The sequence below is a fragment of the Photorhabdus akhurstii genome (genome assembly GCF_018448925.1).
In the GTDB taxonomy this organism is placed as follows: domain Bacteria; phylum Pseudomonadota; class Gammaproteobacteria; order Enterobacterales; family Enterobacteriaceae; genus Photorhabdus; species Photorhabdus akhurstii.
The window spans coordinates 57,672-115,342 of sequence record NZ_RCWE01000003.1; the positions used below are offsets into that span (position 1 = coordinate 57,672).

General features: G+C 42.6%; 51 protein-coding genes, 1 other RNA gene and 2 pseudogenes (1 of these 54 only partly in view). 33 read left to right on the plus strand and 21 right to left on the minus strand.

All coding sequences use genetic code 11. The features are described from left to right. Both ftsZ and lpxC read left to right on the plus strand, forming a co-directional pair. Positions 1–394, plus strand: the final stretch of a protein-coding gene (gene ftsZ / locus EAE93_RS04920; protein WP_036810822.1) for a cell division protein FtsZ. 767 nt of this gene lie to the left of the window's left edge; only the last 394 of its 1,161 coding nucleotides appear in the window; its start codon lies off the left edge, out of view; it ends in the stop codon at positions 392–394. 98 nt (positions 395–492) lie between these two features. After that, a complete protein-coding gene (lpxC, locus tag EAE93_RS04925) occupies positions 493–1,410 on the plus strand; it encodes a UDP-3-O-acyl-N-acetylglucosamine deacetylase (protein WP_036777498.1) in 918 nt (305 codons plus the stop codon). Between the two features lie 95 nt (positions 1,411–1,505). Here the strand turns inward: lpxC and EAE93_RS04930 are convergent, their stop codons facing one another. Further along, complete coding sequence (locus EAE93_RS04930) at positions 1,506–2,024, minus strand: DUF721 domain-containing protein (RefSeq protein ID WP_040153569.1); 519 nt, start codon at positions 2,022–2,024, stop codon at positions 1,506–1,508. Positions 2,025–2,056: 32 nt separating this feature from the next. Here EAE93_RS04930 and secM point away from each other — a divergent pair, with 32 nt between their 5' ends. From secM to mutT, 3 genes are all read left to right on the plus strand, one after another. After that, positions 2,057–2,581, plus strand: a complete 525-nt coding sequence (gene secM / locus EAE93_RS04935; protein ID WP_214039209.1) for a secA translation cis-regulator SecM — start codon at positions 2,057–2,059, stop codon at positions 2,579–2,581. A gap of 85 nt (positions 2,582–2,666) precedes the next feature. Beyond that, the gene (secA, locus tag EAE93_RS04940) at positions 2,667–5,378 is read left to right on the plus strand and encodes a preprotein translocase subunit SecA (RefSeq protein ID WP_036810816.1); all 2,712 of its coding nucleotides are present in this window, start codon (positions 2,667–2,669) and stop codon (positions 5,376–5,378) included. A 123-nt stretch (positions 5,379–5,501) separates the two neighbouring features. Next, entirely contained in the window at positions 5,502–5,894 is a 393-nt protein-coding gene (mutT, locus tag EAE93_RS04945) for an 8-oxo-dGTP diphosphatase MutT (RefSeq protein WP_036777502.1), read from the plus strand. 37 nt (positions 5,895–5,931) lie between these two features. Here the strand turns inward: mutT and yacG are convergent, their stop codons facing one another. The 7 genes from yacG to nadC form a co-directional block, all read right to left on the minus strand. Then, positions 5,932–6,129, minus strand: coding sequence for a DNA gyrase inhibitor YacG (yacG, locus tag EAE93_RS04950; protein ID WP_036777504.1), 198 nt, complete (start codon positions 6,127–6,129; stop codon positions 5,932–5,934). Positions 6,130–6,159: 30 nt separating this feature from the next. Next, on the minus strand, positions 6,160–6,912 hold the full coding sequence (gene zapD / locus EAE93_RS04955; protein ID WP_036777506.1) for a cell division protein ZapD: 753 nt from the start codon (positions 6,910–6,912) through the stop codon (positions 6,160–6,162). Next, positions 6,905–7,528: a dephospho-CoA kinase gene (coaE, locus tag EAE93_RS04960; protein ID WP_214039210.1), complete on the minus strand. Its 624-nt coding sequence runs from the start codon at positions 7,526–7,528 to the stop codon at positions 6,905–6,907. Before coaE ends, zapD begins: the two co-directional genes overlap by 8 nt. Before the next feature lie 91 nt (positions 7,529–7,619). Beyond that, positions 7,620–8,819: a protein transport protein HofC gene (gene hofC, locus EAE93_RS04965; RefSeq protein ID WP_214039211.1), complete on the minus strand. Its 1,200-nt coding sequence runs from the start codon at positions 8,817–8,819 to the stop codon at positions 7,620–7,622. A 2-nt stretch (positions 8,820–8,821) separates the two neighbouring features. Continuing rightward, positions 8,822–10,264, minus strand: a complete 1,443-nt coding sequence (gene gspE / locus EAE93_RS04970) for a type II secretion system protein GspE (protein WP_214039212.1) — start codon at positions 10,262–10,264, stop codon at positions 8,822–8,824. 41 nt (positions 10,265–10,305) lie between these two features. Beyond that, the gene (gene ppdD, locus EAE93_RS04975) at positions 10,306–10,731 is read right to left on the minus strand and encodes a prepilin peptidase-dependent pilin (protein ID WP_036810809.1); all 426 of its coding nucleotides are present in this window, start codon (positions 10,729–10,731) and stop codon (positions 10,306–10,308) included. A gap of 201 nt (positions 10,732–10,932) precedes the next feature. Beyond that, a complete protein-coding gene (nadC, locus tag EAE93_RS04980; protein WP_214039213.1) occupies positions 10,933–11,823 on the minus strand; it encodes a carboxylating nicotinate-nucleotide diphosphorylase in 891 nt (296 codons plus the stop codon). Between the two features lie 400 nt (positions 11,824–12,223). Here nadC and ampE point away from each other — a divergent pair, with 400 nt between their 5' ends. Then, complete coding sequence (gene ampE, locus EAE93_RS04985; RefSeq protein WP_214039214.1) at positions 12,224–13,078, plus strand: beta-lactamase regulator AmpE; 855 nt, start codon at positions 12,224–12,226, stop codon at positions 13,076–13,078. A 427-nt stretch (positions 13,079–13,505) separates the two neighbouring features. Here ampE and EAE93_RS04990 read toward each other — a convergent pair. The 5 genes and pseudogenes from EAE93_RS04990 to EAE93_RS05010 all read right to left on the minus strand — a co-directional run bounded on the left by EAE93_RS04990 (position 13,506) and on the right by EAE93_RS05010 (position 16,478). Further along, positions 13,506–14,633, minus strand: a pseudogene (locus tag EAE93_RS04990) (fimbria/pilus outer membrane usher protein). Positions 14,634–14,715: 82 nt separating this feature from the next. Beyond that, positions 14,716–15,030, minus strand: coding sequence for a hypothetical protein (locus tag EAE93_RS04995; protein ID WP_250150883.1), 315 nt, complete (start codon positions 15,028–15,030; stop codon positions 14,716–14,718). A 25-nt stretch (positions 15,031–15,055) separates the two neighbouring features. Then, positions 15,056–15,772, minus strand: coding sequence for a fimbrial biogenesis chaperone (locus EAE93_RS05000; RefSeq protein ID WP_214039215.1), 717 nt, complete (start codon positions 15,770–15,772; stop codon positions 15,056–15,058). Next, a complete protein-coding gene (locus EAE93_RS05005; RefSeq protein WP_214039216.1) occupies positions 15,769–16,137 on the minus strand; it encodes a hypothetical protein in 369 nt (122 codons plus the stop codon). The genes EAE93_RS05000 and EAE93_RS05005 overlap by 4 nt, the downstream gene beginning before the upstream one ends. Then, entirely contained in the window at positions 16,101–16,478 is a 378-nt protein-coding gene (locus EAE93_RS05010) for a hypothetical protein (RefSeq protein WP_214039217.1), read from the minus strand. Before EAE93_RS05010 ends, EAE93_RS05005 begins: the two co-directional genes overlap by 37 nt. Before the next feature lie 983 nt (positions 16,479–17,461). Between EAE93_RS05010 and EAE93_RS05015 the strand changes: the two genes are divergently transcribed. The 10 genes from EAE93_RS05015 (at position 17,462) to EAE93_RS05060 (ending at position 31,335) form a co-directional block, all read left to right on the plus strand. Continuing rightward, complete coding sequence (locus tag EAE93_RS05015) at positions 17,462–18,040, plus strand: hypothetical protein (RefSeq protein ID WP_040153552.1); 579 nt, start codon at positions 17,462–17,464, stop codon at positions 18,038–18,040. A gap of 8 nt (positions 18,041–18,048) precedes the next feature. Beyond that, positions 18,049–18,270 (plus strand): helix-turn-helix domain-containing protein, encoded by a 222-nt coding sequence (locus tag EAE93_RS05020; protein ID WP_036777523.1) that lies wholly within the window; start codon positions 18,049–18,051, stop codon positions 18,268–18,270. Positions 18,271–18,614: 344 nt separating this feature from the next. Continuing rightward, positions 18,615–18,890, plus strand: coding sequence for a hypothetical protein (locus tag EAE93_RS05025; protein WP_036810789.1), 276 nt, complete (start codon positions 18,615–18,617; stop codon positions 18,888–18,890). A gap of 47 nt (positions 18,891–18,937) precedes the next feature. Further along, positions 18,938–19,306 carry a hypothetical protein gene (locus EAE93_RS05030; protein WP_082302518.1) on the plus strand — a complete coding sequence of 123 codons (369 nt, stop codon included), beginning with the start codon at positions 18,938–18,940 and terminating at the stop codon, positions 19,304–19,306. 596 nt (positions 19,307–19,902) lie between these two features. Next, positions 19,903–20,667, plus strand: a complete 765-nt coding sequence (gene pdhR / locus EAE93_RS05035; protein ID WP_036777528.1) for a pyruvate dehydrogenase complex transcriptional repressor PdhR — start codon at positions 19,903–19,905, stop codon at positions 20,665–20,667. 189 nt (positions 20,668–20,856) lie between these two features. Beyond that, the gene (aceE, locus tag EAE93_RS05040; protein WP_036810783.1) at positions 20,857–23,520 is read left to right on the plus strand and encodes a pyruvate dehydrogenase (acetyl-transferring), homodimeric type; all 2,664 of its coding nucleotides are present in this window, start codon (positions 20,857–20,859) and stop codon (positions 23,518–23,520) included. Between the two features lie 14 nt (positions 23,521–23,534). Next, on the plus strand, positions 23,535–25,118 hold the full coding sequence (gene aceF / locus EAE93_RS05045; RefSeq protein WP_040153549.1) for a dihydrolipoyllysine-residue acetyltransferase: 1,584 nt from the start codon (positions 23,535–23,537) through the stop codon (positions 25,116–25,118). A gap of 206 nt (positions 25,119–25,324) precedes the next feature. After that, entirely contained in the window at positions 25,325–26,752 is a 1,428-nt protein-coding gene (lpdA, locus tag EAE93_RS05050; RefSeq protein ID WP_088776099.1) for a dihydrolipoyl dehydrogenase, read from the plus strand. Positions 26,753–27,215: 463 nt separating this feature from the next. After that, positions 27,216–29,813, plus strand: a complete 2,598-nt coding sequence (gene acnB / locus EAE93_RS05055) for a bifunctional aconitate hydratase 2/2-methylisocitrate dehydratase (RefSeq protein WP_214039218.1) — start codon at positions 27,216–27,218, stop codon at positions 29,811–29,813. A gap of 128 nt (positions 29,814–29,941) precedes the next feature. Next, positions 29,942–31,335 (plus strand): IS1182 family transposase gene (locus EAE93_RS05060; RefSeq protein ID WP_110085929.1). Its coding sequence is split into 2 segments (ribosomal slippage): positions 29,942–30,509 and positions 30,509–31,335, totalling 1,395 coding nucleotides; the frame shifts between segments, so codons are not numbered across the junction. Positions 31,336–32,502: 1,167 nt separating this feature from the next. Here EAE93_RS05060 and EAE93_RS05065 read toward each other — a convergent pair. Further along, positions 32,503–33,532: pseudogene (locus EAE93_RS05065) on the minus strand (IS110 family RNA-guided transposase). A gap of 1,020 nt (positions 33,533–34,552) precedes the next feature. On the opposite strand from EAE93_RS05065, the gene EAE93_RS05070 reads away from it, so the two are divergent. Together EAE93_RS05070 and EAE93_RS05075 are read left to right on the plus strand one after the other, a co-directional pair. Continuing rightward, entirely contained in the window at positions 34,553–34,969 is a 417-nt protein-coding gene (locus tag EAE93_RS05070) for an Exc2 family lipoprotein (RefSeq protein ID WP_214039219.1), read from the plus strand. Next, positions 34,959–35,507, plus strand: a complete 549-nt coding sequence (locus EAE93_RS05075; RefSeq protein WP_214039220.1) for a hypothetical protein — start codon at positions 34,959–34,961, stop codon at positions 35,505–35,507. Before EAE93_RS05070 ends, EAE93_RS05075 begins: the two co-directional genes overlap by 11 nt. A 22-nt stretch (positions 35,508–35,529) precedes the next feature. On the opposite strand, the gene EAE93_RS05080 is transcribed toward EAE93_RS05075, so the two are convergent. Together EAE93_RS05080 and EAE93_RS05085 are read right to left on the minus strand one after the other, a co-directional pair. Continuing rightward, positions 35,530–37,002 (minus strand): colicin-like pore-forming protein, encoded by a 1,473-nt coding sequence (locus tag EAE93_RS05080; RefSeq protein ID WP_214039221.1) that lies wholly within the window; start codon positions 37,000–37,002, stop codon positions 35,530–35,532. Between the two features lie 608 nt (positions 37,003–37,610). Next, positions 37,611–38,186: a Dabb family protein gene (locus EAE93_RS05085; protein ID WP_214039222.1), complete on the minus strand. Its 576-nt coding sequence runs from the start codon at positions 38,184–38,186 to the stop codon at positions 37,611–37,613. 96 nt (positions 38,187–38,282) lie between these two features. On the opposite strand from EAE93_RS05085, the gene EAE93_RS05090 reads away from it, so the two are divergent. Together EAE93_RS05090 and mscS are read left to right on the plus strand one after the other, a co-directional pair. Beyond that, complete coding sequence (locus tag EAE93_RS05090; protein WP_036810772.1) at positions 38,283–38,651, plus strand: YacL family protein; 369 nt, start codon at positions 38,283–38,285, stop codon at positions 38,649–38,651. Positions 38,652–38,786: 135 nt separating this feature from the next. Continuing rightward, positions 38,787–39,659, plus strand: a complete 873-nt coding sequence (mscS, locus tag EAE93_RS05095; protein WP_036781315.1) for a small-conductance mechanosensitive channel MscS — start codon at positions 38,787–38,789, stop codon at positions 39,657–39,659. Positions 39,660–39,772: 113 nt separating this feature from the next. Here mscS and EAE93_RS05100 read toward each other — a convergent pair whose 3' ends face one another. Then, positions 39,773–40,153 (minus strand): hypothetical protein, encoded by a 381-nt coding sequence (locus EAE93_RS05100; RefSeq protein WP_214039223.1) that lies wholly within the window; start codon positions 40,151–40,153, stop codon positions 39,773–39,775. A 235-nt stretch (positions 40,154–40,388) separates the two neighbouring features. Between EAE93_RS05100 and argO the strand changes: the two genes are divergently transcribed. Continuing rightward, complete coding sequence (gene argO / locus EAE93_RS05105; RefSeq protein WP_036810765.1) at positions 40,389–41,012, plus strand: arginine exporter ArgO; 624 nt, start codon at positions 40,389–40,391, stop codon at positions 41,010–41,012. 113 nt (positions 41,013–41,125) lie between these two features. Further along, the gene (locus tag EAE93_RS05110; protein WP_036781307.1) at positions 41,126–41,848 is read left to right on the plus strand and encodes an oxidative stress defense protein; all 723 of its coding nucleotides are present in this window, start codon (positions 41,126–41,128) and stop codon (positions 41,846–41,848) included. On the opposite strand, the gene EAE93_RS05115 is transcribed toward EAE93_RS05110, so the two are convergent. Beyond that, entirely contained in the window at positions 41,845–42,747 is a 903-nt protein-coding gene (locus EAE93_RS05115; RefSeq protein ID WP_036781333.1) for a LysR family transcriptional regulator ArgP, read from the minus strand. The two genes, EAE93_RS05110 and EAE93_RS05115, sit on opposite strands and share 4 nt — an antisense overlap. Before the next feature lie 448 nt (positions 42,748–43,195). Here EAE93_RS05115 and EAE93_RS05120 point away from each other — a divergent pair, with 448 nt between their 5' ends. The 4 genes from EAE93_RS05120 to serA all read left to right on the plus strand — a co-directional run bounded on the left by EAE93_RS05120 (position 43,196) and on the right by serA (position 46,442). Then, on the plus strand, positions 43,196–43,750 hold the full coding sequence (locus EAE93_RS05120; RefSeq protein ID WP_044467183.1) for a hypothetical protein: 555 nt from the start codon (positions 43,196–43,198) through the stop codon (positions 43,748–43,750). Positions 43,751–43,937: 187 nt separating this feature from the next. After that, positions 43,938–44,099, plus strand: a complete 162-nt coding sequence (locus EAE93_RS05125) for a hypothetical protein (RefSeq protein WP_162835235.1) — start codon at positions 43,938–43,940, stop codon at positions 44,097–44,099. Positions 44,100–44,268: 169 nt separating this feature from the next. Further along, a complete protein-coding gene (gene rpiA / locus EAE93_RS05130) occupies positions 44,269–44,928 on the plus strand; it encodes a ribose-5-phosphate isomerase RpiA (RefSeq protein WP_036810763.1) in 660 nt (219 codons plus the stop codon). Between the two features lie 272 nt (positions 44,929–45,200). Further along, entirely contained in the window at positions 45,201–46,442 is a 1,242-nt protein-coding gene (serA, locus tag EAE93_RS05135; protein WP_040153540.1) for a phosphoglycerate dehydrogenase, read from the plus strand. Positions 46,443–46,491: 49 nt separating this feature from the next. Here serA and EAE93_RS05140 read toward each other — a convergent pair whose 3' ends face one another. The 3 genes from EAE93_RS05140 to zapA all read right to left on the minus strand — a co-directional run bounded on the left by EAE93_RS05140 (position 46,492) and on the right by zapA (position 47,751). Then, the gene (locus tag EAE93_RS05140) at positions 46,492–47,088 is read right to left on the minus strand and encodes a 5-formyltetrahydrofolate cyclo-ligase (RefSeq protein WP_036810755.1); all 597 of its coding nucleotides are present in this window, start codon (positions 47,086–47,088) and stop codon (positions 46,492–46,494) included. Between the two features lie 36 nt (positions 47,089–47,124). Next, a non-coding RNA gene (gene ssrS, locus EAE93_RS05145) (6S RNA) lies at positions 47,125–47,311 on the minus strand. A gap of 110 nt (positions 47,312–47,421) precedes the next feature. Then, positions 47,422–47,751: a cell division protein ZapA gene (gene zapA, locus EAE93_RS05150; protein WP_036781297.1), complete on the minus strand. Its 330-nt coding sequence runs from the start codon at positions 47,749–47,751 to the stop codon at positions 47,422–47,424. Positions 47,752–47,936: 185 nt separating this feature from the next. Between zapA and EAE93_RS05155 the strand changes: the two genes are divergently transcribed. The 7 genes from EAE93_RS05155 to gcvP all read left to right on the plus strand — a co-directional run bounded on the left by EAE93_RS05155 (position 47,937) and on the right by gcvP (position 57,265). Continuing rightward, positions 47,937–48,512: a YecA/YgfB family protein gene (locus EAE93_RS05155; protein WP_036810752.1), complete on the plus strand. Its 576-nt coding sequence runs from the start codon at positions 47,937–47,939 to the stop codon at positions 48,510–48,512. A 48-nt stretch (positions 48,513–48,560) separates the two neighbouring features. Beyond that, positions 48,561–49,877: a Xaa-Pro aminopeptidase gene (gene pepP, locus EAE93_RS05160; protein WP_214039224.1), complete on the plus strand. Its 1,317-nt coding sequence runs from the start codon at positions 48,561–48,563 to the stop codon at positions 49,875–49,877. A gap of 7 nt (positions 49,878–49,884) precedes the next feature. Beyond that, positions 49,885–51,063 (plus strand): 2-octaprenyl-6-methoxyphenyl hydroxylase, encoded by a 1,179-nt coding sequence (gene ubiH, locus EAE93_RS05165; protein WP_214039225.1) that lies wholly within the window; start codon positions 49,885–49,887, stop codon positions 51,061–51,063. Between the two features lie 38 nt (positions 51,064–51,101). Further along, entirely contained in the window at positions 51,102–52,334 is a 1,233-nt protein-coding gene (gene ubiI / locus EAE93_RS05170) for an FAD-dependent 2-octaprenylphenol hydroxylase (RefSeq protein ID WP_214039226.1), read from the plus strand. Between the two features lie 358 nt (positions 52,335–52,692). After that, positions 52,693–53,787, plus strand: coding sequence for a glycine cleavage system aminomethyltransferase GcvT (gcvT, locus tag EAE93_RS05175; RefSeq protein WP_214039227.1), 1,095 nt, complete (start codon positions 52,693–52,695; stop codon positions 53,785–53,787). 121 nt (positions 53,788–53,908) lie between these two features. Further along, positions 53,909–54,301 (plus strand): glycine cleavage system protein GcvH, encoded by a 393-nt coding sequence (gene gcvH / locus EAE93_RS05180; RefSeq protein ID WP_036781285.1) that lies wholly within the window; start codon positions 53,909–53,911, stop codon positions 54,299–54,301. 87 nt (positions 54,302–54,388) lie between these two features. Further along, positions 54,389–57,265 carry an aminomethyl-transferring glycine dehydrogenase gene (gene gcvP, locus EAE93_RS05185; RefSeq protein ID WP_214039228.1) on the plus strand — a complete coding sequence of 959 codons (2,877 nt, stop codon included), beginning with the start codon at positions 54,389–54,391 and terminating at the stop codon, positions 57,263–57,265. Positions 57,266–57,671: the final 406 nt, after the last annotated feature.

Sequence of the window (57,671 nt, forward strand, 5' to 3'; positions counted from 1 at the left end):
TGCTCGTGGTGTTCTGGTTAACATTACTGCTGGCTTTGATCTGCGTTTGGATGAATTCGAAACAGTGGGTAACACGATCCGCGCATTTGCATCTGATAATGCAACCGTCGTGATCGGTACCTCTCTGGACCCAGACATGAACGATGAGTTGCGTGTGACTGTGGTTGCCACCGGTATTGGTATGGATAAACGTCCTGAAATTACGTTGGTTACCAATAAGTCTTCTCAGTCAAGTGTAATGGAACACCGTCATCAGCACATGTCTGGCGGTATGTCTTCATTGTCGGAAGAAAATAAACCAGCGGCAAAAGTGGTGAATGACCAGAGCGTACAAACTAGCAAGGAGCCCGATTATTTGGATATTCCTGCATTTTTACGTAAACAGGCCGATTAATAGCTAAAAAATTGGATTCTCCGCTTTTTGTGCTAAACTCCCCCGCCAACCATAGTGTATAGTGGTTGGCAGGATGGATAACATTGCGAGATAAAACGATGATCAAACAAAGGACACTTAAACGTATTGTTCAGGCGACTGGCGTCGGTTTACACACCGGTAAAAAAGTCACGCTAACAATGCGCCCAGCACCGGCTAATACCGGGGTCATCTATCGCCGCACTGACTTGAATCCACCGGTTGATTTTCCGGCAGATGCAAAATCCGTGCGTGATACTATGCTCTGTACTTGCCTGGTAAATGAGCATGACGTGCGAATCTCAACGGTTGAGCACCTGAATGCAGCGCTTGCGGGGTTAGGTATTGATAATATTATTATCGATGTTGACGCGCCAGAAATTCCTATTATGGATGGTAGCGCCAGCCCGTTTGTTTTCCTGCTGCTGGATGCGGGCATTGAAGAGCTGAACGTAGCTAAAAAATTCCTGCGTATTAAGGAAACTGTACGTGTGGAGGAGGGTGATAAGTGGGCGGAGATGACACCTTATAATGGTTTCAGTCTGGATTTCACTATTGATTTCAATCACCCTGCGATTGATTCAAGTTCTCAACGTTACTGTATGGATTTCTCGGCAGAAGCGTTTGTTCGTCAAATCAGTCGTGCACGTACATTTGGCTTTATGCGTGATATTGAATACTTACAATCTAAAGGCTTATGTTTAGGCGGCAGCTTTGATTGTGCGATTGTTGTTGATGACTATCGTGTACTGAATGAAGATGGCTTGCGTTTTGAAGACGAATTTGTCCGTCATAAAATGCTGGATGCAATTGGTGATCTGTTTATGTGTGGCTATAACATCATTGGCGCGTTTACTGCGTTCAAATCGGGTCATGCGTTGAACAATAAGCTATTGCAGGCAGTTCTGGCGCAAGAAAGTGCATGGGAACTGATCACTTTCGAAGATGAAGCTGAAATGCCATTGGCTTTTCGTGCTCCATCAACTGTAATGGCATAACTCTCTAGTGTGCTGAGAATAATTCAATGATATATCAGTGAGTTATGTTATCAGTGATTTTGTTCTCGCTGATGTTTTTTACTCAGCGCTAGCGCTTATTTTTTAGCTGTGCTGGCACTCTCTCCGGCTAGTGCAGCTAATCGCTCTAATTTTTCCTTCAATTTTTTTGGACTACGGTTCGCTAGTACTATTAATTCTTTCGCACTCTCTTGACTTAACTGACGTATCGGTAACGTTTTGTGATCATCGCTCATCGTTTTTGCGAAGCTCTGCGCACTATTGCCATGCTTAATCATAAGTGATGGGTTAATCCTGATGTCGATAGATGACAATGATGGTAGAATTTCGCTTCTTAGTGTAGAGAGCAGTGTTGGCAGCTCGTAACGTAATCTGGTCATCCAACTGGCGTTTCCTGCTTCCAGTACCAGAATTTGTTTGCGATAATTAGCGACCCGGCACCACGGATGTAATTGTGCGGGAAGCAAGCTGATAACGGCACGGTTAAGTTTTAACAAAGCGACGGCACGTTGCTGGATAACATGAAGCGGGCTTTTCTCAACGGCAGCGACGTCTTCAAAAAGAACATCTAATGATTGTGGGCGGCTATCGCGCATAATAACAGTAGCTCCGGTATGATGAAGGATTAATGGGTATTCTAAATCTTTGGCGACAATTTGGCAGACGTTATTTCTGGTCACATTTGTTATTAGGGGTGGTTGCGGCAAGTATTGGCGTTCCTACCATTTTAGCGGGTGCTGCCGATAATATTTCACAAGCTAATACCTCCCCTAGCCAGAGTTGGCAAAATCAGGCTTTATCAGCTTTTGATAACCTATTCTCATTGCAGAATGTTCAACATCAGCCTGCCAATGGCGTTAATTACTGGCAACAACATGCGGTACGCAATGTGATCAGGCAGCTTTCTTTTGTTTTTTCTGTTTCTCAACCTATGAACGATGAAACAACAAAACAAAGTATCCGGTTAAGTTCTGCCAGTATTCAGCAGCTTGTACTAGAAACTCTGAATGCACTATTAACTCAGAAACCTAAGCCACCTGAACCAGATCCAGATATACCATTCCTGAATATTGCATCACAATCTTCTTATACTCCGACGTTTTGGATTGCTAAAGCCCAAGGTATCCGTGCAGGTCCTACTGCTTATCTCTGAATCTTCGTTTTTTTACAAATTCCGAAATAATAAATAACTATTTGTTGGCTGCGAGATAACGGCCTTATCTGAGATGTAATTAACTATGCTGATTAAATTATTAACAAAGGTTTTTGGTAGTCGTAATGACCGTACACTGCGTCGTATGCGTAAAGTTGTTGATGTTATCAACCGCATGGAGCCAGAGTTTGAAAAGTTGTCTGATGACGAATTGAAGGGTAAAACCGCCGAATTTCGTACCCGTTTAGAAAAGGGGGAATCGCTGGAAAATTTGTTGCCTGAAGCATTTGCAACAGTACGTGAAGCGAGTAAGCGCGTGTTTGCCATGCGTCATTTCGACGTTCAGTTATTGGGGGGAATGGTTCTGAATGAACGTTGTATTGCTGAGATGCGTACTGGTGAAGGTAAAACACTGACCGCGACTTTGCCTGCTTATTTGAATGCATTAACAGGGCGTGGTGTTCACGTAGTCACAGTGAATGATTATCTGGCACAGCGCGACGCTGAAAATAACCGCCCACTGTTTGAATTTTTGGGATTGAGCGTTGGTATTAACCTGCCAGGTATGCCGGCACCTGTTAAACGCCAGGCATATGCGGCGGATATTACCTATGGTACTAACAACGAATATGGCTTTGATTATCTTCGTGACAACATGGCGTTTAGTCCGGAAGAGCGTGTGCAGCGCAAACTACATTATGCGCTAGTGGATGAAGTTGACTCCATTCTGATTGACGAAGCGCGGACGCCATTGATTATCTCTGGCCCCGCGGAAGATAGCTCTGAACTTTATATCAAAGTCAATAAGTTGATCCCTAAATTGATTCGTCAGGAAAAAGATGATTCAGAGACTTTCCAGGGAGAAGGTCACTTTTCTGTCGACGAAAAGTCCCGTCAGGTTAACTTGACGGAACGCGGTTTGGTTTTGATTGAACAATTATTGGCGGAAGCTAAATTGATGGAAGAAGGTGAATCCCTATATTCACCAACCAATATTATGCTAATGCACCATGTTACGGCTGCGTTACGTGCCCATGCGTTGTTTACCCGCGATGTTGACTATATCGTGAAAGAGGGTGAAGTCATTATTGTTGATGAACATACTGGCCGTACCATGCAGGGGCGTCGTTGGTCTGATGGATTGCATCAGGCTGTTGAAGCTAAAGAAGGTGTAGAAATTCAGAATGAGAACCAAACCCTGGCTTCTATCACTTTCCAAAACTACTTCCGGTTGTATGAAAAACTGGCGGGTATGACCGGTACAGCCGATACAGAAGCATTTGAATTTAGCTCTATTTATAAGCTCGATACCATTGTGGTGCCAACAAACCGCCCAATGATCCGTGATGATTTGCCGGATCTGGTTTATATGACCGAAGCTGAAAAAATTGAAGCTATCATTGAAGATATCCGCGAACGTACCGGTAAAGGGCAGCCTGTATTAGTGGGGACTATTTCTATTGAAAAGTCTGAACTGGTTTCTCATGAACTGACTAAAGCGGGTATCAAGCACAACGTACTTAACGCCAAGTTTCATGCAATGGAAGCGGATATTATTGCTCAGGCTGGTCAAGTGGGCGCGGTAACTATTGCGACTAACATGGCTGGTCGTGGTACAGATATTATGCTAGGCGGTAGTTGGCAGGCAGAAATTGCTAAACTGACAGAACCAACAGAAGCTCAGATTGAAGAGATTAAAGCTGCATGGCAGGAACGCCATGATATGGTTCTGGCCGCAGGCGGTTTGCATATTATCGGTACGGAACGTCATGAATCTCGTCGTATTGATAATCAGTTACGTGGGCGTTCCGGTCGTCAAGGGGATGCGGGATCGTCCCGTTTCTATTTATCAATGGAAGACTCACTGATGCGTATTTTCGCCTCTGATCGTGTCACCGGCATGATGCGTAAATTGGGTATGAAACCCGGTGAGGCAATTGAACATCCGTGGGTAACCAAAGCCATTGCCAATGCTCAACGTAAAGTGGAGAGCCGTAACTTCGATATACGTAAGCAATTGTTAGAGTACGATGATGTTGCTAACGATCAGCGTCGTGCTATTTATGCTCAACGTAACGATTTGCTGGATGTGAGTGATGTTAGTGAAACCATTAGCAGCATTCGTGAAGATGTATTTAAAGCAACCATTGATGCTTATATTCCCCCTCAATCTCTGGAAGAGATGTGGGATGTGGAAGGTTTGCAGCAACGTTTAATGACTGATTTCGATTTAGAGCTGCCGATCAAAGAGTGGTTGGATAAAGAGCCTGAACTACATGAAGAGACGTTGCGTGAGCGTATCCTTGAACAGGCTGTTGAAGTCTATAAACGTAAAGAAGAGATTGTTGGCATTGAAATGATGCGTAACTTCGAAAAAGGTATCATGTTGCAGACTCTGGATATGTTGTGGAAAGAGCATCTGGCAGCAATGGATTACCTACGTCAGGGTATCCATTTACGTGGTTATGCTCAGAAAGATCCAAAACAGGAATATAAACGTGAATCTTTCGCTATGTTTGCAAACATGCTGGAATCGCTGAAATATGAAGTGATTAGTACGTTGAGCAAAGTTCAAGTGAGATTGCCGGAAGAAGTAGAGGCATTGGAGCAACAGCGCCGGGCAGAAGCTGAACGTTTGGCAAGGCAACAGCAATTAAGCCATGAAGTTGAAAAAGGCGCATTGATGTCTACAACAGAAGCACAGATTGCCAGCGGCGCTCGTAAAGTAGGCCGTAATGATCCTTGTCCTTGTGGATCGGGTAAAAAATATAAACATTGCCACGGGCGCTTGCAGTAATGATGAAAAGGCGGGAAACCGCCTTTTTGCTGTTAGGTTTAAGCGAATAACGTTGGATGTAGCATTTGGTTATTGGTCGTTGATCAATTAAAACGAATATATAGATGAAGAAGTAAGAGTAATATGGAAAAGAAACACCTGCATATAGCCGCTGGGATCATTAGAAATACGCAACATGAAATTTTTATTACTCAGCGTCATGCTGATGCCCATATGGGTGGTTTCTGGGAATTCCCTGGCGGGAAAGTTGAGAAACAGGAAACCCCTGAACAGGCTTTAGTACGTGAGTTACAGGAAGAAATTGGTATTATTGTTACTCATTATGAGCTGGTAAAAACGGTTGAACATGATTTTCCTGACAGGTTGATTACCCTGTATTTCTTCTTGGTGGATGGATGGGAAAATGAACCTTTCGGTAAAGAAGGCCAACTTTCTCGGTGGGTATTACAGAAAGATTTAATTGCTGATGAATTCCCGCCAGCTAATCGCAGTATTGTTGCATTACTGACCGCTTGAATTGTTAATAGCCGCATTATAATAACGCGGCTATTTGTTATTGCTCAGGTTGTTCACTCCAATCATCGCTATCGGAGTTTTCACTTTGGCTTGGTATCCGTTTCTCTTCATTTGCCCACCCGCCTAAGTCAATTAATTGACAGCGCTTACTGCAAAATGGACGATATGGGCTTATTTCTCCCCAAACCACGGTTTTACCGCATGTTGGACATTCAATCGTTAATAACTCAGACATAATAACTTTCCTAATAATTGGTTCGTAATATTAGCAACGTGCTAATTCAAATGGTAAATGGGCAGGCACGAAGCCTTTTTCATTATCCAATGGTAAAAAACGGATAGCAAACCGGGTCTTATGACCGGAAATTTGAGGAAACAGTAAAGGTTTTAATGGCAAGCGTAACCTCAGTAAATCTGCGCCTTCTGCCGTATTCTGATGAAAACCGTTTTTACTGATTTCTGAACGAAAAATAGCGGATTGGCGGATGAGTTCTAAAATACTTTCTAGTGCTTGTTGGAGAGGTAGCAAACTATCAATCCAGAATGCGACCATTTTATCCCTTTCTGATTGCGGTAAATGAAGCCATAGATGCAGAGTGGGTAGATCAAAACCACAACAACCACTTGGAATACTGAGACGTTGGCGCACCATACTGATAATTTTATCTTCTTTCAGGGATTGTCCCAGCCGTGGTGCTTTACTTAATGCGATAGCTCGCTCTTTCAATTTCAATCTGAAACTATTGACGATATTAATATCAACATCGGGTATTTCAGCCCATTGCTTTAACTTTGCCTGTTGGCGTTCTAGTTCTTTTAGCAACTCTGAACGTACTTCCCCTCGTTCTAGCACTTCAAGTAACTCAGTCACTGTGCGGAAGAAGGCGAGGCTGCTTGCTAGTGAGTCTAAATGGCGTTGACTGGTGAGTTGTTGCAGAGAAGATTCAATTCTCAACCATGCCCGCATTTTTTCATTCAGTGGGTGTTCAAAAATGATTGTAGAAGTTGTGTCACTCATCATGATTATCCTGCCTGGCTGATCCAGCTAACCTTAAATATTGTTGATGTAGTTCGGCAACACGAGGAGCAATTGCCTGTACGTTATCATGATTTGAGATAATGTCATCGGCATAAGCCAGCCTCTCGCTACGGGATGCCTGGGCAGCTAAAATATTTTCAACCTGTTGGTTGCTAATACCATCACGAGTGGCTACCCGGCTGATTTGTAATTCAGGTGAAACGTCAACGACTAGAATCCGATCTGCCAGATGCCCCAAATTATTTTCGACTAATAATGGAACAACCCAAATAACATAAGGTGTGGTTATCTGTTTCAATTGCCGTTGGGTTTCTTGATGGATTAGAGGGTGAAGCAGTTGATTAACCCACTGTTTTTCTTGTTTGTTTGTGAATATTCTTTGGCGTAACAGTGCTCGGTTAAGGCTGCCATCGGGTATCAATATGTCATGACCAAAGTGTCCTGTGATGGCTTGTAGAGCAGGCGTTCCAGGAGCAACGACTTCTCTGGCAATAATATCTGCATCAACAAGAGGAACGCCAAGAGCTGCAAAAGCATTGGCGATAGTGGTTTTACCGCTGCCAATCCCACCTGTGAGTGCAATAATATAAGTCATCCTATCCCTTAATATTACTTGATACTATTTCGGGATTGTAACCGAAAGGAGGCAGATGACCTAGAGACAAAGCGATGGAATCGTTTTTACTTTAGGTGAGTATCGTACCTAGCTGAAAAATGGGTAAATACATTGCGAGCAATAGTGTACCGACAATAATTGCTATTATGACTATAAGTATTGGTTCTAATAACTGGGTCATATTATCAGAAATTTCCAATGCTTGTTGTTGGTACCAGTTAGCGAGATTTCCTAATAACAGTTCCAGATTGCCAGATTCTTCGCCAACACTGACAAACTGTTGACACAGAGCAGGAAAACAAGATTGCTGTTTCAGTGTTTCGCTCATTGGTATCCCTTGATTAATTTGAGCTCGTAAGAATTTAGTCGCTTGCAGAAATACCGGATGATTTATCGATGCAATCGCACTGTCTAACCCTGCGGTGAGTGTCAGGCCCGCTTTTTGTGTCATAAACAGGATATGGAAAAGTTGCCCTAATTGCTGGCAACTAATTAATTTTGCAATAACGGGTAAACGTAACATCAGATTTTTTTCACGAGTGATCCATATTGTATGACGTTGACGTAATTGTAGGTAAAATAGAAGCAGTATAATTAGTCCAATAACACCATAGCCACCATATTGAATTAGCCAGTTGGAAGTTATTAATAAACTACGAGTGAGCAGGGGAAGTTGTGCGTCAAATGAATGGTAAATATGTTCAAATTCGGGTAAAACAAAGATAAGCATCAATAAAATAATGATGCTGGCAACAATGATAATAATCAGAGGGTAACGCAATGCTTTTGCTATTTTCTTCTGTAATCTATCTTGTTGCTCCTGTTGTTTAACTAATAATTGACAGCAGACTTCTAATTGCCCGGTCAATTCGCCAACGGTAATAAGTTGACAAAATAAAGGAGGAAATAGAAATGGATAATCTTTTAATGAGGAGGAAAATGATTCTCCACGGGTAATTTTCTTGCTAATATCTAATAATACACAGTGCCATAGTGGATGATCGCATTCACGAATAAGAATATTGAGGCAATTTAGTAATGGCATTCCTGATGATAATAGTGTTGCCAATTGACGAATAAAATTCAGACGGTAAGCAACTTGTTGTTGATGATAAAATATCAATTTTTCACATTTTATATTATAAGGTTGTAATCCAGAATGAATAAGTTGCTGATATAAAGATTTTCGGTTATCACATAGTGATTTTCCTTTTGATATTTCGCCTTTGTTGTTCACTGCTTGCCAATTATAAAGATAATGAATTTTCATTATTATTTCTGACCTGTGACTTGATAAATTTCTTCTAATGTAGTGATGCCTTGTTCTACTAATAAAATACCTGATGAAAGTAAAGTATCTTTTCTTTGAGCTATAATGGTTTTTTGTACATTTTGGGAGTTATGTTCTGATAGTATTTGTTGAATATCATCTGTTATTTCTAAAAATTCATAAATAGCTGTTCGGCCATAATAACCGGAAAAACAATGCTCACAACCAACGGCCAGCCATTGCTTAATAAAGAGAGAATTATTTTCAGTATTAATAATAGTTTCTTCTGTTTGTTGTTTGCGGCAATGAAGACATAATTTTCTGACAAGCCGTTGGGCGATAATTAATTTGATACAAGAAGCAGCCATATAGCCTGAAATACCCAGATTTTGTAGGCGGGATAATGTATCTATGGTTGAATTAGTATGCAATGTAGAAAGAACCAAATGACCTGTTTGTGCCGCTTTTACTGAAATTTCGGCTGTTTCGCTATCACGTATTTCTCCCACCATAATGACATCAGGATCTTGGCGTAATAGTGCCCGTAATACTTTGGCAAAATTGAGATCAATTTTGCTGTTAGTTTGTGTCTGGTTAATACCGTTCAATGGGATCTCTACTGGGTCTTCTACACTGCAAATATTCTTTTTATTCTGATTCAGATATTGTAAACAGCTATATAAAGTCACGGTTTTTCCGCTACCTGTCGGGCCAGTGACTAAAATCATCCCCTGTGGTAACGCGAGTTTTTGTCGAAGCTGATTTAACAATAGATCAGGAATACCTAGTTGATCTAATGACAATTGTCGCATTGTATTTAATATCCTAAGTACAACTTTTTCTCCGTGTATTGTCGGCAAGGTCGCCATACGAATAGCATAGTTGTGTCGGGTATCAGACCAATCAAATTGTCCATCCTGAGGCAGCCGTTTTTCAGCTATATTCAATTTAGCCATTATCTTAAGGCGTGCGGCAATGCTTGCATTCATTTGAGGAGATGGCGAAGACAAGAGGTGTAATGCGCCATCAACCCGGATACGAATACGGTAACCTTGTTGGAATGGTTCAAAATGAATATCGGATGCACGCCGTTGTATTGCAGTTAATAAGGTTTGATTAATAAGTTGAATAACGGGCGCATCATTTTCATCTGTATTGGTATCAGCTATAAGTGGTAATAAGGCGGATTCTTCCTCTGGTACACGACTTAGTGAAATATTTTGATGTAATATTGATTCTATCCTTGCCAGTGGCCAAATTTCTACATTAACGATACGTCCTGAAATAAAGCGTAATGCTGATAATAAATCATCATTAGGTAATTCGTTACTGGCAATTGTTATCGCATTATCATCTTTTTTTATTACAACAGATTGGTGGCGTTGGCAAATATCATGAATTTCTCTTTCCATCAATGTATTTTCTGCCATTGAAAGTGAGCTCATTGTTGTTTCCTGTGTAAATATGTATTAATAAGAGTAATAAATTAAAATTCAAATATTTCCTGACAACGACTTTTTAATGAATTGTTTGTCGATTCACATTTAATACTCCATTTAATTGCACCTGTTTGTGTGTTTTTTGTCGGTTTTAATATAATACTGAGGTTTTTAAGACTCTTTTCACCGTTAATGGTAACTTCCCCATTTTTAACTGAAATGTTATCGATATATCTACTGTTATGTTCTTTTGGAATTGACATTGCTCCTGCATTGCAACCATTGAAATCTTCAGTTTCAAAACCGCAAAGTTCTATACCTGATTTATAAGGTACAATATTTTGTAGTATATCTGTTAAAGCGGCTTTCTGGATATATCCTTGATAACTAGGAATACCAATAGCACTTAAGATGGAAATGATAGCAATAGCAACCATAATCTCCATTAAAGTAAATCCTTGTTGTTGTTTCATATTTCTTCTCCGTGTTGTGGTATTGCGATATAGAGAATGAAGGAAAGAGAAAAAAATGAAATAGGATAGATGAAGGTTATGGAATTGACTCGAAAAAGAATTTCTGAATTGCAAGGTTTGCAAAAATATTTACGGTGGTGTTCGCAAATTTTCGATCTACCAATTGCCGATTTACACCACCATCAATATTATTATTGCTAATTACTGAAAGCGCATGGAGAGATCTAATGCTTTAATATGTTTGGTGAGTGCTCCAACAGAAATAAAATCAATGCCTGTTTCAGCATAGCTGCGCAGAGTATCCAGGGTGATATTGCCGGATACTTCTAAAGCGACTTTACCTGATGTGATTGCGACGGCTTCTTTCATCATTGGAATGGTAAAATTATCTAGCATAATAATATCAACATTAGCTTTTAGTGCCAGAATGAGTTCATCTAGCGTTTCTACTTCGACTTCAACAGGGACATCAGGATGAGAATAACGAGCTTTATCTACTGCCTGTTTAATAGATCCATTGGCAATAATATGGTTTTCTTTGATAAGGAAAGCGTCGAATAATCCAAGGCGGTGATTATTACCACCTCCGCAAAATACGGCATATTTTAGGGCTGTGCGTAATCCCGGTAGTGTTTTGCGCGTATCAAGTAATTGGGTTTTTAAACCGGCAAGACGATGAACATAATGACTGGTTTCCGTTGCAACGCCAGAGAGAGTCTGAATAAAGTTAAGAGCGGTGCGTTCACCGGTCAGTAATATCTGTGCTGGGCCTCGTAATATGCAAAGTTTTTGGTTGGCTGTAATTGTATCACTATCTTTGACTAACCATTCAATGGAGATTTGGTCGCCTAATTGAGTAAAAACTTCATTCAGCCATTGTTGTCCACAGAAAATACCATCTTCCCGAGTGATAATGACTGCGGTGGCTTGTTTATCTTCGGGAATTAATTGGCCGGTAATATCAGAGGTGAAATTTGTATTTCCGCCCAGATCTTCTTTTAGTGCGAGGGTTACACTGGCGGGAATGTCGTTCCGCAAATGTTCCATAAGAACAGCACGGCGCTGATCTGTATTGCAATTTTGTTTTGTCATTAAAAAGCTCCAGAGGTGATAACAATATTAATGGTCTTAACATGCTACCCTGTTGTGTAGTGAACAACTACTATCTTGGTTTTATCATCTGGATTTAAGAAGGAAAAAAATGTGGTTGCATGATGAATTGAGTTAGAAAAATTCTTTCACACGATTCGTGCCCACAGGGTGAGCAACTGCAACCAACAAAGAGGCAACTTGAAAGATGACGGGTATATTCATCGTATTAGTTTGTCTCCAGGAAAGCTTTGTTTGTACTGACACAATGACTTATAGGTAGATCCGGATATATAAAAGAACATATCACTGGCTATAATGATGTTGTTCTGGGAAGAAAAATTGATCTGGGACTTTATTTCGATTGGACACATTACCAGCAATTGTTACAGGAGCGGAAAGAATGACTCTCTTTATACTGTTGTTAGTGTTGGCGTGGGAACGGGTTTTTAAAATGGGTGACCATTGGCAATTGGAGCACCGTCTTGAGCCATTGTTTACCGATTTGAAGTCTTTTTCGTTATGGAAAAGCCTTTTAATGACGTTAGTAGTCATGATAATTACATGGGTATTGATTGAAATATTAAATGATTTTATGTTCGGCCTTTTTGAACTGGTTTTATGGGTGTTTATTTGTTTGCTGTGCATCGGAGCGGGGCGCTTACGGCATGATTATCGTGAATATTTTCGTACTGTTCATCAGGATAACAGGGAACAACAAAGAGAATATCTTACGCATTTCGCAATTATTCATGGTTTACCTTCTGATGCCAGCAAAGAGAATATGTTGCGAGAGATACAAAATGCGTTGCTGTGGATAAATTTTCGCTATTATCTGGCGCCGATTTTTTGGCTGATTGTGGCGGGTGAATTAGGGCCAGTTGCTTTAATGGGATATTGCTTCTTAAGGGCTTATCAGGGATGGTTGGCACAATATGGTACACCGGTTCAGAGAGCGCAATCTGGCGTTGATGGTTTGTTGCATTGGTTGGATTGGATCCCTGTTCGTCTGGCTGGCATTGCTTATGCTTTATTAGGGCATGGCGAGCGGGCTTTACCTGCGTGGTTTGCTTCTCTTAGTGATTTAAGAACTTCACAATATAAGGTGCTTTGTCAGCTTGCTCAATTTTCATTAAGTCGCGAACCCCATCTTGATTCAATTCAAACGCCTATTGCTGCGGTGATACTGGCGAAAAAAGTGACTTTCTCTGTCATCGTTGTCGTTGCCTTACTGACAATTTATGGGGCATTGGTTTGATGCGTTGGCTTAATGACTCTGATTGGTTCGGGTTTTATTCATCCCGTGTATGGAGTTGTTTGGCTTACCTTTAGCTATTAGAGCCGATTTATGCAGCGCCGACTGGCGCTGCAACAATTGCAACAACTAAGAAGAGGGTTCGATGAAGTCAATATCCGACCATACTGAAATAACCGCAACAGCTCGAGCTAGCCCTCCGGCGCCGTCAGTTTTCAACAGAACTGGTACAACAGAAACTTGTGTCGATGCCGTGTAGTTATCGTTCCTTTGTTTAACGTATCTTGCGTTCTTGAGTGATAAGGGGGTGTTGGCCGTATCAGTAAACATGAAGGCGACATCCTCTATTGAAGAGGCTAAGGCATTCTATTTCCCCGGAACAAATGGCCCATCGATCCGGTAGAGTAAGCGTGAATTTTGAAATACATCATCATCGCCGGAGCAGATGCTGCTTATCCCTATTTGCCTCTTTGATTATCACTGTCAGGTTGCCCGCACTCTCGGTGGTATAGAGGTCGGTGAACCGAAACGGCCCCGGTGCTACGGTGGTTTGATACACGATATTGCCATTCTAGAATACCGTCACCTGCGCATTGGAGTTCGCCACACCGGTTATCTCCGGGGCAGAACCGTGCTGACTGTCGGGTAACATCGCCTCCTCCGAAGCCAGTTTCATGCCCCGAAATGGGATACTGTAAAAAATATCGCCACCGGTATAGGTTTCACCCGCCGTGAACTCACTGCGCAGTGCTGGGATGTCACGTTGCAGGTAGGTATTGTTTACCTGCCATTGGGTCTGTGTCGGCGTGGAAAAACAGGAGGCGTCCTCGTGGCGCTGATGATTGTAACTGTAGGTTTGCGGGCTGCGCAGACGCCACAGTCCCAGATTCAGCCCATTACGAAAAGAAGCAAACAGATTACGAGAACGTGATCCTTCCCAGTTTCCCTGATTGTCATAATGCCTTTCCGAGCCATTGACGGTGTAGTTCATCAAAAAAGCCGGGATCTCAGGACCCCACAGTGACGGGTTAACCGTTCCAGAATAACGGGGCTGCATGGCGCTCTGAGGGACGCTGAGATCAAGACGTAAACGGACAAAATCCAATGTCGCGCGGGCGTGCGGGATCTGTTTCGTCAGCTCGGTGATGGGGCTGTCATCCGCTTTACCCTGAAAAGCCGGTAACTCGCGAGTATTGACCCCATACCTTTCCAGTTGTGCGACGGTGAATACCGGCTGGAGATGGCCGTTAACCAGCCTGAATTCAATCTCGCAGCTGTCCACCTTATTCTGGTTCATGTAGACATCCACCAGATAGCGCCCGGGTGCGACATATCTCGCGTTTTCATACGCCAAGAGATCGACATGACTGTGTTCACCATCAGCGCCCATTAGGAACATGGGATTAAAGTATTCCCGCGCCGAGGCGGGCAGGGTCGTTGCCGTCAGTGAACACAGCAGACATAGGTATACCGGACGGGGCCAGAAACCGCCCGGTTGACCGGGCGCGTGTTGGTTATCCTCCCGCAGTGCAGGCGGAAATGAAGTTTTTGTTGCCATAGCTCATCTCTGCTTATAATTAAGCCTATGCTATTGATATTAAGGTCACTCTGCCTGAATACCGTCCGCCGATGCGGCGGGGTTATAACGGGACGTGGCGATCCTGACTGTCCCCACAAACGCCGGGGCGATTTTCGCCATAATCGCCATTTTTCAGATAGCTCCCTAGCTGACCTCGCACAACCTGACAACGCCAGCGTAATAGGCTTGTTGTCCGCTGCTTCGATATGTTCTGTACTTCGTTAAGCGGTATGGGTGAAGACTCGACATGGGATGTCTGCACGTTGAGTTCACAGGTTGGCTGTTCCAGCGTTAATGCCAGCGTCAGTTCTGCCGTGTTTGAATTTGCCTCCTCGGACAGGGGGCGGTACAAAGCAGACCAGCCAGTGTCGTCCATCTGATAAAGGTCCACGGTTTTAACATTACGGTATCTCCCCCTGATAGGTGGATCCTCCTCCAAGGTCATTAATCACCGTCCAACTCACTTTAGCCGGGTAATGCACCCCTTTGAGGGGTAAAAAAAGGGTCGAGAACGGTGAGACCATGTTCTCTTTCTGTTGCTTTGTCATCAGCTCTTGTCCGCCTACTTTCAGGGAGGTGAAGGTGATGTAATAGGGTGATGGATTCGTGATCGTTATTCCCTCGGCTGTCGTTTTGAAGCGCAAAGCGCCGAGGCCCTTTTCCGGTGCAACCGGCAGCCCTGACGGGCGATACATCAATTTAATTGTGTTAGCCAGAACTTGTACGCCCCCGGAGATCTGCTTACTAGAGAGATTATTGGATTTGGTGCTTAACGGGATAGCTTGCGTGGTAAACCAGAACAGGGATTCCCGGTCAGCAGGCAGCGCCTGGCCGGTTTTGATGATACGCACCTGATTCTGGCTGCCGGGTTCCATACGAAACAGGGGGGGAGTCACTAAAAATGGCGCAGTCTTGCTCCCATCAGGGATAGAACTGACCGTCACCTGCATCAGATAGATGGCCTCTTTACTGCTATTACGTAGCAAAGCGGTTGCAGCGTAGCTATCCGCTCGGTAGATAATGCGGGTGGCATCAATCCCCACCCTCTCCGCCTGTGTGGAAGTGATCGGGCAGCCTAACAGACCGGCCATCATCATCGCTGTCATCAATCTTTTCACTGAGTCACCTGAATGTGTCTGGTTTGGTGTTGCATCAGCAAGAGTTGGACTTCTCTGTCTAATTCCGCTGCTATGATGCCCTTAGCACTTGATGGCGTGTGATATTTATAAACCACTTGGAATGTTACTGGTGCTATTACTTCTTGGGCTGCTGGTACGGCGCTGGACTTGGAAACCAGCGCCATTTTGCATTTTTTCATGCCTTTTCCATCTTTTGGACTGGTTGGCTCGAATTCTGTGGTATCAGCGATAACAATAGGAGCTGCCTTAGTAACAGCGGTATTCCCGTCATACACGGCCACCTCTACGTCAGCATTAGCATTGGCGTTTAAGATCTGGTTGCTGTTAGTAAGAGTCTGTTCCAAAACCTGTATTTGAATATCTTGTGAAGGAGTGATTTAGCATTGCTTATGGTTTTTCCCATTTTGGAACTACAGTTAGCTAGTTTAACCTCTAACTCTTTTCCTGATGAATGAGCGCTATTGATGTCAGCACTAATGTCTGACGTTCTAACTGTTCCCATATCTAAAGTGTAAGCACCTTTACTACCAACAATGCTCGTACCTTCGACGTTGAGATCAGGGGTCGAGGCGCCTATGGAGGCCATCACGTTTACCGTAGCGCCATCTGAAGAGTGTGCCATACCTATCCCCATGCTTAGGAGTACTGCGGCTAATATGCCGGTCTTCATCATTTGCTTTTTCATTTCATACATTCCTTATCTACATCTACTGAATACATTTTGCCCAAAACAACACCATGACAGGTTAAACAATCGGACCGCCAAGGCGGTGCGTTTACTGGTCATTTAGAGTTATTTTGTTCAGTTATTAACTTGATGAAATATATGAATATAAATATTAAATTAATGAAATTACTTCTGACTTATACCATTTAGTTTCAGAATTTCTGCCTTTGTCATAAGAAATCGAATATAAAATCGATCAAAAAACGATCTTGCAACAGGTCGCAATATCCGTAATGCAAGAAATAATTTCAATTTGAAATCAAAAAACTAGGTAATTTTTTACAAAAAAATACAAAAAATCTCTTTTAAGTGATGAAATTTTCCGTATACTCCCCGGCGGTTGAAGAAAACCGAACAAAATAACTCTAAATGTTCGGTTTTTTGTCCCATATCAGAAACTGATGTCATTGAAAGCCACACCACTACTTTGAGTAAGGTTTTTCCTCGTTCTTACACCTTCTTACCCTTGCGCAGAAACACGAATCTCCAGCATTGCAAAAGCATTATATTAATTATTTTTATTAATTTCGGTGTTGAGGGGATTGGTTAAGACCTGATATCAGGTTTGTTTTGAACCATCATCTTCGATTCACTCTGTATTGAAATTGATCGGCATGGTGCTGGTTTTGAAAGGTGCCCTGAGTAAGCTGTTCTGTGTTTGTCATACAATCTTCACAACAAAGTATCGCTGTAAACCATGTAATGGCGGGATGATAGAACAGTGACCAAGTAACATGTACTGTTTGCTGTTTCAGGTAAATGATGACTTTTTTCTTTTTCTATCAATAAATTAATGATGGTTTTCAATGACTATTGCTCTGGTTTATCTATTACTTTGAATTGTATTCTGTCTATTTAGTGATAAAAAATTATTGTAATACGATAACTTTTGAAGTACTTTAACGAAAGTTTAGTTAAACATGTATATGGAATGATACAAAATGTGTGGTGAACAGGAGTTTGTAACTAATCCTAGAATCAAGCTACTCAGCTTTCTGGCTATTATTATTGCTTCCGTTATGACAATTGGTGATATCGGGTTCCATATTGCGTCTTGGTCATTATGGCATGATACCACTCGTCAGGCTGTTCTTCAGGCGTATAGCGATCTTATGCCTGCATTGACTGCAAAAGGATTTAAGCAATCTTTATTAAGTCAGGTGCTTTATATCTCGCTGGATACGATACCTCGAATCATATCGACCGCTTCTTATGTATTAATCGGAATTTTATTTTTCCGGTTTGCTAAAGGTGAAATATGGAGTAACCGTAATATTTCCGCTTCATTTATTATTGGTTTCCTGATGATACTAGAGCAACTTCTTTACCCGGTGATTAATACATTACAAGGAATGGCGTTATCGGTGGATTTGGTAAAAGGACAACGGGTATTTAGTTTCTCATTTGGTATTAATTCAGAGTCTCTGTTTATTATTATGTTTGGTGTATTCCTCCTGATATTTAGTTTAATTATGCGTGAATCTAAGAAAATAAGTGATGAGCAGCGTTATTTTATCTGAGAACCATCATGAGTATTATAATAAGATTGGATGTGATCTTAGCGAAAAGGAAAGTAAAGTCTAAAGAGTTGGCTGCTGTTATTGGTATTACTGAGCAAAATTTATCATTGCTGAAAAATGGCAAAATAAAAGGTATCCGTATCGAGACGCTGGAAAGAATTTGTAAATATTTACAGTGTCAGCCTGGAGATATATTGGAATATGTGGAAGATGGAGAGGATAACCGCTAATACAATAAATAAAGTCATTATGTGTCTTTTGGTATCTTATAAGATGGAACTTTATGTTAATTAGCCAATTTTAATTGCATGAAAATATTAATTATTTCATGTTTTTTATCTAGCCTGTTAATCTTCGGTGTTAATGGAACACCAGTAAAACAGGTTTTTCCTCGCGATAAGAATATATATTTTTCTTTGGGGGAATATTGTTCTGATATTCCTTGGAATGCCAGAAAGATAAAATGCATATGTAGATATTACTTACTCGATCATAAGAAATGATCTCTCTTTTTATATGGTTTTAATTTAAGTTAAATTTTTATAATATATACAGCAATTCAGGGATGTTAACAATGAATAAATTTTTTATTGCTTTATTATCAATATTTGTGATTACAGGATGTTCTTCTATGCCACGGCTGACTGATAGCTATATTTCAACTTGTGGTTATTTTGAATGTAATGTTACGGATATAGTTTCAGGCAGTGAAGTTAAAATAGATAATATACGTTCTATTCCTGATATTTACAGGGATATCTCAAGCCAAGACAGACAAATTATCCAGTCTGGTGGAAGACCACCTTTTGAAGATAAGAGTTACCGTGTCGGGGGGACTTTTAAATTCTAATTTAATTTCTTTGGTTATTTCTTTATTTTTAATTAAGGTATTTTTATATGAATTTTATAAGAAAAATAGCTGTTTTCCCTTTATTTACCTTATTTACTGTATTGGCGGGTTGTACATCGTGGGAAAAACCAGGCGCAACTAAGTATGAAAGAGACAGGGATTACGCTGAATGTAAAGCATTGGGTTATTCTCAATTACCATCAGACTGGACCAGCGAAGTCGTTCATTCTTTCGAGACAAAACATTTTTCTTGTAAAGATAAAGACGAAAAAGAAGATAAATCCTGTAATCATTACGTTACTGTGCCAAAAACGGAAGTTAAGCGTTGGGATAAAAATGAATCGTCAAGGCGTTGGGTAATTTCATCCTGTATGTATAAAAAAGGGTGGAATGAAGTGACGCGCTATTGGTTTTAATGTAGTCCATTTTTACCGCCAGCAGGAGTTACGTGGAGCTGTTGCTGGTGGTTCCTCACATATTTGCCATTATTCCTTGCTAATAGCTAATTTTCGCCCTTCGGTTTTATTGATTTGAGCTACATTTAAACCTGATGGTATGCAATTGTATTTAAAATCAACGGGTGATGATTTGGTTGCTATATTTTTTATAAAGATTCAACTATTTTATTGCTGTAACGATTCACTATACCCGTTTATATGTTTAAAAAGGTTGGTTAAAATATTATCTTAGGATGTTTATTAACCTGATGGTTATCAACTTTTGCTAATTTTTAAAAAAAATTGTTAAAATTTGCAGGTTTTTATGATTTGGCACAAGGTCTTTATGGACAGTTGGTGAATACTTTGTTACTTTTATGGCCCAGTAGTTTAAATTGGTATTACCAATTGACTTCGGCAAAGACCGAAATAATGTTTATCCATAGTAAGTACCTGCCTTAAGTAGGCGTTACTGATACAGGCTGTTTGAACACTGCCTAGGTTCGAAACGACAAACAAAATAGCCTAATGAGATAGGTTCTAACTGGCTTGGTTCTAACTGACTTATAGTAAATATGGCTTATAGCAAAATCCGCCAACCAAAATTATCAGATGTTATTGAGCAGCGTCTTGAGCATCTCATCCTTGAAGGATCTGTGCGTCCAGGGGAGAAGTTGCCGCCTGAACGTGAGTTGGCGAAACAGTTTGATGTGTCGCGCCCTTCACTGCGCGAAGCCATTCAGCGGTTAGAAGCTAAAGGTTTCCTTTTTCGCCGTCAGGGTGGGGGGACGTTTGTTCAGAGTAACCTCTGGCAAAGTTTTAGTGATCCACTGGCACAACTACTGGCTGGTCACCCAGAATCTCAATTTGACCTCCTTGAAACCCGCCATGCTTTGGAAGGTGTTGCTGCCTATTACGCGGCACTGCGTGGAACCGACGAAGATTTTGAACGCATTCGGCAATATCATCTCGTTATTCAACAAGCTCAGGAAAGTGGTGATGTCAATGCTGAATCTGAGGCTGTTTTGCAATATCAGCTCGTCGTTGCCGAAGCTGCGCATAATGTGGTTCTCCTTCATTTATTACGCTGTATGGCACCTATGCTGGAACAAAATATCCGGCAGAATTTTGAGTTTTTGTATACCCGCCGGGAAATGCTGACGGCTGTCAGCGATCATCGGGCGAAGATTTTTGAAGCGATAATGGCGAGGCAACCAGAGAAAGCCCGTGAGGCATCCCATCGCCATTTAGCTTTTATTGAAGATGTCTTATTGGATCTCAGCCGCGAGCATACTCGCCGCGAGCGATCATTACGACGTCTTCAACAGCATCAGGAATAAAATTAGCTGTGTAGATCTTGAAATTTGCTGCGTCTGCATAGCTAAGTTGAGTCCCTTTACTGAGGGCGCTAGCGGCAACAACAGTGAGGGCCTATCTTCCAGTCATGACCGGCTGAACGTCAAAGGGTATGACGGGAAGATAGGCTCCAAAACAATCATTAGAAACAGATAACAGATAAGGAATACACCATGTCAGACATTTTGAAAAATGACGTGGACCCGATCGAAACTCGCGACTGGTTACAGGCGATCGAATCGGTCATCCGTGAAGAGGGTGTTGATCGTGCCCAGTTCTTGATTGATCAGGTACTGAACGAAGCACGTAAAGGTGGCGTGAATGTTGCGGCCGGTGCTGCTAACCGCGATTATATCAATACCATTGCTGTTGAGGATGAGCCTGCTTACCCTGGCAATCTGGATTTGGAGCGCCGTATTCGCTCTGCTATTCGTTGGAATGCTGTGATGACCGTGTTGCGGGCATCCAAAAAAGATCTGGAATTGGGTGGTCACATGGCTTCATTCCAGTCTTCGGCAACCATGTATGAAGTTTGTTTCAACCATTTCTTCCGTGCCCGTAATGAAAATGACGGCGGCGACTTGGTTTATTTCCAAGGTCACATCTCTCCAGGCGTCTACGCTCGCGCTTTCCTTGAAGGCCGTTTAACTGAAGAGCAGATGAATAATTTCCGTCAGGAAATTCATGGCAATGGTCTCTCTTCTTATCCGCATCCGAAATTGATGCCTGAATTCTGGCAGTTCCCAACGGTTTCAATGGGATTGGGGCCAATCGGTGCGATTTATCAGGCTAAATTCCTAAAATACCTGGAACATCGTGGTCTGAAAGATACCTCCAAGCAGACCGTTTATGCTTTCCTGGGCGACGGTGAAATGGATGAGCCAGAATCCAAAGGGGCGATCACTATCGCAACCCGTGAAAAACTGGATAACTTGGTGTTTGTTATCAACTGTAACCTGCAACGTCTGGATGGCCCGGTTACAGGCAATGGCAAAATCGTTAACGAGCTGGAAGGCATTTTTGATGGTGCTGGCTGGCAAGTGATTAAAGTGCTTTGGGGCGAGCGTTGGGATGAACTGCTGCGTAAAGATACCAGCGGTAAATTGATTCAAGTGATGAACGAAACTCTGGATGGTGATTACCAGACGTTCAAATCCAAAGATGGCGCTTATGTACGTCAGCATTTCTTTGGCCGTTACCCAGAGACTGCTGAATTAGTCAAAGATATGACTGATGACCAGATTTGGGCGTTGAACCGTGGTGGTCACGATCCTAAGAAAGTCTTCGCCGCTTTGAAAAAAGCGCAGGAAACTACCGGCAAACCAACGGTTATCCTAGCCCAAACTATCAAAGGTTACGGTATGGGTGATACGGCGGAAGGTAAAAACATCGCTCATCAGGTTAAGAAGATGAATATGGAAGGCGTTCGCCATTTCCGTGATCGTTTCAATGTGCCTGTGGCTGATGAGCAACTCGAAAATCTGCCGTATGTGACTTTTGATAAAGACTCAGAAGAGTATAAATATTTGCATGAGCGTCGTGCAGCGTTGGGTGGTTATTTGCCAAGCCGTCGTACTCATTTTGAAGAGAAGCTGGAATTGCCAACGCTGGAAGATTTTGGTGCGTTGCTGGAAGAACAAAACAAAGAAATTTCTACCACTATCGCTTTCGTTCGTGCTTTGAACGTAATGTTGAAGAACAAGTCAATCAAAGATCGTCTGGTTCCAATCATTGCCGATGAAGCGCGTACTTTTGGTATGGAAGGTCTGTTCCGTCAGATCGGCATCTACAGTCCTAACGGCCAGCAGTATACTCCGCAGGACCGTGAACAGGTTGCTTACTATAAAGAAGACGCTAAAGGTCAGATTCTGCAAGAAGGCATCAATGAACTGGGTGCTGCTTCATCGTGGCTGGCGGCGGCAACCTCTTACAGCACTAATAACCTGCCAATGATTCCGTTCTACATTTACTACTCTATGTTCGGGTTCCAACGTATTGGCGACATGTGCTGGGCAGCAGGTGACCAACAGGCTCGCGGCTTCCTGATTGGTGGTACTTCCGGTCGTACAACCTTGAATGGCGAAGGTCTGCAACACGAAGATGGCCATAGTCACATTCAGTCTCTGACTATCCCTAACTGCATCTCTTACGATCCGGCATTTGCTTATGAAGTTGCTGTGATTATGCATGATGGTTTGGAACGTATGTATGGTGAGAAACAAGAGAACATTTACTACTACATCACCACGCTGAACGAAAATTACCACATGCCGGCAATGCCACAAGGCGCAGAAGAAGGTATCCGTAAAGGTATCTACAAGCTGGAAAGCTTGGAAGGCAGCAAAGGTAAAGTTCAGCTATTAGGTTCTGGTTCTATTCTGCGTCATGTTCGTGAAGCGGCACAGATTCTGGCTAACGATTATGGTGTGGGTTCTGATGTTTACAGCGTGACTTCATTCACTGAACTGGCTCGTGATGGTCAGGATTGTGAACGTTGGAACATGTTGCACCCAACAGAAACGCCACGCGTACCTTATGTTGCTCAGATCATGAATGAAGCACCGGCAGTGGCTTCTACTGACTACATGAAGCTGTTCGCAGAACAAATTCGTAACTTCATCCCTGCGAGCGAATTCCGCGTATTGGGTACTGACGGTTTCGGTCGTTCCGATAGCCGTGAAAACCTGCGTCATCATTTTGAAGTTGATGCTTCTTACGTGGTAGTTGCTGCTTTGGGTGAACTGGCTAAGCGCGGCGAGATCGACGTGAGTGTTGTGGAAGAAGCAATCAAGAAATACAACATTAACCCAGAAAAAGTTAACCCGCGTCTGGCATAAGAGGTAAAGAATCAATGGCTATCGAAATTAAGGTACCGGATATCGGTGCGGATGAAGTTGAAGTCACCGAAATCATGGTGAAAGTTGGCGATACAGTGGAAGTTGACCAATCGCTGATTACCGTGGAAGGTGATAAGGCTTCTATGGAAGTTCCATCCCCTCAGGCGGGTGTTGTTAAAGCGATCATCATTGCGGTTGGCGATAAAGTTGAAACTGGCAAACCGATTATGATTTTTGATTCCGCGGACGGGGCTGTAGAAGCTGCGCCAGCGGAAGAGCCAGCAGCGATAACATTGTCTTCGCGTATGGCAGAGCCAGAACCAGTGGCTTCTGCGGCTATGAATGTTCATGTACCGAATATCGGCGGTGATGAAGTCGAAGTTACCGAAGTGATGGTGAAAGTTGGCGATGCAGTGGAAGCTGAACAATCGCTGATCACCGTAGAGGGCGATAAAGCCTCTATGGAAGTACCCGCGCCATTCGCAGGTATCGTTAAAGAAATTCAAATCAAGGTCGGTGATAAAGTGAAAACCGATTCTATGATTATGGTATTTGAAGTTGCGGGGGCGGCGCCTGTTGCTCCAGCACCAGCGGCTGAACCAGAGAAAGCGGCAGCGCCGGTTATTGCTAGCAGAAGCTTCGCGGAAGAAGACAAAAATGATTTCGCTGAAAATAACGCTTATGTTCATGCAACGCCGGTGATCCGTCGTCTGGCGCGTGAATTCGGCGTTAACCTGGCTAAAGTGAAAGGTACAGGGCGTAAAGGCCGTGTTCTGCGTGAAGACGTTCAGGCTTACGTGAAAGACGCGGTTAAACGTGCTGAATCGGCTCCTGCATCCGCCGGTGGCGGTCTGCCGGGTATGTTGCCTTGGCCGAAAGTTGATTTCAGCAAATTTGGTGAAATTGAAGAAGTTGAACTGGGCCGTATTCAGAAAATCTCTGGTGCTAACCTGAGCCGTAACTGGGTGATGATCCCACATGTTACTCAGTTCGACGAAACGGATATCACTGAAGTTGAAAACTTCCGCAAACAGCAGAATCAGGAAGCGGAGAAGAAACAGCTTGGCGTGAAGATTACTCCGCTGGTATTCATCATGAAAGCGGTAGCAAAAGCGCTGGAAGAGATGCCGCGCTTTAACAGCTCTATCTCGGAAGATGGCCAGAAACTGACGCTGAAAAAATACATCAACATTGGTGTAGCGGTTGATACACCTAATGGTCTGGTGGTTCCAGTGTTCCGTGACGTTAATAATAAAGGTATTATCGAATTGTCCCGTGAGCTGACTGAAATGTCTAAGAAAGCTCGTGCCGGCAAACTGACTGCATCTGATATGCAGGGTGGATGCTTCACTATTTCAAGCCTGGGCGGTATCGGCGGCACTGCATTTACACCAATCGTTAATGCGCCAGAAGTGGCTATCTTGGGCGTATCCCGCTCATCAATGAAGCCGGTATGGAATGGTAAAGAGTTTGTACCACGTCTGATGCTGCCTCTGTCACTCTCCTTCGATCACCGTGTGATCGATGGTGCTGATGGTGCGCGTTTCATCACATTTATTAATCATGCGATGAGCGATATCCGCCGTCTGGTGATGTAATCTCAAAGGCCGGCCATGTGCCGGCCTGATTGTTATTGCGGTGACAGAGAAACTACTTATATCTGGTGAATTTGTTGCGAGTTCTGTCACGTTAACGCGCTTTTCAGGTTATTAACAATTCTGTAAACTGCTCGCGGTGTGTAGGTCCCGGTGGAATATATCGTTTTTGGCGCCTGACCCGCCGGACAAACAATTAAGAGGTCATGATGAGTACTGAAATTAAAGCCCAAGTTGTGGTACTTGGGGCAGGTCCAGCAGGGTATTCTGCTGCTTTTCGTTGCGCGGATTTAGGTTTGGAAACCGTCCTGGTGGAACGTTACTCTACCTTAGGTGGTGTTTGTCTTAACGTTGGTTGTATCCCTTCTAAGGCATTGTTGCATGTAGCAAAAGTGATTGAGGAAGCTAAAGCGCTGGCAGATCATGGCATCGTTTTTGGTGAACCGAAAACTGACATCGAAAAAGTCCGTGTTTGGAAAGAAAAAGTTATTAATCAGCTAACCGGTGGTTTGGCTGGTATGGCTAAAGGCCGTAAAGTTAAAGTGGTTAATGGTTTTGGTAAATTTACAGGGGCTAACACGCTGGTTGTTGAAGGTGAAGGTGGCGCAACAACGATTAATTTTGATAACGCCATTATTGCCGCGGGTTCTCGTCCTATCCAATTGCCGTTTATTCCTCATGATGACCCGCGTGTTTGGGATTCTACAGATGCTTTGGCGCTGACAACGGTTCCTGGCCGCTTGTTGGTGATGGGCGGCGGTATTATCGGTCTGGAAATGGGAACCGTTTACCACGCTCTGGGTTCTCAGATTGATGTTGTTGAAATGTTGGATCAGGTGATTCCTGCGGCTGATAAAGACGTGGTGAAAGTCTTTACCAAACGTATCAGCAAACAATTTAATCTGATGCTGGAAACCAAAGTTACCGTAGTAGAAGCCAAAGAAGATGGTATCTACGTCACGATGGAAGGCAAAAACGCACCGACAGAACCACAGCGTTATGACGCGGTTCTGGTTGCCATTGGTCGTGTACCTAACGGTAAAATGCTGGATGCAGGTAAAGCTGGCGTTAACGTTGATGACCGTGGCTTTATCCATGTTGATAAGCAAATGCGTACCAATGTACCGCACATCTTTGCTATTGGCGACATCGTTGGTCAGCCGATGCTGGCGCATAAAGGCGTTCACGAAGGTCACGTTGCGGCGGAAGTGATTTCCGGTAAGAAACACTACTTTGATCCAAAAGTGATTCCATCCATTGCTTACACTGAACCAGAAGTTGCATGGGTTGGTTTGACTGAAAAAGAAGCGAAAGAGAAAGGCATTAGCTATGAAACGGCAACTTTCCCGTGGGCAGCTTCTGGCCGCGCAATTGCTTCTGATTGTGCTGACGGTATGACCAAACTGATTTTCGATAAAGAAAGCAATCGTATTATCGGTGGGGCTATTGTTGGTACTAACGGTGGTGAACTGCTGGGTGAAATCGGTCTGGCAATTGAAATGGGTTGTGATGCGGAAGATATCGCGTTGACCATCCACGCTCACCCAACGTTGCATGAATCGGTAGGTCTGGCCGCTGAAGTCTTTGAAGGCAGCATTACTGATTTGCCTAATGCGAAAGCGAAGAAAAAGAAATAATTTCTTAAATCGATTAATCTAATTTACCGAAGCGGCTTTCATTTATATGGAGGCCGTTTTTTATTCTGGTATGACCTGTTTGAGAAAACACGGCATAAAAAGTATGGCTTTTGTGGGTGTTACTGGCAAAAATCAGCGGAATAATCTGTTTTAATAGCTTTGTCTGCTGTTAATTCAGAATATTACTATCAGTTAATGTTACTTTTATGTGAACGAATTAACATCGCATTCAAATTTTGGTATGCTGGACGCCCGAAGCTGGGCATAACTTGTTTGTACTTACTAAGTTATGCCGGCAATCCTCTGACCTGGCACCCGGAACCATAATTAACAACCTATCCCCGGAAGGGCTATTGTTGTGAAAACACATGTTGTTACGCAAAGATAATAGCTTGGTGAGGCAGGTTCTAAGGCGGGTGCAGAGCCGGGTAGATAAAATGACAATGAGAGCGAGGAGAAAGTCGTGCTAGAAGAATACCGCAAGCACGTAGCCGAGCGTGCAGCCCAAGGCGTCGTCCCTAAACCATTGGACGCGACACAAGCGGCGGCGTTGGTTGAGTTACTGAAGAGCCCACCAAAAGGTGAAGAAGATTTCCTGTTAGATTTGCTGATTAACCGAGTTCCCCCTGGCGTTGACGAAGCGGCCTATGTAAAAGCCGGTTTTCTTGCCGCCATTGCGAAAGGCGAAACTATTTCACCACTAATCACGCCAGAAAAGGCGATTGAACTGCTTGGAACGATGCAGGGTGGTTATAATATTCATCCTTTGATTGATGCTCTGGATAATGAAAAACTGGCTCCAATTGCAGCTAAAGCGCTCTCTCATACTTTGTTGATGTTTGACAACTTCTATGATGTAGAAGAAAAAGCAAAAGCAGGTAATCCACAAGCCAAACAAATTATGCAATCTTGGGCGGATGCGCAGTGGTATCTAGAACGCCCTGAATTGGCAGAAAAAATTACAGTCACAGTATTTAAAGTGACGGGTGAAACAAACACTGACGATTTATCTCCTGCGCAGGATGCATGGTCACGCCCTGATATTCCGCTGCATGCTCTGGCAATGTTGAAAAATGCCCGCGAAGGGATTGTCCCGGATCAAGCCGGTGTTATTGGTCCAATTAAACAGATTGAAGAGCTGAATAAGAAAGGCTATCCGCTGGCTTATGTCGGTGATGTTGTGGGTACAGGTTCTTCCCGCAAATCGGCCACTAACTCAGTGCTGTGGTTTATGGGCGAAGATATTCCATTTGTGCCAAATAAACGTGGTGGCGGCGTGGTTCTGGGCGGTAAAATTGCGCCAATCTTCTTCAATACAATGGAAGATGCTGGCGCACTGCCAATAGAGATGGATGTAGCCAAATTAAATATGGGTGATGTGATTGATGTCTACCCATATAAAGGGGAAGTACGTCACCACGAAACCAATGAGTTACTGGCTGAATTTGGGCTGAAAACCGATGTATTGTTGGATGAAGTGCGTGCTGGCGGCCGTATTCCACTGATTATCGGTCGCGGTTTGACCAGTAAGGCGCGTGAGTCTCTTGGTTTACCCCCCAGTGATGTTTTCCGTCAGGCGAAAGCGGTTGAGGAAAGTAGTCGTGGTTTCTCCCTGGCCCAGAAAATGGTTGGCCGGGCATGTGGTACGGCGGGTATTCGTCCAGGTGAATACTGTGAACCTAAAATGACCTCTGTTGGTTCTCAGGATACTACCGGCCCAATGACCCGTGACGAACTGAAAGATCTGGCGTGTTTGGGCTTCTCTGCGGATCTGGTGATGCAGTCATTCTGCCATACGGCTGCTTACCCTAAGCCGGTTGACGTCACTACTCACCATACCTTGCCTGACTTCATTATGAACCGTGGCGGCGTTTCTCTGCGTCCGGGCGATGGCATCATTCACTCATGGCTGAACCGTATGCTGTTGCCTGATACGGTTGGTACCGGTGGTGACTCCCATACCCGTTTCCCAATTGGTATTTCCTTCCCGGCAGGTTCTGGTCTGGTGGCGTTTGCTGCTGCGACGGGGGTGATGCCTTTGGATATGCCAGAATCGGTGTTGGTTCGTTTTAAAGGGCAGATGCAGCCCGGTATTACTTTGCGTGATTTGGTTCATGCGATTCCTTACTATGCGATTCAGCAAGGTCTGCTGACGGTTGAAAAGAAAGGTAAGAAAAACATCTTCTCTGGCCGTATCCTCGAAATCGAAGGTTTGCCAGATCTGAAAGTTGAGCAGGCGTTTGAGCTGGCAGATGCTTCTGCGGAGCGCTCTGCGGCGGGCTGTACCATTAAATTGGATAAAGCGCCGATTATTGAATACCTGCAATCTAATATTGTGCTGCTGAAATGGATGATTGCCGAAGGTTATGGTGATCGCCGTACATTGGAACGCCGCGTAACGGGTATGGAAAACTGGCTGAAAGATCCTCAATTGCTGGAAGCCGATACTGATGCAGAATATGCAGCGGTTATCGAAATCGATCTAGCCGAAATTAAAGAACCTATTCTGTGTGCACCGAACGATCCAGATGATGCCCGTTTACTGTCTGATGTGGCGAACAGTAAAATCGATGAAGTTTTTATCGGTTCTTGTATGACTAACATTGGTCATTTCCGTGCCGCCGGTAAGTTATTGGATCAACATAAAGGTCAATTACCGACTCGTTTGTGGGTTGCTCCGCCAACAAAAATGGATGCGGCTCAACTCACAGAGGAAGGTTATTACAGCATCTTTGGTAAGAGTGGAGCACGGGTTGAAATTCCTGGCTGTTCCTTGTGTATGGGTAATCAGGCACGCGTTGCTGATGGTGTAACTGTGGTTTCTACTTCGACTCGTAACTTCCCGAATCGTCTGGGAGCGGGTGCGAATGTTTACCTGGCATCGGCTGAACTGGCGGCTGTAGCTTCTCTGTTGGGACGTCTGCCTACACCGGAAGAGTACCAGCAATTTATGGCTAAAGTTGATGAAACCGCGGAAGACACTTACCGTTATCTCAATTTTGATCAACTGAACCAATACACCGAAAAAGCGGATGATGTGATTTTCCAAACTGCGGTGTAATTTCGATATATTGCAATATGAACGAATGGGAGGTAAAAACCTCCCATTCAGATTATTGATAAAGTGCTGGTTTTTTATCCGGCACTTTGTTTTAATTAAGGTCCGTTCACCAAACGGAGCTTGCCACTATGTTAAGAACACCGCCTCCCCAGACTTTCCCGCCCGAAACGCTCTCGCTTGACGAGCTGGTGCCCAAAGATCATCTGGTCCGTAAAATCGATGCTGCTATTGATTTCGAATTTATCCGCGAATTAGTCGCCCCGTTGTATTGCCACAATAATGGCCGTCCTGCTATCGATCCGGTCATGCTGATTAAAATGATGTTACTCGGCTACTTGTTTGGCGTCCCCAGTGAACGCCGTCTGGTACAGGAAATTCAGGTTAATGTGGCTTACCGCTGGTTTCTGCGCCTCGGACTGACAGAAAAGGTCCCTGATGCCTCAACCCTGAGCCAGAACCGCCGCCGCCGTTTCAATCATACCGCGGTCTTCCAACAGATTTTTGACCACATTGTTGAACAGGCGATAGCCAAAGGATTTGTGGGCGGACACGTACTCTATACCGACAGCACCCACCTGAAAGCCAGTGCCAATCCGCATAAATCGGAGAATGTCATGCGGTCGGTTCCTCCCGGCGCCTATGTTGACGCCCTGGATAAAGCCGTCACTCAAGACCGGGCGGCAGCCGGAAAAAAAGCCTGAAGCCAGCCCTTAAGGAACGGCAGAGAAAGACGAAGGTCAGTACCACTGCTCCGGAAAGCGGGTTTATGCACCGGACCAACAAACCCAGGGGGTTCTTTTACCTTGACCACCGTACCGTGGATGGGCAAGTCGGTATTATCACCGATACCTACGCCACACCGGGTAATGTCCACGACAGCCAGCCTTTTATCAAGCGTTTGACGCGTCAGTTAGAGCGTTTTGCTCTCAATCCCCTTGCGGTTGGGTTGGATGCGGGCTATTTTACGGCCCCGGTTTGTTATCTGACGGAACAGTTAGGCATGACGCCCATTATCGGTTATCGCCGCCCAAACAAGGGACCGAACACCTTTCAAAAGAAACACTTCACCTATGACAGGCAGCAAGATTGCTATGTCTGCCCTCAGGGCGAAAACCTGATTTATACTACAACCGACCGTCAGGGATACCGGCATTATCAAGCGCCGGCGACTCTCTGCCAGAGCTGTCCGCAGCGTGATGCCTGCACTCACGCGAAAGGCGGAAAAATGCTAACCCGCCATGTCTGGGAGGCCAGTAAAGAGCAGGCCAGAGAAAACCGATTAACCCCGTGGGGGAAGAAGCTCTATAAGCGAAGAAAGGAGACGATAGAGCGTAGTTTTGCGGATGCGAAGCAGCATCACGGGCACCGCTATGCCCGTTTTCGTGGGTTGCAGAAAGTGCAAATACAGTGTCTCCTGGCGGCAACAGCCCAAAATATCAAGAAGATAGCTTTGCTGGTCGCAATGCTGTGTTGTTTTTATCTCTGGAGAGCAAGTATTTTATTGCAGGAGAAGCGAAAATAGCGCCCTGACGGGGGATAAACCGGGTTAATGAGGAGAATGGATGGCATTATGATTCATAATGAAAGGAACAAACCTCGTTAAAAATAACGAGGTTTGTCAGCGGTCTGAATGGGAGGTAAAAACCTCCCATTTTAGATTGCTGGCTTTTAATGTTTCGACTATCACTGCTGAGTGTTTATCAATGATAAAACAAGTGTTAATAAAGGCTGTTTTTTGCTTGTCAATGTAGTTTTAAAGTGGTTTTAAAATCTGGAAAAAAGGCAAACGTATCGTTAAAAAGCAGATAAAAACTTTAATCATTAAAGGTAAAAAGTAGTGATTAATGGTTTTTAAAAGTGGGTGAAAGATGTGATGCTATGCTAACTATCAGGGTAGGGTTGCACTTTATTCATAATTCAACTAAGGATAAGTTTACTATGAGATTCTCCTGATCACGCCGTTCTCCGGTGTTTGGATGTCTGACTGTCTTTAAGTTTCGTATGTTGTTTGAACACTCTTAATGCAATCCGATTAAATAATGCTATGTGTGCAGCTCTATCAGGTCTGTGAGTGATAATTTATCTTCCCAAAAGGTGACATTCAGTGTCTAGTGTAGTTCGTTTTTTATCCTACAGGGTCGTCTTATCGTTTTTGTTGCTACTTCAGTATCTAACAGTATCTAACGGTAGTGAACTGACATATCAGAGTGAATTACAATGGATTTTTCTTTTTCTATCTGCAATGTTTTTCTATCAATCGCAATAACACTTTTCCCTTCATTGATCTGGCGATGATTGGTCTAGGAATTAGGAATACAGGGTTTTAATTGAAGCGTCATTATTGATAGCTTTGGTAATATTAGCAATACAGTATCTAAGGGGGGAGTGAGTAAAAGTGGTGTGCTGTTTAAGCCATTTAAATTGTAATTCTCTAAATTTCTGAATGAACTTCTAGCTAAATAACGTATATGGACACCGACTCAATTCAAGTGGGTGAGTAAATTTTTCTGACAACGTAGTCGCAAACATATATTCGGCTTCAATGAACCCTGATGAAAATCCGCACTCTCTGCCCTCATTATTTCAACTGTCTCGATAGACTGAGTTATTTACCAGGTTCACAGAGAGTCGGTTCTACCTGTCAGTACATCAATTTATGGACTTCTACATCATTTACATCATGGGTCACTCATCGTGGTTCATAACTCGATTGTTGGCTGACCAGAGCCCAGGCTATTCGGGCATTTTTATTTGCCAGGGCAACTGCCGCTTTATTGAGCCCGCTGCGGGCTATCACGCCTTTTAACCAGCGTTGTAATCCATTACATTGTTCGTCAGGGATTTTTTGCACCCGATAAACAACTGAACGGGTACCATGAATCAGTATTCCTCGCAAATAGCCATCCCCGCGTTTCGTGATACCCAATAACCTGACTTTGCCACCACTGCTGTGTTCTCTTGGAACCAGTCCCAGATAACGGGCAAAATGGCGGCCATTTTTGAAATCCGTACTCTCTCCCAGCGCTATCATCAAAGCGGATGCCCCCAGTGGACCAATACCCGGTAGCGTCAGTAGACGGCGAATATCTTCCTCTTGTGCGTTCAAATGGTTGAGGCGTTTATCCAGTATTTTCAGACGCTGCTGCTGTTCTTTGAGTTCAAGCAAGAGTTCCTGAAATAATTCACGGCTTAGCGGGGTCAGGTCATTTTCCGCGTTTTCCAGATGCTCAGGCAAACATTGCTCAACCTTGTGAGCGCTTTCGGGTATGGCAATGCCATATTCTAAGCCTAATCCCCGTATTTGATTAATCAGCGCCGTTCTGTTTTTCATTAGCCGTTGACGAACACGATGCAAACACTGAATATCCTGTTGTTTCTGTGTTTTTTCCGGCACATAACGCATCCCTGGACGGCTGTCTGCTTCCACAATAGCCACGGCATCATTTTTATCATTCTTGCTGCCCATTCTGAATGGGGCGACATATTGGGGGCTGATTTGCTTCACCTCATGACCAAAGCGTTTAACGTTTAAATTGTCGGCTCCAGTAATTTGCGCTGCCACAAGCCTCCATCACTATTTTGGAAGGGGGTTGTTGAGCAATGAATGTCATCAGTTTATCGCGCGTTACCACGGTATTTTTAATCATTTTTCCGAGCGGAGACGCAATATGTAATTGAAACACTCGCTTTGCCAGATCAATGCTGATAACTTGTTCCATTGGACACCTCTTCATATTTTTGCTGATGTATTCAGCATGGCTCAATGAAGCCGTTTTAGGGAGGTGTCCATTTCATTATTTTATAATTCTGCTACGCATGACCTTCTTCAACCCATTGTTATACATAGAATTATGAGTAGTATAAGATGTGGCGCTATTTTGGAATCTTATTTAGAAGTGCCACCCAAAATAGCTGCAAAGACCAGAAAATAACCTCCATTAATTCATATCTTTTATTGATGTCAGCGAGTAGGTTAGGTATGTCATTGGTATAGATAAAAACAGTCATCGTCAGAATCAATTTTTATGAAATATGATGATCAAATCGTTTTGGTGATGAAAAGTTCCATAAAAAGTAAGATCCGATCCTGATGTTATTGATGCGGAGGATATTAGAATAGCATCAATGATTTTATCGTTAATGGGAATAATTTGCATGAGTGATCCTCGCTTTTTTATACTTTCCAATCTGGATGACGTCACAAAAAGCATACCATCGGCGTAGATTACTCCATTGTTGTGTCAATTCAGGGTAGTCTGATAGTCAACCAGATTGGTATTCGCCTCTGCACGAAAATAATTTTGTTTAGCACAGCCCAGACGGTGCTGGGTTAATGCTGGAATATGGTGTTTAATTGATAGCTCTAGGCCAATATTACAGACTTTAAGTAACAACTCTATGTTAAATAATAATATTAATGTTGAAAATTTTCATAGAGTTATTATTCGGTATGATGGATATGTTAATTAGATAAATATTTTTAAAGAGATTTTCGACAAATTTTCTTCATTGTCACGTTATTTTGAATATAATGAGGTTCCTAAGGATAAGTAAAGTAATTAAATAATAAGCTAGAATCACAGTAGGTACTTTATTCACAGGTGCTATCTTTAAATTTTATGGTTTTTAATCCTTTTTAACATAACCTAAGGAAGGCGGTTACGGAGTATCTTGATACGGTTTTTAGTTAGTTGTAGTTGCATCGTTAGTTGACTATTAGTATTGATGAGGATGTTTTTATGCGCACTTTATATTTTTTCTCTTTTTTCTTGCTTTTGTTGTCCGCTTGTTCAGTAAATCTCTCTCCATATGAGCTGGAGGCTAGGCATTATGTTTATCTCTCTAGAAATGATTTTGATCCTAACTTTAAAACACATGTGAATAATTCTATTAAACTTCTAATTCCTTTCTTTGAGCAATTTTATAGAGAAGGAGTTAATGATCGAGAAAATAATATCAGTTCGCAGAAGTTTGAGCAAAAAATTAGTTATTTTAAGAGTGATGATTTCATTCAAAGAATCGACATGTCAGAAACATTTATTTCACCAAAAGTACATGTGAAAAGAATTGACAATAGTCAGATTTCAGCTAAGAATAAAAAAGCATTAATTGAGGGGTTCATCAACTCGTACCGGGCTGGCTACTATGGAAAGTAATAATATTAACCATAAACTTATTAATAAATTCTTATCTAAAGCAGGTGGGGTTTTTTTATTTGGGCTGATTCCTATATTTCTAATTTTCCTTATTTTTTATTTTGATAAAGAGTCTTTTATTATCTTAAAGTTAAATGAAATATCTTTTCATGATAAAGGAAGTATTTCATCAGAATATATATTGATTAGTGAGATTGCTGTTAGTTATACTTTAGTAATTACACCTTTCTTATCAATTATTTTGTTTATTTTATGGGGGGAATATTTCGTTATGAATAAAACAAAGATAACCACATATGAGTTACTGAAGCTAATTTCTTTATATGGGGTTGTTTTTGTGGTTTTCGTGTTTTTTGGGTATTTCTATAGAAATGATTTGATAGATAATACTTTTTGGAATATTTTTGGAGGAAATTACTTTCTTTTGTTCATTTACTATGTTATGTATTTTTTTACCTATTATGTCATTTTTATTATGCTAGTAATCATTTGGTTTTATTTTCCATTGCATTATCTTAGATATAAGAATGTGATTTGATCACACTCTTATAAATTTATAACTAATGTACTGAAGGGATTAGATAATTATTTAATTTATCTGCAAATTTATCATCTATATATGAGGTTAAAATAGCTGTAATTATAATAAAAACAACCTTAAGAATAGTAGCGGGTATTGCTATTTTAGCTGTAATTATCATAGCGATACTAGTCAATATTCCGAGTAAAATTCCCGAAGCAAAACCACTCAAAACCATTGCTTCTATTTCCAGCATTAATGGTTTCCAATTACCCGTTTCAAATCCTTCGACTATTTTATCCCTTATTTTTTCTACTTTAATAACTTTATCTAACAAGGCAAAAGACTTACCCAGTCTTTGGAGATTATCAGACAACGTTTTAGCATCAATGTACCTGATTGCATTAGCAACAGCATTCCGATCAGCTTTATTTAATTTCGCATTAGGGTTAGAAATGACCTTATTCATAGTTTTCATCGCTTCATCAAAACTACGAATGCGTTTCCCTTGGAAATTTTTAATATCATTCTTTAGCTCATTTGCAATATCGTTGTACTTATCACCGAGATGTTTACTGATTTTCGCTGAAGCATCAGTAATTATTGCACTTGTATCTAATAAAATACTTTTTTCTTTTTCGGCTACTTTTTTCTTATTGTTGGGATGGCTATTAAACGTTGTATTTACTATTTTCTTTACCGTTTTATCCCTTTCATCTTCAGTAGTTAGTTTATTTTCTTTATACCAGTTATCCTGATGATTTTTTCGTGTGAAATAATGTGATTTCGCTTTTTTAAAGCTTTTTTTTAATTCAGTAATAATGCCTAAATTATTTATTTCAACTTCATAGGTATACTCTTTTAATCCTATTTTATAGTTTCTTACATTTTCAAATCGTAACGAATATGTCAATTCAACCTTGTTTTTTATAAACTCTTTTCTTCCTTCTTCTTTTCGAGCGAAAAATCTTAGTTTGTCAGTTCCTTTAAAATAATTATCAGTTAATGTTTCTTTTATATTTTTTACTTTACCATTTTCATCTAACTCAACATCATATTTATAATTATAATGTTGAAAGCTGGTTTTATTATTAGGAGTGAATTTAATTCCTTTATCGTATAGACTAAATGGATGTTGTCTAACTACAGGAATATTCAATTCTTTTGTTCTTTCTTTCTGCTTTTTTCCTCTCTGTTTGTTATTCTCTGAATTGGCATTTTGCTTTGATTCTAGTGTTAAATCAATCACAGGTTTATTTGATGATGGGTCTATCATTGTTAGCCCTATAGCCGTAAACTCAATAATTTCTCCTGTATCAATAGAGACCTCATGGAATGTAATTGCTGAATTTGGATCTCGCTTTAATAATCCTCCACTATTTGAACTACTTTTATCATTATTACCATTACGACTACTACTCCAACCATAGTCTCCTTTTCCTCCTTTTTCAGAGGTTACAGTAAGAGAATCACCAAGGCTATCATTTGAATCTACTGAATTGTTTTTAGCCATAAGAAGTCCTTATTCTTATAAAAAATACGTAAATACTATATAAGATAATATATACAGAATATCGTTGGGTCACTTCAATGCTGAAAGTCAATTTTATTCTAACAAAAAGGGCTATGACGTATTATAAGTTTTTTTAATACAAGGCTATAGTATATGAGCTGATTAAGCTGAAGGGCATAAAAATCTATGGTCACCCTCGTTTTTGCAATCATTTCATTGAACGTTGATTCGACAAAAAGCAGATGAAATAGTCTCTCTATATCTGTATATTTCTCCATATGACCCACACTTCCTTTAATGGAGATAAACTAAATGCCAATAAGATACTTACCAGCCCTATAAACTCGGAAATGAAGGCATTTTATGTACGTTCATGTTTCTAAATTATTTATGATCCACTGAGGAACTAAGCATCTATTTCAATGATCATAGATTAAATCTGTCTCCCATACGTCTTAAAGTTTTAACATGGGGGATATTGAAGAAGATTATAATTTATCTGATGAAGCCTAAAATCGATTAGGCGCGTCTAATTATTCTTAGACGCGCTAGCAATATTTGTTATGTTGAACATTGATGAGTAAATAGTTATTCCCTAGAAATGAAAATTATATTTCATAATCAAAGACAATGATATCGTCGACAGAATCTGTAAGGAGATCTTTTAACTTGTCATGAGCAGGGTGAGACAAATAGTTTGAAATAGCTTTTTGATCATCAAATATCATAGTGATAGCATGTGTAAAACCTTTATTCTTATTTTCACTACTTACATTACCTCCCCACTCAACAACGGAAGAAATACCTTTGATTTGATGTGGCATCGAAATCGCGGTATCTCTTATCGTCGTTAATTGTTGTTCTTGTATTTCGGGTGCGAATTTTAACAAAAGAATATGACGTATCATAATGGCTCCTGAAAAGTATCTTTGTTTTTCCAGACAAGATAGAAAATAGCTGGTTGTATTGCAAGGCTCTTGAATATACCTCATCGATTCGTGGATGTGTGTTCGATTTTGCTGTTTTTGTTTCTCTGAGATATTATTAATTATAGTGTATTTGTCTATATTTGCACTAAGGCTGAACTCTTCTCCGATGAAAGCCATAGCAGACATAAACTTCAAGGATAGCTTGGGGTGGACATTTCGGTTATTCAGGTGCAAACCATATCGTTGTGTCGGCATAGAGGCGTTAGTCTCACACTTCTTGCAGTTTGTGGGCTGATTCTGGGGCGGAATTGCTAGGAAATTTAGAACGGAAAGAAGCACCGGAGGTTAATGATGGACTACGAATTTTTGCTGGATGTCACTGGGAAGGTGACTAGCCGATTCTCAATGGATCATGAAGCTATTGGTCAGTGGCTGAATGAAGAAGTTAACGGTGATTTAACGGTAATAGATAAGGTTGCCGCAGCACTGGCTGAAATTAAAGGTAGTGAACGTCAATGGCAACTTGTGGGTCACGAATATACGCTGCTAATGGATGAGGAAGAGGTTATGGTTCGTGCTAATCAGCTTGAGTTTGAAACCGATTCGATAGAGGAGGGCATGAGCTATTACGATAATGAGAGCCTGTCTTTTTGTGGTACCAAGGATTTTCTTGATATGTTGACTGATTATCGGGACTTTATTTTAAAAAACGATTGGTAAAAAGCTGTATATAGACAAAAAGAATTCTCTGGCACGATAGATTTTTTTCTTACTGTTAATGGTTGTTATGAAGGATAGTCATTGAGTAATTTTACTCAATTATAGTTGAATAGCTAAAGAATTAAGGTGGTTTTAATGGAAGATATCAATCTGTCTGGTGGCATTAATGAAGCTACAAGCTGGCTCATTAATCATCAGGATTTAATCATTCAATATCTGGTCAATACTGTTGCGGCTATTCTGATTCTTATTCTGGGATTGATGGCGGCGAAACTCATTAGTAAGGGTGTGAGAAGAGTTATGTCATTGCGCGGCATTGATGTAACGGTATCAGATTTCCTGGCTGCTATTGTTCGTTATTCGATTATTGCGTTCACTATTATTGCAGTTTTGGGCAAATTAGGCGTTCAGACGGCTTCTGTCATTGCGGTTATCGGTGCTGCTGGTTTAGCTGTTGGTTTGGCTTTACAAGGTTCTTTATCCAACTTTGCCGCGGGGGTATTGTTGGTGGCTTTTCGTCCAATTCGTGCGGGCGAATATGTTATTCTGGGCGCGGTTGAGGGCACAGTTGTTCAGGTGCAGATTTTCTCTACTACATTGCGTACAGCGGATGACAAGATCATCGTAATCCCGAATGGGAAAATTATTGCTGATAATGTTATTAATACCAGTCGTGAACCGAATCGCCGAACTCAGATTATGGTCGGTGTTGCGTATAATGCGGATATTGATGAAGTTAAAAAAGTATTAGGTGAAGTTATTGCCGCAGACAATCGTATTCAGCATGACAAAGGCGTGACGATTCGTTTGCATGAAATGGCGCCTTCTTCACTGAATTTTGTTGTGCGTGTATGGACTGCCAATGGCGATGCTTGGGAGGTCTATTGGGATTTGATGGAGAATTTTAAGCGTACATTGGATAAACACAATATCAGTATTCCTTATCCACAAATGGATGTTTATTTGCATCAGAACCAAGCTATGGCGCGGAGTAAAATGGGTGATTAATTCAGAGGATATTGGATAATAACCATCTGGTGGCGTGAATAGGCTGTAAATCTTTACCGGTAAATCAGCGCCGCGCTGTGGATAGCGCGGACGCTCTATTATTCTGGCTTATTTTACTGGCATAAGGTATTAAGGTTGTTTTTAATAAAATCATCGCTGATATCTTCTGTCAGTGCTATTTTCTTGTTATCAGACAAGCAAAGGATAGCAGACGAAACATCTGAAGTATGGAAATTAATATCAGCAGTGACTATCCCATCTCCTTTTTCCCCCCGTATTTTAAGAACGAAACGTTCACAGCCTTTTTCACATAAGAAAGGCTGATGATTACTGAGCTCCACATCTGTAATATTTGCTGTACCAATATAATATTCAATTATTTCATAGTGGTTTAATGTCTCTTCAACATCATTTCGCAGCAAATAGTAGTTTCTGACAGTAAGAGCGGCAATAATAATGATTGCTAACAGCATGAAACCCGTAATTTTTTTCAAAATAACCTCTTCCTCTTATTTTCATAGCATTGATAGATTCATTAATGCTTTTAGTGTGTATTAGCTTGATTTTCTTTGAATTAATCAAATAGTTTTCCTATAAAAACCTGCTTTTTGGTTGGTTATTAAAATTTCTTATGATCAATTAGAAGCATTTATTTCCTCTAATGAGCTATTCTTCTTAATATTCTGAACATTGAAATAGCAAAGTGAATAATTATTGAGGAGTTTTTTTATGTTATCGACATTTGTGCAGGGTTTTTTTCTTAGCGCAGCAATGATTTTGCCTCTTGGTCCACAAAATGCTTTTGTTATGCAGCAAGGTAGCAGGAGACAATTTCATTTGATGAGCGCAACTTTGTGCGCGATCAGTGATGGTTTTCTGATTGGTGTCGGTGTATTTGGTGGTAGTGCATTACTGAGTCAGTCAACTTTACTCTTGCAATTTGTCACCTGGGGGGGTGTTGCTTTTTTATTCTGGTATGGATGGGGGGCCTTACGTGTGGTTTTGTTTGCCAATATTGAACAGGTGCAGGCGAGTAGTACAGCAAAAAACCGTTGGCGGGTCATTGCGATTATCTTTGCGGTCACTTGGTTAAATCCGCATGTTTATTTAGACACCATTGTTGTTCTGGGCAGTATTGGCGGCCAGTTATCCTCAGAACTCAGGCCCTGGTTTACTTTTGGTGCCGCAAGCGCTTCTGTTAGTTGGTTTTTTTCTCTGTCATTGCTAGCCGCATGGTTTTCCCCTGTGTTAAGTAAGCCGCTTTCTCAACGGATTATTAATGGGTTTATCTGTGTCATTATGTGGTATATCGCATGGCAACTTGCTAAGCAGGGATTACTAATTTCTGATTGAGCTGGACACTTCTTTGCATGCACTCTCTGTGTTAGTGTTTTATTCATCCCATGTATATTTCGGTTTTTCCGTGGGATGAACATTTTCTGTAACAGGTTTTCTTCGGAGGTTGTGTGAAATTGAAATCATTAGGGTTGGCCGCCATGTTAAGTGCCGGGGTGCCACTTGCTGCACAGGCTGCTGATTTACCCGGAGTCCCTCATGTTATTACTTCTGGTAATGCGGTAGTGAAAGCTGAACCGGATATAGCAACATTGATGATTAACGTCAATATTTCTGCTAAAGATGCTTCTGGAGCTAAAAAGCAGGTTGATGAGCTGGTTGCTAAATATTTTGATTTTCTGAAAAAGAACGGCATTGAAAAGAAAGATATTGATGCAGCGAATCTGCGTACTCAGCCTGATTATGAGTATGACAATGTATCTGGCAAATCGGTGCTGAAAGGTTATCGTGCGATCCGTTCAGTGGAAGTGAAGGTTCGTAAGTTAGAGCAACTTAATGATCTGCTAGATGGAGCATTAAAAGCGGGTTTGAACGAAATCGTATCTGTTCAGTTTGGGGTGGACAATCCGCAAAAATATCGTGATGAAGCCCGTCAGAAAGCCATTGAGAATGCGATTGAACAAGCTGATGCACTGGCGAAAGGCTTTAATAGCAAAGTGGGTTCGATATACAGTATCAATTACCGAGCGCCAGAGATAATTGACCATATGAAGTATCGCAATTCTGATGTGATGATGGCGGGAGGTGCTGCTGCTGGAGTGGGTGAAACTTACCAGCAGGATAGCATCAATTTCAGCGATCAGGTTGATGTTGTGTTTGAACTAAAACCTTAATCCGTGTCATCTTGTCTTAACATCTGACGCCCAAGTTTCAATAGGGCGTCAGTCACCTTTTTCATGGTCCTGCTTTCCGGTGCGAAACGATGCCAATAGAGCATCCGGCGCTGACATAAACCCGGCGTCAGGTCGATCAGTTCACCATTTTTCAATTCCTGATCAATCTGTAAATGAGGGATCATACAACAGGTGGAACCCTGTTTTGCCAGTTGTACAAAGGCTTCAGATGAGTTGACGATATGACATGGAACGCTGCCCGGCGACAACTCGAAGTTCTGTTGTAAAAATGCCTGATGCATATCATCCAGATGGTCGAATGCAACCGCAGGGGCTTTTAGTAACGCTGAACGGGTAACTCCATTTGGGAAATAGCGGGCAGCAAATTCTGGCGAGGCGACAAACAGATAATCCAGCGCTCCTAATTTATCGACCAGACAACTGGGTAAGGGTTGTGGTTGAATACTGACCGCGCCAACGACTTCACCTCTTCTTAACTGTTCCTGAGTCCGAGTTTCATCTTCAACTTGAATATTGAGTCGGATAGGCAAATCAGCAAGTACCGGATGTAGTGCCGGCAACAGCCAGGTTGCTAAGCTGTCAGCATTGACTGCCAACGAAAGCAGCAATGGCGTATCTGTCCCCTGTTCATCACCTAACCACTGCTCTTCCAACAACTCTACCTGATGTAATAGCGCCAGTAGTTTTTGTCCTTGTTCGGTGGGGCGCGGGGGAACGGTGCGTACTAGCAGAGGCTGGCCGAACAGATTTTCCAACTGTTTGATACGTTGAGAAACCGCGGATTGAGTGATACAGAGTTTTTGGGCTGCGCGTTCGAAACCACGTTCACGGACAACAGCATCCAAGGCTTGCAGTGTTCGGTAATCAGGACGTTTCATTACAGAAAGATTCTCCATTTATGTTTCCGCCTAGCACTATTTATGTTTCCGTATAGCACTATTTATGTTTCCGTATAGCACTATGCCATATTTTTCTGATGGATGAGGCAATTTATCTGGTGTGTTGTAAAGCCTCACCTGCCAAAGATTACCGATGTTACATCCAATTTTGGAGAAATTTCGTTGATTGTTGGCCTTTATGGGAAGGGGGTTCCATTTTTGAAGGTTACGTTTGTTAACGTGGTTGAATAAATAATATGCTCGGGGAACAACAACTGTGTGAAGTTGTTTTGGTTAGCTTAATAATTAGCTTTTGATTGAATTAGGGTGATTGAATTAAGGATTGTTTGCATGTTTCGTTTAAGTGTGGATTTTTCATAAAATTGTCTAAAAGACGTTACTTTTGGCTATTTAATAATAATAAAAATGTAAGTAAGGTTACTTTATTATGCTGTCACTGAAACATGTTGCACAATTAACATACAATACTTTGCAGTTATATATGGATCAGAGAGGAATAGATTTGGCGGTCGGTCCTGTCTCTGACAGCGATGCAAATATGCTAACGGGAGCATATGGTGAGCTTAACTGGGACTATTATATTACAGAGATCGGTAATCGACATGACTGTTTCAGCTTATGTATAAAATTTGTCATATCAAGGGAAAATTTTCAAATTGAATCTGCTCCCGCTGGAGTCGCTTTGTCCATATATGATTTGAGTGATAAGAGTTTTAACATCCATGTATTGGAAAATTTTGTGAAAGATATGGAAAATCATCCGTTGCATAGAAAGATGCTTTTGTATACTCTATATGCAACATTGATTTTCATGAATATGTCTGGTGGTGAAGACATCAGGATTCATGAACCTGTTAAGGATAAAATAGCTTACTATCGTTCGTTTGGTTTTGAGCTGGAGCGCTGCGGATATGTAATGTCATGTGATATTAAAACATTAACGGCAAAGTTGGAGAGTAGGTCTAAGGAGTCAGTTCTTTGACATCTAGTTCTTTAACATCTCTGCGTTTATATATGCGTTATGGTATCTAGGTAGAGCCAGGTAAAATAGCTATTTTGTTTATTCAGATTTGTTGCGATGGTCATAACAGAGAGATTTTGTCGGGAATTTTTTTCCTGTATGACGAAATCAGTTCAGTAATATGAAGTTGTTTTATGAGGTGTTGATAATGAGAACACAAAAAGAACCGATGTTCGATACCATTCAAACGTATAAAAAAGTTGGGGAGACCTTGGATTTTCTCATGAAAGTAGGTCCGGCTTTGGAAGAACATGCTCAGGCACCAAGCCAAGAAAAGCAAGGTCGTCGTCGTAACAAAGAAGCAGCATAAACATCACTCTTTTTGTCGCCCGCCCTATGGCGGGTTTTGGCATCATTTAATCTTATATTTCCCGTGACTTATCCTATTCAACTTTAATTGAATTGCGGTTTCTTTGTTGCTATCAAAGTTTATACTAGTCGAGGTCTTTCCTTGTAACTGATATAGGCAATGAATTGATATGACTCAGGACGAATTGAAAAAAGCAGTGGGTTGGGCAGCACTCGAATTTGTTACACCAGGAACCATTGTGGGCGTGGGGACTGGTTCAACGGCTTCACATTTTATTGATGCCCTCGGTTCCATTAAAGATCAGATTGAAGGAGCAGTATCCAGCTCTGAGGCTTCTACTGAGAAGTTAAAAAGCTTGGGCATTCCTGTATTCGATTGTAATGAAGTGGATTCCCTTGATATCTATGTTGATGGCGCGGATGAAATCAATGGCAATATGCAGATGATTAAAGGCGGTGGCGCTGCATTAACGCGTGAAAAAATCATTGCTGCAATAGCGAAAAAATTCGTTTGTATTGTTGATGCTTCTAAAAAAGTTGATGTATTAGGTAAATTTCCTCTGCCGGTCGAAGTAATTCCAATGGCTCGCGCCTATGTCGCTCGTGAGTTGGTTAAGTTGGGGGGAGTACCAAAATATCGTCAGAATGTTGTGACTGATAACGGCAATATGATCCTTGACGTGCATAATCTAGCCATACTCGATCCTGTTGAGTTAGAGAATAAAATTAATCGTATCTCAGGTGTGGTGACTGTAGGATTATTTGCTAACCGTGGTGCGGATATTATATTGATGGGAACACTTGATGGAGTGAAAACCATCACTCAATAATATTATTCATAGAGGGCGAAGTTCTTCGCCCTTAAAAATTTTTCACTGTTAAAATCGGAGAAGAATTTAGTGATATATTTTATATCTATGATTGTTATTTAACCTAAATCCTAATTTTGTGCTCTTTCAGATCATTTTATTCCGCATAATAACTACTTTGTTAAGACTTATGTGACGGGAATAGCAATCGTTTATATTGCTGTGTTCGTTTTTTTTGTTATGTTGAGAGAATGAATCTTAAATGTAACGAAGCGTAACAATAGGCAGGATAAATGGTTAAGGTATCTCTGGAAAAAGATAAGATTAAATTTTTGCTATTGGAAGGCGTGCATCAGAGCACGGTAGAAAATCTGCGAGCAGCCGGTTATAGCAATATCGAATATCATAAGGGAGCGTTAGATTCCGAAGAGTTAAAAGAGGCAATTCGTGATGCCCATTTTGTTGGTATCCGTTCCCGCACACAACTGACCGAAGACATTTTCCAGGCAGCCGAAAAATTGGTTGCTGTAGGTTGTTTCTGTATTGGCACCAATCAGGTTAATCTGAAAGCGGCTGCGAAACGTGGTATCCCTGTCTTTAATGCGCCATTTTCTAATACCCGTTCTGTCGCTGAAATGGTCCTTGGTGAATTGCTGCTGCTGCTGCGTCGTATCCCTTTAGCGAATGCGAAAGCTCATCGAGGCGTGTGGGATAAGCAGGCTAAGGGCTGCTATGAAGTGCGTGGGAAAAAACTGGGTATTATCGGTTACGGTCATATTGGTACTCAGCTTGGTATTCTGGCTGAAAATATCGGTATGGATGTCTACTTTTACGATATTGAAAACAAATTGCCATTAGGTAATGCTCATCAGGTACGTCATTTGTCAGAATTACTGAATATGAGTGATGTGGTGAGTTTGCATGTACCAGAAACGCCATCAACTAAAAATATGATTGGTGCAACCGAACTTACATTGATGAAACCGGGTTCTATCTTGATTAATGCTTCACGTGGAACGGTGGTGGATATCCCGGCATTATGCGATGCATTGGAAAGTGAACATCTGTCAGGGGCGGCTGTGGATGTGTTCCCCATTGAGCCGGCGACCAATAATGATCCGTTTGAGTCACCGTTGTGTAAATTTGATAATGTGTTGCTGACGCCACATATTGGAGGTTCTACCCAAGAAGCGCAGGAAAATATTGGTTACGAAGTCGCCGGAAAGTTAGCGAAATACTCTGACAATGGTTCTACCTTATCGGCAGTAAACTTCCCAGAAGTGTCTCTTCCTGTTCATGCTGATGATACCAACCGGTTTCTGCATATTCATGAAAATCGGCCGGGTATATTGAACAGTATTAACCAAGTGTTTGCTGAACAGGATATCAATATTGCCGCTCAGTATCTGCGTACCAGTGGGGATATGGGTTATGTGGTTATTGATATTGTGACTGAAAATCCGGCTCAAGCTGAAATGGTATTTCAGAAACTGAAAGCATTGCCGGGTACTATCCGTTCTCGTCTGCTTTACTGATTATTTTGATATGTCACAAATGGGCGTTTTGTATAAGGCGCCTATTTTTTTACTGCCAATGCCAGATTTTTTCAGGTGTGATGATTTCTGGTAATGGAATATCCCATTCGGCTGTTGGTAGTGTATCGACTAACTGGCAGTTATGTGCCAAACCTATCGGATAGAAGTTTTTTTGTTGCCATTGCTTCAATGTACGATCGTAAAAACCACCACCCATGCCAAGCCGCTGCCCTGTGCGGGCAAAAGCAACCAGCGGGATCATCATGATATCCAGCTCTGATAACGGTAAAACCTGCCTAACATCTAGCGGTGGCTCTTCTATATTGAAGCGATTTCTGACAAGCGGGGTATTGGGTTGATAGTTTAAAAACAGCAGATGGTGATGACGGAAAGGATGTAATACGGGCAGATAGATCTGCTTATTTTGCTGCCAGAGTTGGTTAATCAGTGGACGGGTATCGAGCTCACCATCAAACGAAAGAAATAGTGCGATTTTGTTGGCTTGGCAAATTTTGGGGTGGTTGAGCGCTCGCTCAGCAGCTTGTCTTGCAAACAGCGATTGTTGTTCAGAAGTGAGTTGACGACGTTGCTGGCGTATTTTCTTTCTAATGCTTTGTCTGAGTGATAATAGAGACTCTGATTGCATAGAACCTGCGATGGATAGCAGCAGCGATTAAGGTTGAGATTCTCCAAGATGCCGTTACAGGTAGTAACCCTTGAACCCTTGGTTCAAGGTGAACGCAGCGTCGCAGCTTTTAGGCTTCTCGGCCAAACCGAGCATGCACACCAGACTACGGAGCACCACATTCTATAATGTATGAAATATCGGCTCAGGGGACTTTCCCCGTTCACGAACATCTCAGAGAAATTTATTCAGTGCTTGTAAGCAACTTTGTGACACCTATTGTATGAAACTAAACACAGAAAGCAACTAATTCTCGAATGATTCACTCACTAATGTATGATTTATCAATAGAATTCATTCATTTGGTGAAATAGTGCTCTCAGTGATGCGACCTTGTTCCACCAGTGCTTGTTCTATAGTCTGTTGAAGCATCTTTATTTTCTGTTCCATATTATAGGCATAGTCACGGGTTTTCACTTTTTCTTGTGCCAATTCGTGACAGATATTCAATGCCACAATAAAAATCAGTTGTTCAGTATTGGTTACTCTGGTGCGCTCTTTCAAATCTTCTAAACGTTGTTCAAGTTCCACAGCCGCAGCCAGTAATGCTTCTTTTTGCTCTGATGGACAATTGACACGTAGTGACCGCCCAAAAATCTGGATATCTACCGGTTGTGCAGACATGACCCCTTCCTGACTTATTGCTGCGCTCCGGTTTTAATTCTGAATTATAGAATTGAAACCGGCGCCAATCATTATAACGCGATACCGACAGACAACTAACGATTAGCTAGGTTGTTGTCTGGTATAGCGACTCCCCTTGGTGGTAGCATAGCATGAACTTACACCGTCAACGATGACCAATACACATGTCTATACAGAATTCATTACCAGATTATCAATCTTTTGACGAAATATTGCATCAACAGTCAGTGGCGCTGACGGCAGCGGAGATGCATGGGTTGATTAGCGGCCTGCTGTGCGGCGGTAACCGCGACAGTAGCTGGCAGGTCTTAGTTCATGATTTAGCGAATGATGGGCTGGCTTTTTCCCATCCATTAGCTCAACAATTGCGTGAATTACGTGAAATCACATTTGAATCATTGGATGACAATAATTTCGCATTCAATTTATTGCTGCCAGATGAAGAAGATAATGTGTTTGAACGCGCAGATGCATTAGCGGGATGGGTTAACCATTTTTTGCTGGGATTAGGTGTTGCTCAACCGAAATTCGCGGATAGAAAAGAGATCAGTGAGATTATTGGCGATTTACGCAATATCGCTCTGCTTGGTTATGAAGAAGGTGATGATCAAGAAGAGTTGGCTCAGGCATTGGAAGAGGTCCTTGAATATGTGCGGGTGGCAGCACAGCTTTGCTATATCGCCTTTACTGAACCTAAAACCGTTTTAATCGCAAAAAATGACAAACCAACATTGCATTAATTGGTGTTTATTGAACGCAAAATAATTAACTCAGTCGCAGGAGAGGGTATGATCAAACAAGAATATTTATCCCGCCGTCAGGCTTTACTGGCAAAAATGGCTCCGGCCAGCGCAGCGATTATTTTTTCTGCCCCGCCTGCGCCACGAAATTCAGATAATGAACATCCCTATCGTCAGCATAGCGATTTCCTTTATTTGACTGGGTTTAATGAACCGGAAGCGGTGCTGATATTAATTAAGAGTGATGATAAGCATAATCATAGCGTGCTCTTTAATCGAGCGCGTGACCTGACTGCGGAAATTTGGTTTGGTCGCCGTCTTGGGCAAGAAGCGGCGCCGGAAAAACTAGGTATTGATCGCGCTTTGCCTTTTGATGATATCAAGGAGGAGCTTTATCTGTTGCTGAATGGTTTGGATGTGGTTTATCACGCACAGGGCGAATTTGCTTACGCCGATGAAATTGTCTTCCATGCGTTGGATATATTAAGAAAAGGCGGTCGTCGTAATCTTTCAGCGCCTTTAACGATAACTGACTGGCGCCCTTGGGTGCATGAAATGCGATTGTTCAAATCTAAGTCAGAAATTGAAATGATGCGCCGGGCAGGTGAAATTAGTGCGCAGGCCCATATGCGCGCGATGAGAGTTTGCCGCCCAGGTATGTTTGAGTATCAACTGGAAGCCGAAATTCATCACGAATTTACTCATCAGGGTGCTCGTTACCCTGCTTACAACACGATTGTCGGGAGCGGTGAAAATAGCTGTATTCTGCACTACACCGAGAATGAAAGTAGGATGAAAGAGGGTGACTTGGTGTTGATTGACGCAGGTTGTGAATATCTGGGTTATGCCGGAGATATCACCCGTACTTTCCCTGTTAATGGCAAGTTTACCCGCGCTCAGCGTGAAATTTACGATATCGTCCTGAAAACACTCAATGTCTCATTGGAGTTGTATAAGCCAGGCACCAGCATCAACAAAGTCACAGAACATGTCGTGCAGATTATGGTAGAAGAGTTGGTGAAACTGGGCATTATGCACGGTGAAGTTGAACATCTAATCGAAACTAAAGCCTATCGTCAGTTCTTTATGCATGGCTTAAGTCATTGGCTAGGGTTGGATGTGCATGATGTTGGTGACTATGGTGTAGAGCGTGACCGTATTTTGCAACCGGGAATGGTATTGACTGTTGAACCGGGGCTTTATATTGCACCGGATGCCGATGTGCCGATGGAATATCGTGGTATCGGTATCCGTATTGAAGATGACATTTTGATCACTGAAACAGGTAATGAAAACCTGACAGCCAGTGTTGTTAAAGAAGCTGATGAGATTGAAGCTCTGATGGCGAAAGCAAAACAGGGTTAAGTTAAGAATGAACGTGATTATCGTTGGTGGAGGCATGACCGGCGCGACGCTTGCGCTGGCGATATCTTCCCTAAGTAAGGGGCAGATTCATGTATCCCTGATTGAAGCAGCAGAGCCGGAGCAGAAACATCCCGGTTTTGATGCCAGAGCGATAGCACTGGCTTACGGTACTTGCCAGCGTTTACAACAGATTGGCGTTTGGTCTGTTCTGGAAGAGTATGTGATACCGATAACTCACGTTCATGTTAGTGATCGTGGTCATGCAGGGTTTGTGAACCTTTATGCAAAAGAATATAACATTCCAGCTTTGGGCAATGTTATCGAGTTGTATGATGCAGGGCAGTGTTTGTTCGGATTACTGAAAAATGCGCCTGGTGTCACGTTATATTGTCCATCCAAGGTTATGGCTGTTGAAAGAACCCTGTCATCGGTGGCTGTCACTCTGGACAGTGGTGAACGGCTGCAAGGTGAATTGCTGGTAGCGGCGGATGGCAGCCATTCTGCCATTGGTCGTGCCTGTAATATTCAGTGGCAACGGCACGCTTATGAACAGGTTGCTGTAATTACTAATGTACTGACTTCGGAGCATCCGCGAGGCAGTGCATTTGAACGTTTCACAGAACATGGGCCACTTGCTTTGTTGCCAATGTCTGGGGGGCGGAGCTCGCTGGTATGGTGCCATCAGTTGGCGCGGCAAAAGGAGATAGCGGGTTGGAATAATGAGCAATTTCTTCGGCAGTTACAGCAAGCATTTGGCTGGAGACTAGGGAAAATATTGGAAACCGGTCATCGTCATAGCTATCCATTGACACTATCTACTGCAAATCAACAAATTAGCCACCGATTGGCGCTGGTGGGAAATGCCGCGCAAACATTACATCCAATTGCAGGTCAGGGTTTCAATCTTGGTATGCGAGATGTGATGACACTGGCTCAGATTGTTTCTGAGGCTTTTGCTGCTGGACAGGATATTGGTACTTATCAGGTTTTGGCCAACTACCAACAACAACGAATTTTAGATCGAGAAAACACCATTGATATTACCGATGGATTGATACGGGTATTTGCCAATCGTTATTTTCCATTACAAATCGGGCGTAACTTTGGCCTGATGATGATGGAAAAATGCTCTCCTATGCGGGATATACTGGCCCGTCAGACTCTGGGTTGGGTCGCCCAAAGATAACCGCAGATCAAGCAGACAAAGTAAGAGGACGTTATATTATGCAATCATTTGACGTGGTTATCGCTGGTGGCGGTATGGTTGGTTTGGCGCTTGCCTGTGGCTTACAAGGCAGCGGCTTGCGGGTGGCGGTGGTGGAGAACTATCCGCCTGTTCAACCCGTTATTGCTGGAGAAGAGTATGCTTTGCGGGTTTCGGCGATTAATGCAGCCAGTGAACGCTTATTACAGCATCTTGGTGTGTGGCGACATATTCTGGATATGTGCACCAGTCCTTATCAGGAAATGGAAGTTTGGGAGCGGGATAGCTTTGGCCGTATTCAGTTCAGCGCGGCTGAATATGGGCTGGAATATCTTGGTCATATCATTGAGAATCGGGTTATTCGTGAAGCATTATGGAAAAAAGCGGATAGCTTATCTGATGTGACCATGTTGGCGCCGGCGGCTTTGCAACAGGTTGCCTGGGGTGAAAATGAAGCTTTTATGACTTTATCCGATGGTCGCATGTTAACCGCTCGTTTAGTTGTTGGCGCTGATGGCGCTCATTCATGGTTGCGTCAACATGCTGATATCCCTCTCACATTTTGGGATTATGAACATCATGCGTTGGTAGCCGCTATTCGCACCGAAGAGCCGCACGGCCGGGTTGCCCGCCAGGTCTTTTATGGTGAGGGTATTTTGGCGTTTTTGCCCCTTGCCGATCCCCATTTGTGTTCTATCGTCTGGTCATTACCGGGTGAAGTTGCTGAACGGTATAAACAACTTGATCATAAGCGTTTTAACCAGCAATTGGCGGTAGATTTTGATCTGCGCCTTGGTCAATGTGAACTGATGAGTGAACGTCTGACAATTCCACTGACCGGTCGTTATGCTCGTAATTTTGCGGCTCATCGTCTGGCCCTGTTGGGCGATGCCGCTCATACCATTCACCCATTGGCAGGACAGGGAGTGAATTTGGGCTTTATGGATGTCGCTGAACTGATAGGTGAATTGCGTCGTTTGCATGGTCAGGGAAAAGATATTGGTCAGCACTTTTATTTGCGTCGCTATGAGCGCCGCCGTAAACATGGCGCTGCTGTGATGCTGGCTGGCATGCAAGGTTTTCGTCAATTATTCGATGGCAATAATCCGGCGAAAAAACTTTTGCGGGATATCGGGTTATCTCTGGCAGATAATTTACCGGGAATTAAACCTAAATTACTTCGTCAGGCAATGGGGTTGAATGACTTACCGGACTGGCTCTCTTCTAAATCCTATTCGGCTGAAAAAATCTAATTTAGCCTCTGCTTATCGATAACTTTTTCTCATGTCTTGCTGAAATATGAATAGGTGATTTTATTCATATTTCAGTTAGATTGTAACAGAAAATGAGTGTTTTCTAAAGTTAATTGTTAATTTTGAGTATTATGACTCATTTTAATAGTTGAAAATTCTGCATACTCATAACACGTTTTTTGACGGTCACGGGATTGAACCCTATTTTTACTTATGGTTCATTTTGGTTTTCAGTGATAACTTTCATTTTAAGATATCGTTTGCGTCGCGTTTTTTAGCCGCTTTTTGTTCATGATTCACAGTATCTGTCGGTTAATACGCGGTATGTTTTCATGTAGGAAATGAAAAGAGGGAAATAATGGCAAAACAAACTCCATTGTATGACCAGCATCTGGCTTGTGGTGCGCGTATGGTAGATTTTCATGGCTGGATGATGCCTTTGCATTATGGTTCACAAATGGATGAGCATCATACTGTCCGCACTCATGCCGGTATGTTTGATGTTTCCCATATGACGATTGTGGATCTGCATGGTACTGGTTGCCGTGATTTCCTGCGTTATTTGCTGGCAAATGACATTGCTAAATTGACAGAAAAGGGCAAAGCCCTATACACCGGGATGCTTAATGCTTCTGGCGGTGTAATTGATGACCTGATTGTTTATTACCTCAGCAATGATTTTTATCGATTGGTGGTCAATTCTGCGACCCGTGAGAAAGATCTGGCATGGATTAATGAACATGTAGCCAGTTACCCGGTTGATGTTCAGGTTCGTGATGATCTGGCATTAATTGCGGTTCAGGGGCCTGAGGCTCAGGCAAAAGTAGAGTCTCTATTGAATGATGAACAAAAACAGACTACTGCCGGAATGAAACCTTTCTTTGGCGTTCAGGCGGGGGATCTGTTTATCGCGACAACGGGTTATACCGGTGAAGCGGGTTATGAAGTGGCGTTGCCAAAAGGGCAGGCCGTGGATTTCTGGCAAAAATTGCTGAGTGTCGGCGTTAAGCCCGCGGGATTAGGCGCGCGTGATACGCTGCGGCTTGAAGCCGGTATGAACCTCTATGGGCAGGAAATGGATGAAACCATTTCTCCCCTTGCGGCTAACATGGGCTGGACAATCGCTTGGAAACCCGAAGATCGCCAGTTTATCGGCCGTGAAGCGCTAGAAAAACAGCGTGAAGAGGGCGCCGAGCAGTTAGTTGGCTTGGTGATGAGAGAAAAGGGTGTGTTACGTGGTGGCTTAATAGTTAGTTTTACTGATGAGATGGGCGCCTTACATTCTGGCGTTATTACCAGTGGCACGTTCTCTCCAACATTAGGATTCAGTATTGCCCTTGCCCGAGTGCCGCAGGGGATTGGTGAACAGGCGGTTGTCCAAATTCGCAATCGTGAAATGCCGGTTCAGGTAGTCAAACCTAGCTTTGTACGGGCGGGTAAGCCTCTCGTATAGTCATTTTTATCGAATAATAACTTGATGAGTAAATAGCAATTTATCCCGGTAAGCATGATTGGCGCAGCAGCACAAAATAGCCTAATCGGGGTAGATTCTAGGATTGAAGGAGATGATGGTAATGAGTAATGTACCCGCAGAGTTAAGATATGCCCAATCACATGAATGGGTTCGTGCAGAAGGCAATGGTGAATACACGGTAGGTATTACCGAGCATGCACAGGAGCTGCTAGGCGATATGGTCTTTGTTGATTTGCCGGAAGTAGGTGGTGAAATCAATCTTGGCGATGATTGCGCGGTGGTTGAATCAGTGAAAGCGGCTTCTGATATCTATGCGCCACTGAGTGGTGAAATTATTGCCGTTAATGAAGCGCTAAATGACTCGCCCGAATTAGTTAACAGCGAGCCTTATAACGAAGGTTGGCTGTTCCGTATTAAAGCCTCTGATGAAAGTGAACTTTCGCGTTTGCTGGATGCCGAAGGATATCAGGCACTTCTGGACGAAGAAGAATAATATGCTTACCGTCGCCCTGTTTCACATTGTGAGCAGGGCGTTTTTATTTGTATGCCATTTCTGGCCAGCTTCAGGAATTAGTCACAAATGATCCAGACATTAAGCCAACTCGAGAATCAGGGCGAGTTTATCCGCCGTCATATTGGCTCTTCCGCCGAACAGAAAAAAGAGATGTTGGCGACAGTGGGAGCAAGTTCCCTTGATGAGTTAACACAGAAAATTGTTCCCCGTGATATCGCGTTGCCAGAGCCACCCGATGTTGGCGGTGGCGCGACTGAACAGCAAGCGCTAGCTGAACTGAAAGCGATTGCCAGCCAAAATAAGCGTTACCAATCCTATATTGGCATGGGGTATGTGCCTGCTGTACTTCCGCCGGTTATTTTGCGTAATTTATTAGAAAATCCTGGCTGGTATACCGCTTATACACCTTATCAACCAGAAGTTTCTCAGGGTCGCCTTGAATCACTGTTGAATTTCCAACAAGTGACGATCGATTTGACGGGTTTGGATATTGCTTCTGCTTCTCTACTGGACGAGGCTACCGCGGCGGCGGAAGCAATGGCGATGGCAAAACGTACCAGCAAACTAAAAAATGCTGACCGTTTCTTTGTTGCTGATGATATCCATCCTCAAACACTAGACGTTGTTCGTACCCGCGCGGAAACCTTTGGCTTTGATGTGATTGTGGATAAAGCAGAAAAAGTCTTGGAGCTGGAAGGCGTATTTGGTGTGCTGTTACAACAGGTTGGTACAACCGGTGAAGTTCATGATTATGCTGATCTGATCGCACAACTGAAACAGCGCAAAATCATTGTCAGTGTTGCCGCTGACTTGATGGCGTTGGTGCTTTTGACCGCGCCGGGTAAACAAGGGGCTGACATTGTGTTTGGTTCTGCCCAGCGTTTTGGGGTGCCAATGGGTTATGGCGGTCCCCACGCAGCATTTTTTGCCAGCCGTGATGAATTCAAACGTTCCATGCCGGGACGTATTATCGGCGTTTCCCGTGACGCGGCAGGTAATACCGCGCTACGCATGGCAATGCAGACCCGTGAGCAACATATCCGTCGTGAGAAAGCCAATTCCAACATCTGTACGGCTCAGGTGTTGTTGGCAAATATCGCCGGGATGTATGCGGTATATCATGGTTCGAAGGGGCTGAAACGCATTGCGGGCCGTATTCATCGTCTGACTGACATTCTGGCGGCCGGGTTACAGAAAGCCGGGTTCACTCTGCGTTACAAAACTTGGTTTGATACGCTGACCGTTGAAGTCGCTGATAAAGCAGCGGTATTGGCCCGGGCAGACAAAGCTGAAATCAATTTGCGTACCGATATTTACGGCGCGGTGGGTATCACATTGAGCGAGGCTACCAGCCGTGATGATCTGGTCAAATTGTTCTCTGTGCTGACAGGCACAGATGACAAGCTAGATGTTGAAGCACTGGATCAAGAACTGATGACGGAAAGTCACTCCATTCCTGCATCCATGTTGCGCAGTGATGAAATCCTTCTGCATCCAAATTTCAATTGCTATCACAGTGAAACGGATATGATGCGCTATATGCATCGTCTTGAGCGCCGGGATTTAGCACTGAATCAGGCCATGATCCCATTGGGTTCTTGCACCATGAAACTCAATGCTGCGGCAGAAATGTTACCGATCTCTTGGCCTGAATTTAACGAACTGCATCCATTCTGCCCGCCAGAGCAAGCGCAGGGTTATCAGCAAATGATCAGCCAATTATCTCACTGGCTGGTGCAACTGACAGGTTATGATGCCGTTTGTATGCAACCAAACTCCGGTGCGCAGGGTGAATACGCGGGTCTGCTTGCTATTCGCCGTTACCATGAAAGCCGTGGAGAAGGGCATCGTCATATCTGTTTAATCCCCAGTTCTGCGCATGGCACCAACCCAGCTTCTGCTCATATGGCAGGTATGACAGTGGTGGTGGTGAGTTGCGATAAAGAGGGCAACATTGATCTAGCGGACCTGCGTGAAAAAGCGGAAAAATCCGGTGACGAACTTTCCTGCATCATGGTGACTTACCCATCAACCCACGGCGTATATGAAGAAACGATCCGTCAGGTGTGTGAAATCATTCATCAGTATGGTGGTCAGGTTTACCTTGATGGCGCGAATATGAACGCGCAGGTTGGCATCACCGCGCCCGGTTTTATCGGCGCTGATGTTTCACACCTCAACCTGCATAAAACATTTTGTATCCCACACGGCGGCGGTGGTCCAGGAATGGGGCCGATTGGCGTAAAAGCTCATTTGGCGCCGTTCTTACCGGGACACTCGGTAGTTCAAATGGATGGCATTACTGAACAGAGAGCTGTCTCAGCGGCGCCATTTGGTAGTGCTTCTATTCTGCCTATTAGCTGGATGTATATCCGTATGATGGGTTCGCAAGGGCTGAAACAGGCAAGCCAGACGGCGATTTTGAATGCTAACTATATTGCTGCTCGCTTAAAGAATGATTATGACGTGTTGTATACCGGTCATAACGGTTATGTGGCGCATGAATGTATTCTGGATATTCGGCCGTTGAAAGAAGAGTTTGGTATCAGCGAGATGGATATTGCTAAACGCTTGATTGACTACGGCTTCCATGCGCCAACCATGTCATTCCCGGTTGCCGGTACGCTAATGGTGGAACCTACAGAATCAGAAAGCAAAGTAGAAATTGACCGCTTTGTGGATGCGATGCTGGCAATTCGTGCTGAAATTAGCAAAGTGGCGAAAGGTGAGTGGTCATTAGAAGATAACCCATTGGTCAATGCGCCTCACGTACAAGCTGAACTGGTTTCTGACTGGAGCCATAGTTACAGCCGTGAAACCGCGGTTTTCCCAACCTTGGAAACCAAAGCCAATAAATATTGGCCTGCGGTTAAACGCCTTGATGATGTTTACGGTGATCGTAACCTGCATTGTTCCTGCGCGCCTGTCAGTGATTATCAATAATTACTAATAAAATAGTCAACACCGGTATAATAACTGGTGTTGCTATTATTTATATTTACTGGCGAAGCTGATTAAAATATAAAATAATTTTATGTATTTAATCCCTTTTTCTCCCAAATTTCACATGTTATTTCTAATTTAACAGTATCTTTCATTATGGCTATTTTTATTTAATAAAATGTTTTTATTGATATTTTATTTAAATAAGTTTTTATAGGTAATGATATTTCATTAATAAAAAATTGAAACTATTATTAATACAATAGGCGGATTCGACTAATATTCGCAATCCTCAGAAACTGTATGAATTAACTTTTCCTATAGTGCCTCTTCTGTTGAAACAGAGAAACACGGCGAGTAGTACGAGAGTGTTCTACTCCGTTACCATTGAATATCTCCATCCTTT

Excerpts from the sequence above, each read along its gene's own strand:
- lpxC (WP_036777498.1), top strand. The coding sequence starts at position 493 with ATGATCAAACAAAGGACACTTAAACGTATTGTTCAGGCGACTGGCGTC.
- EAE93_RS04930 (WP_040153569.1), bottom strand. The coding sequence starts at position 2,024 with ATGCGCGATAGCCGCCCACAATCATTAGATGTTCTTTTTGAAGACGTC.
- secM (WP_214039209.1), top strand. The coding sequence starts at position 2,057 with ATGGGTATTCTAAATCTTTGGCGACAATTTGGCAGACGTTATTTCTGG.
- secA (WP_036810816.1), top strand. The coding sequence starts at position 2,667 with ATGCTGATTAAATTATTAACAAAGGTTTTTGGTAGTCGTAATGACCGT.
- mutT (WP_036777502.1), top strand. The coding sequence starts at position 5,502 with ATGGAAAAGAAACACCTGCATATAGCCGCTGGGATCATTAGAAATACG.
- yacG (WP_036777504.1), bottom strand. The coding sequence starts at position 6,129 with ATGTCTGAGTTATTAACGATTGAATGTCCAACATGCGGTAAAACCGTG.
- zapD (WP_036777506.1), bottom strand. The coding sequence starts at position 6,912 with ATGAGTGACACAACTTCTACAATCATTTTTGAACACCCACTGAATGAA.
- coaE (WP_214039210.1), bottom strand. The coding sequence starts at position 7,528 with ATGACTTATATTATTGCACTCACAGGTGGGATTGGCAGCGGTAAAACC.
- hofC (WP_214039211.1), bottom strand. The coding sequence starts at position 8,819 with ATGAAAATTCATTATCTTTATAATTGGCAAGCAGTGAACAACAAAGGC.
- gspE (WP_214039212.1), bottom strand. The coding sequence starts at position 10,264 with ATGAGCTCACTTTCAATGGCAGAAAATACATTGATGGAAAGAGAAATT.
- ppdD (WP_036810809.1), bottom strand. The coding sequence starts at position 10,731 with ATGAAACAACAACAAGGATTTACTTTAATGGAGATTATGGTTGCTATT.
- nadC (WP_214039213.1), bottom strand. The coding sequence starts at position 11,823 with ATGACAAAACAAAATTGCAATACAGATCAGCGCCGTGCTGTTCTTATG.
- ampE (WP_214039214.1), top strand. The coding sequence starts at position 12,224 with ATGACTCTCTTTATACTGTTGTTAGTGTTGGCGTGGGAACGGGTTTTT.
- EAE93_RS04995 (WP_250150883.1), bottom strand. The coding sequence starts at position 15,030 with ATGGACGACACTGGCTGGTCTGCTTTGTACCGCCCCCTGTCCGAGGAG.
- EAE93_RS05010 (WP_214039217.1), bottom strand. The coding sequence starts at position 16,478 with ATGAAAAAGCAAATGATGAAGACCGGCATATTAGCCGCAGTACTCCTA.
- EAE93_RS05015 (WP_040153552.1), top strand. The coding sequence starts at position 17,462 with ATGTGTGGTGAACAGGAGTTTGTAACTAATCCTAGAATCAAGCTACTC.
- EAE93_RS05020 (WP_036777523.1), top strand. The coding sequence starts at position 18,049 with ATGAGTATTATAATAAGATTGGATGTGATCTTAGCGAAAAGGAAAGTA.
- EAE93_RS05025 (WP_036810789.1), top strand. The coding sequence starts at position 18,615 with ATGAATAAATTTTTTATTGCTTTATTATCAATATTTGTGATTACAGGA.
- EAE93_RS05030 (WP_082302518.1), top strand. The coding sequence starts at position 18,938 with ATGAATTTTATAAGAAAAATAGCTGTTTTCCCTTTATTTACCTTATTT.
- pdhR (WP_036777528.1), top strand. The coding sequence starts at position 19,903 with ATGGCTTATAGCAAAATCCGCCAACCAAAATTATCAGATGTTATTGAG.
- aceE (WP_036810783.1), top strand. The coding sequence starts at position 20,857 with ATGTCAGACATTTTGAAAAATGACGTGGACCCGATCGAAACTCGCGAC.
- aceF (WP_040153549.1), top strand. The coding sequence starts at position 23,535 with ATGGCTATCGAAATTAAGGTACCGGATATCGGTGCGGATGAAGTTGAA.
- lpdA (WP_088776099.1), top strand. The coding sequence starts at position 25,325 with ATGAGTACTGAAATTAAAGCCCAAGTTGTGGTACTTGGGGCAGGTCCA.
- EAE93_RS05070 (WP_214039219.1), top strand. The coding sequence starts at position 34,553 with ATGCGCACTTTATATTTTTTCTCTTTTTTCTTGCTTTTGTTGTCCGCT.
- EAE93_RS05075 (WP_214039220.1), top strand. The coding sequence starts at position 34,959 with ATGGAAAGTAATAATATTAACCATAAACTTATTAATAAATTCTTATCT.
- EAE93_RS05080 (WP_214039221.1), bottom strand. The coding sequence starts at position 37,002 with ATGGCTAAAAACAATTCAGTAGATTCAAATGATAGCCTTGGTGATTCT.
- EAE93_RS05085 (WP_214039222.1), bottom strand. The coding sequence starts at position 38,186 with ATGCCGACACAACGATATGGTTTGCACCTGAATAACCGAAATGTCCAC.
- EAE93_RS05090 (WP_036810772.1), top strand. The coding sequence starts at position 38,283 with ATGGACTACGAATTTTTGCTGGATGTCACTGGGAAGGTGACTAGCCGA.
- mscS (WP_036781315.1), top strand. The coding sequence starts at position 38,787 with ATGGAAGATATCAATCTGTCTGGTGGCATTAATGAAGCTACAAGCTGG.
- argO (WP_036810765.1), top strand. The coding sequence starts at position 40,389 with ATGTTATCGACATTTGTGCAGGGTTTTTTTCTTAGCGCAGCAATGATT.
- EAE93_RS05115 (WP_036781333.1), bottom strand. The coding sequence starts at position 42,747 with ATGAAACGTCCTGATTACCGAACACTGCAAGCCTTGGATGCTGTTGTC.
- EAE93_RS05120 (WP_044467183.1), top strand. The coding sequence starts at position 43,196 with ATGCTGTCACTGAAACATGTTGCACAATTAACATACAATACTTTGCAG.
- EAE93_RS05125 (WP_162835235.1), top strand. The coding sequence starts at position 43,938 with ATGAGAACACAAAAAGAACCGATGTTCGATACCATTCAAACGTATAAA.
- rpiA (WP_036810763.1), top strand. The coding sequence starts at position 44,269 with ATGACTCAGGACGAATTGAAAAAAGCAGTGGGTTGGGCAGCACTCGAA.
- serA (WP_040153540.1), top strand. The coding sequence starts at position 45,201 with ATGGTTAAGGTATCTCTGGAAAAAGATAAGATTAAATTTTTGCTATTG.
- EAE93_RS05140 (WP_036810755.1), bottom strand. The coding sequence starts at position 47,088 with ATGCAATCAGAGTCTCTATTATCACTCAGACAAAGCATTAGAAAGAAA.
- zapA (WP_036781297.1), bottom strand. The coding sequence starts at position 47,751 with ATGTCTGCACAACCGGTAGATATCCAGATTTTTGGGCGGTCACTACGT.
- EAE93_RS05155 (WP_036810752.1), top strand. The coding sequence starts at position 47,937 with ATGTCTATACAGAATTCATTACCAGATTATCAATCTTTTGACGAAATA.
- pepP (WP_214039224.1), top strand. The coding sequence starts at position 48,561 with ATGATCAAACAAGAATATTTATCCCGCCGTCAGGCTTTACTGGCAAAA.
- ubiH (WP_214039225.1), top strand. The coding sequence starts at position 49,885 with ATGAACGTGATTATCGTTGGTGGAGGCATGACCGGCGCGACGCTTGCG.
- ubiI (WP_214039226.1), top strand. The coding sequence starts at position 51,102 with ATGCAATCATTTGACGTGGTTATCGCTGGTGGCGGTATGGTTGGTTTG.
- gcvT (WP_214039227.1), top strand. The coding sequence starts at position 52,693 with ATGGCAAAACAAACTCCATTGTATGACCAGCATCTGGCTTGTGGTGCG.
- gcvH (WP_036781285.1), top strand. The coding sequence starts at position 53,909 with ATGAGTAATGTACCCGCAGAGTTAAGATATGCCCAATCACATGAATGG.
- gcvP (WP_214039228.1), top strand. The coding sequence starts at position 54,389 with ATGATCCAGACATTAAGCCAACTCGAGAATCAGGGCGAGTTTATCCGC.